This is a genomic window from Ruoffia tabacinasalis, assembly GCF_042652985.1.
Classification (GTDB): domain Bacteria; phylum Bacillota; class Bacilli; order Lactobacillales; family Aerococcaceae; genus Ruoffia; species Ruoffia tabacinasalis.
Genome location: NZ_JBHSHQ010000028.1, coordinates 1 through 57,671, shown reverse-complemented (window position 1 = coordinate 57,671; position 57,671 = coordinate 1). Strand labels below are relative to the sequence as shown.

The 57,671-nt window shown below is 35.8% G+C and carries 59 protein-coding genes and 1 pseudogene (1 of these 60 running past the window's edge); 49 read left to right on the top strand and 11 right to left on the bottom strand.

Annotation, left to right across the window (positions count from 1 at the left end; genetic code table 11):
• Positions 1 to 156, bottom strand: the 5' end (the start) of a protein-coding gene (locus tag ACFO5Y_RS04595) for an FAD-binding oxidoreductase (RefSeq protein WP_197103375.1). 1,203 nt of this gene lie to the left of the window's left edge; 156 of the gene's 1,359 nt are visible here — the first part of the coding sequence; the start codon lies at positions 154 to 156; its stop codon lies beyond the left edge, outside the window.
• A gap of 103 nt (positions 157 to 259) precedes the next feature.
• Between ACFO5Y_RS04595 and ACFO5Y_RS04590 the strand changes: the two genes are divergently transcribed.
• The 7 genes from ACFO5Y_RS04590 (at position 260) to ACFO5Y_RS04560 (ending at position 4,950) form a co-directional block, all read left to right on the top strand.
• Positions 260 to 1,021 (top strand): alpha/beta fold hydrolase, encoded by a 762-nt coding sequence (locus tag ACFO5Y_RS04590; protein WP_197103377.1) that lies wholly within the window; start codon positions 260 to 262, stop codon positions 1,019 to 1,021.
• Complete coding sequence (locus ACFO5Y_RS04585) at positions 1,018 to 1,755, top strand: pseudouridine synthase (RefSeq protein ID WP_197103379.1); 738 nt, start codon at positions 1,018 to 1,020, stop codon at positions 1,753 to 1,755. The genes ACFO5Y_RS04590 and ACFO5Y_RS04585 overlap by 4 nt, the downstream gene beginning before the upstream one ends.
• Before the next feature lie 126 nt (positions 1,756 to 1,881).
• Positions 1,882 to 2,427, top strand: a complete 546-nt coding sequence (locus ACFO5Y_RS04580) for a MotA/TolQ/ExbB proton channel family protein (protein WP_197103381.1) — start codon at positions 1,882 to 1,884, stop codon at positions 2,425 to 2,427.
• Entirely contained in the window at positions 2,417 to 2,917 is a 501-nt protein-coding gene (locus ACFO5Y_RS04575) for a hypothetical protein (RefSeq protein ID WP_197103383.1), read from the top strand. The genes ACFO5Y_RS04580 and ACFO5Y_RS04575 overlap by 11 nt, the downstream gene beginning before the upstream one ends.
• 12 nt (positions 2,918 to 2,929) lie before the next feature.
• Positions 2,930 to 3,337, top strand: a complete 408-nt coding sequence (locus tag ACFO5Y_RS04570) for a hypothetical protein (RefSeq protein ID WP_197103385.1) — start codon at positions 2,930 to 2,932, stop codon at positions 3,335 to 3,337.
• A 121-nt stretch (positions 3,338 to 3,458) separates the two neighbouring features.
• Positions 3,459 to 4,337, top strand: a complete 879-nt coding sequence (locus tag ACFO5Y_RS04565) for a fumarylacetoacetate hydrolase family protein (protein WP_197103387.1) — start codon at positions 3,459 to 3,461, stop codon at positions 4,335 to 4,337.
• A gap of 13 nt (positions 4,338 to 4,350) precedes the next feature.
• Complete coding sequence (locus ACFO5Y_RS04560; RefSeq protein ID WP_197103389.1) at positions 4,351 to 4,950, top strand: SOS response-associated peptidase; 600 nt, start codon at positions 4,351 to 4,353, stop codon at positions 4,948 to 4,950.
• A 54-nt stretch (positions 4,951 to 5,004) separates the two neighbouring features.
• On the opposite strand, the gene ACFO5Y_RS04555 is transcribed toward ACFO5Y_RS04560, so the two are convergent.
• On the bottom strand, positions 5,005 to 5,454 hold the full coding sequence (locus tag ACFO5Y_RS04555; protein ID WP_197103390.1) for an Ohr family peroxiredoxin: 450 nt from the start codon (positions 5,452 to 5,454) through the stop codon (positions 5,005 to 5,007).
• Positions 5,455 to 5,616: 162 nt separating this feature from the next.
• On the opposite strand from ACFO5Y_RS04555, the gene ACFO5Y_RS04550 reads away from it, so the two are divergent.
• Positions 5,617 to 6,744: a baeRF6 domain-containing protein gene (locus ACFO5Y_RS04550; RefSeq protein ID WP_197103392.1), complete on the top strand. Its 1,128-nt coding sequence runs from the start codon at positions 5,617 to 5,619 to the stop codon at positions 6,742 to 6,744.
• A 79-nt stretch (positions 6,745 to 6,823) separates the two neighbouring features.
• Here the strand turns inward: ACFO5Y_RS04550 and ACFO5Y_RS04545 are convergent.
• Together ACFO5Y_RS04545 and ACFO5Y_RS04540 are read right to left on the bottom strand one after the other, a co-directional pair.
• Positions 6,824 to 8,583, bottom strand: a pseudogene (locus ACFO5Y_RS04545) (ABC transporter permease/substrate binding protein).
• Positions 8,576 to 9,832 carry a quaternary amine ABC transporter ATP-binding protein gene (locus ACFO5Y_RS04540; RefSeq protein ID WP_331459496.1) on the bottom strand — a complete coding sequence of 419 codons (1,257 nt, stop codon included), beginning with the start codon at positions 9,830 to 9,832 and terminating at the stop codon, positions 8,576 to 8,578. Before ACFO5Y_RS04540 ends, ACFO5Y_RS04545 begins: the two are co-directional and overlap by 8 nt.
• Before the next feature lie 398 nt (positions 9,833 to 10,230).
• On the opposite strand from ACFO5Y_RS04540, the gene ACFO5Y_RS04535 reads away from it, so the two are divergent.
• From ACFO5Y_RS04535 to ACFO5Y_RS04525, 3 genes are all read left to right on the top strand, one after another.
• Positions 10,231 to 10,719 (top strand): cupin domain-containing protein, encoded by a 489-nt coding sequence (locus ACFO5Y_RS04535; RefSeq protein WP_197103397.1) that lies wholly within the window; start codon positions 10,231 to 10,233, stop codon positions 10,717 to 10,719.
• Positions 10,720 to 10,757: 38 nt separating this feature from the next.
• Positions 10,758 to 11,186, top strand: a complete 429-nt coding sequence (locus ACFO5Y_RS04530) for a hypothetical protein (protein ID WP_197103399.1) — start codon at positions 10,758 to 10,760, stop codon at positions 11,184 to 11,186.
• A gap of 165 nt (positions 11,187 to 11,351) precedes the next feature.
• Entirely contained in the window at positions 11,352 to 11,861 is a 510-nt protein-coding gene (locus tag ACFO5Y_RS04525) for an AI-2E family transporter (RefSeq protein ID WP_197103410.1), read from the top strand.
• 59 nt (positions 11,862 to 11,920) lie between these two features.
• On the opposite strand, the gene nth is transcribed toward ACFO5Y_RS04525, so the two are convergent.
• The 3 genes from nth to ACFO5Y_RS04510 all read right to left on the bottom strand — a co-directional run bounded on the left by nth (position 11,921) and on the right by ACFO5Y_RS04510 (position 14,429).
• Positions 11,921 to 12,544: an endonuclease III gene (gene nth, locus ACFO5Y_RS04520; protein WP_197103412.1), complete on the bottom strand. Its 624-nt coding sequence runs from the start codon at positions 12,542 to 12,544 to the stop codon at positions 11,921 to 11,923.
• A 79-nt stretch (positions 12,545 to 12,623) separates the two neighbouring features.
• Positions 12,624 to 13,397, bottom strand: a complete 774-nt coding sequence (locus ACFO5Y_RS04515) for an HpcH/HpaI aldolase family protein (protein WP_197103414.1) — start codon at positions 13,395 to 13,397, stop codon at positions 12,624 to 12,626.
• Between the two features lie 33 nt (positions 13,398 to 13,430).
• Positions 13,431 to 14,429 (bottom strand): YdcF family protein, encoded by a 999-nt coding sequence (locus ACFO5Y_RS04510; protein WP_197103416.1) that lies wholly within the window; start codon positions 14,427 to 14,429, stop codon positions 13,431 to 13,433.
• Positions 14,430 to 14,509: 80 nt separating this feature from the next.
• Here ACFO5Y_RS04510 and ACFO5Y_RS04505 point away from each other — a divergent pair, with 80 nt between their 5' ends.
• The gene (locus tag ACFO5Y_RS04505; protein ID WP_197103417.1) at positions 14,510 to 15,340 is read left to right on the top strand and encodes an aldo/keto reductase; all 831 of its coding nucleotides are present in this window, start codon (positions 14,510 to 14,512) and stop codon (positions 15,338 to 15,340) included.
• 48 nt (positions 15,341 to 15,388) lie between these two features.
• Here the strand turns inward: ACFO5Y_RS04505 and ACFO5Y_RS04500 are convergent, their stop codons facing one another.
• Positions 15,389 to 16,435, bottom strand: coding sequence for a DNA/RNA non-specific endonuclease (locus tag ACFO5Y_RS04500; protein WP_197103419.1), 1,047 nt, complete (start codon positions 16,433 to 16,435; stop codon positions 15,389 to 15,391).
• 221 nt (positions 16,436 to 16,656) lie between these two features.
• On the opposite strand from ACFO5Y_RS04500, the gene ACFO5Y_RS04495 reads away from it, so the two are divergent.
• From ACFO5Y_RS04495 to ACFO5Y_RS04365, 27 genes are all read left to right on the top strand, one after another.
• Complete coding sequence (locus ACFO5Y_RS04495; protein WP_197103421.1) at positions 16,657 to 17,553, top strand: helix-turn-helix domain-containing protein; 897 nt, start codon at positions 16,657 to 16,659, stop codon at positions 17,551 to 17,553.
• 18 nt (positions 17,554 to 17,571) lie between these two features.
• Positions 17,572 to 18,177 carry an NADPH-dependent FMN reductase gene (locus tag ACFO5Y_RS04490; RefSeq protein WP_138403355.1) on the top strand — a complete coding sequence of 202 codons (606 nt, stop codon included), beginning with the start codon at positions 17,572 to 17,574 and terminating at the stop codon, positions 18,175 to 18,177.
• Positions 18,178 to 18,195: 18 nt separating this feature from the next.
• Entirely contained in the window at positions 18,196 to 19,443 is a 1,248-nt protein-coding gene (locus ACFO5Y_RS04485) for an NAD(P)H-dependent oxidoreductase (protein WP_197103423.1), read from the top strand.
• 78 nt (positions 19,444 to 19,521) lie between these two features.
• Positions 19,522 to 20,454, top strand: a complete 933-nt coding sequence (locus tag ACFO5Y_RS04480) for an FAD:protein FMN transferase (RefSeq protein ID WP_231606802.1) — start codon at positions 19,522 to 19,524, stop codon at positions 20,452 to 20,454.
• Between the two features lie 170 nt (positions 20,455 to 20,624).
• Entirely contained in the window at positions 20,625 to 21,596 is a 972-nt protein-coding gene (locus tag ACFO5Y_RS04475; protein WP_197103425.1) for a nucleoside hydrolase, read from the top strand.
• A gap of 238 nt (positions 21,597 to 21,834) precedes the next feature.
• A complete protein-coding gene (locus ACFO5Y_RS04470; RefSeq protein ID WP_197103427.1) occupies positions 21,835 to 22,323 on the top strand; it encodes a hypothetical protein in 489 nt (162 codons plus the stop codon).
• A gap of 18 nt (positions 22,324 to 22,341) precedes the next feature.
• Entirely contained in the window at positions 22,342 to 22,551 is a 210-nt protein-coding gene (locus tag ACFO5Y_RS04465) for a hypothetical protein (protein ID WP_197103429.1), read from the top strand.
• A 559-nt stretch (positions 22,552 to 23,110) separates the two neighbouring features.
• Positions 23,111 to 23,608: a preQ(1) synthase gene (queF, locus tag ACFO5Y_RS04460; protein ID WP_197103431.1), complete on the top strand. Its 498-nt coding sequence runs from the start codon at positions 23,111 to 23,113 to the stop codon at positions 23,606 to 23,608.
• 18 nt (positions 23,609 to 23,626) lie between these two features.
• Positions 23,627 to 24,271: a 7-cyano-7-deazaguanine synthase QueC gene (gene queC, locus ACFO5Y_RS04455; RefSeq protein ID WP_197103441.1), complete on the top strand. Its 645-nt coding sequence runs from the start codon at positions 23,627 to 23,629 to the stop codon at positions 24,269 to 24,271.
• Between the two features lies 1 nt (position 24,272).
• Entirely contained in the window at positions 24,273 to 24,743 is a 471-nt protein-coding gene (locus tag ACFO5Y_RS04450) for a QueT transporter family protein (RefSeq protein ID WP_197103443.1), read from the top strand.
• A gap of 433 nt (positions 24,744 to 25,176) precedes the next feature.
• Positions 25,177 to 26,391, top strand: coding sequence for a M20 metallopeptidase family protein (locus ACFO5Y_RS04445; RefSeq protein WP_231606803.1), 1,215 nt, complete (start codon positions 25,177 to 25,179; stop codon positions 26,389 to 26,391).
• Positions 26,388 to 27,620, top strand: coding sequence for a M20 metallopeptidase family protein (locus tag ACFO5Y_RS04440; RefSeq protein ID WP_197103445.1), 1,233 nt, complete (start codon positions 26,388 to 26,390; stop codon positions 27,618 to 27,620). The genes ACFO5Y_RS04445 and ACFO5Y_RS04440 overlap by 4 nt, the downstream gene beginning before the upstream one ends.
• Positions 27,617 to 28,564, top strand: a complete 948-nt coding sequence (locus tag ACFO5Y_RS04435) for an ABC transporter permease (RefSeq protein WP_197103447.1) — start codon at positions 27,617 to 27,619, stop codon at positions 28,562 to 28,564. Before ACFO5Y_RS04440 ends, ACFO5Y_RS04435 begins: the two co-directional genes overlap by 4 nt.
• A 12-nt stretch (positions 28,565 to 28,576) precedes the next feature.
• Positions 28,577 to 29,512: an ABC transporter permease gene (locus ACFO5Y_RS04430; RefSeq protein ID WP_197103448.1), complete on the top strand. Its 936-nt coding sequence runs from the start codon at positions 28,577 to 28,579 to the stop codon at positions 29,510 to 29,512.
• 25 nt (positions 29,513 to 29,537) lie between these two features.
• On the top strand, positions 29,538 to 31,139 hold the full coding sequence (locus tag ACFO5Y_RS04425) for an ABC transporter substrate-binding protein (RefSeq protein ID WP_197103450.1): 1,602 nt from the start codon (positions 29,538 to 29,540) through the stop codon (positions 31,137 to 31,139).
• 27 nt (positions 31,140 to 31,166) lie between these two features.
• Positions 31,167 to 32,222 (top strand): ABC transporter ATP-binding protein, encoded by a 1,056-nt coding sequence (locus ACFO5Y_RS04420; protein WP_197103510.1) that lies wholly within the window; start codon positions 31,167 to 31,169, stop codon positions 32,220 to 32,222.
• The gene (locus ACFO5Y_RS04415; protein ID WP_197103452.1) at positions 32,219 to 33,193 is read left to right on the top strand and encodes an ABC transporter ATP-binding protein; all 975 of its coding nucleotides are present in this window, start codon (positions 32,219 to 32,221) and stop codon (positions 33,191 to 33,193) included. The genes ACFO5Y_RS04420 and ACFO5Y_RS04415 overlap by 4 nt, the downstream gene beginning before the upstream one ends.
• Before the next feature lie 118 nt (positions 33,194 to 33,311).
• Positions 33,312 to 33,863 (top strand): GNAT family N-acetyltransferase, encoded by a 552-nt coding sequence (locus ACFO5Y_RS04410; RefSeq protein ID WP_197103454.1) that lies wholly within the window; start codon positions 33,312 to 33,314, stop codon positions 33,861 to 33,863.
• A 247-nt stretch (positions 33,864 to 34,110) separates the two neighbouring features.
• Positions 34,111 to 35,616: an amidophosphoribosyltransferase gene (gene purF / locus ACFO5Y_RS04405; protein WP_197103456.1), complete on the top strand. Its 1,506-nt coding sequence runs from the start codon at positions 34,111 to 34,113 to the stop codon at positions 35,614 to 35,616.
• Positions 35,609 to 36,643, top strand: a complete 1,035-nt coding sequence (gene purM, locus ACFO5Y_RS04400) for a phosphoribosylformylglycinamidine cyclo-ligase (RefSeq protein ID WP_197103457.1) — start codon at positions 35,609 to 35,611, stop codon at positions 36,641 to 36,643. Before purF ends, purM begins: the two co-directional genes overlap by 8 nt.
• Positions 36,644 to 36,652: 9 nt before the next feature.
• Positions 36,653 to 37,243: a phosphoribosylglycinamide formyltransferase gene (purN, locus tag ACFO5Y_RS04395; protein WP_197103459.1), complete on the top strand. Its 591-nt coding sequence runs from the start codon at positions 36,653 to 36,655 to the stop codon at positions 37,241 to 37,243.
• On the top strand, positions 37,240 to 38,832 hold the full coding sequence (purH, locus tag ACFO5Y_RS04390; RefSeq protein ID WP_197103461.1) for a bifunctional phosphoribosylaminoimidazolecarboxamide formyltransferase/IMP cyclohydrolase: 1,593 nt from the start codon (positions 37,240 to 37,242) through the stop codon (positions 38,830 to 38,832). The genes purN and purH overlap by 4 nt, the downstream gene beginning before the upstream one ends.
• 25 nt (positions 38,833 to 38,857) lie before the next feature.
• Positions 38,858 to 40,120: a phosphoribosylamine--glycine ligase gene (gene purD, locus ACFO5Y_RS04385; protein ID WP_197103463.1), complete on the top strand. Its 1,263-nt coding sequence runs from the start codon at positions 38,858 to 38,860 to the stop codon at positions 40,118 to 40,120.
• A 3-nt stretch (positions 40,121 to 40,123) separates the two neighbouring features.
• Complete coding sequence (gene purE, locus ACFO5Y_RS04380; protein ID WP_197103465.1) at positions 40,124 to 40,621, top strand: 5-(carboxyamino)imidazole ribonucleotide mutase; 498 nt, start codon at positions 40,124 to 40,126, stop codon at positions 40,619 to 40,621.
• Complete coding sequence (gene purK / locus ACFO5Y_RS04375) at positions 40,614 to 41,765, top strand: 5-(carboxyamino)imidazole ribonucleotide synthase (protein WP_197103467.1); 1,152 nt, start codon at positions 40,614 to 40,616, stop codon at positions 41,763 to 41,765. The genes purE and purK overlap by 8 nt, the downstream gene beginning before the upstream one ends.
• A 19-nt stretch (positions 41,766 to 41,784) precedes the next feature.
• On the top strand, positions 41,785 to 42,471 hold the full coding sequence (locus ACFO5Y_RS04370) for a phosphoribosylaminoimidazolesuccinocarboxamide synthase (protein ID WP_138403368.1): 687 nt from the start codon (positions 41,785 to 41,787) through the stop codon (positions 42,469 to 42,471).
• A 15-nt stretch (positions 42,472 to 42,486) separates the two neighbouring features.
• Positions 42,487 to 46,023, top strand: coding sequence for a phosphoribosylformylglycinamidine synthase (locus ACFO5Y_RS04365; protein WP_197103469.1), 3,537 nt, complete (start codon positions 42,487 to 42,489; stop codon positions 46,021 to 46,023).
• A gap of 85 nt (positions 46,024 to 46,108) precedes the next feature.
• Here ACFO5Y_RS04365 and ACFO5Y_RS04360 read toward each other — a convergent pair whose 3' ends face one another.
• A complete protein-coding gene (locus ACFO5Y_RS04360; protein ID WP_197103471.1) occupies positions 46,109 to 47,098 on the bottom strand; it encodes a substrate-binding domain-containing protein in 990 nt (329 codons plus the stop codon).
• 154 nt (positions 47,099 to 47,252) lie between these two features.
• Here ACFO5Y_RS04360 and ACFO5Y_RS04355 point away from each other — a divergent pair, with 154 nt between their 5' ends.
• The 8 genes from ACFO5Y_RS04355 (at position 47,253) to ACFO5Y_RS04320 (ending at position 54,836) form a co-directional block, all read left to right on the top strand.
• Positions 47,253 to 48,350, top strand: coding sequence for a Gfo/Idh/MocA family protein (locus ACFO5Y_RS04355; protein WP_197103473.1), 1,098 nt, complete (start codon positions 47,253 to 47,255; stop codon positions 48,348 to 48,350).
• 13 nt (positions 48,351 to 48,363) lie between these two features.
• Positions 48,364 to 49,323 (top strand): substrate-binding domain-containing protein, encoded by a 960-nt coding sequence (locus ACFO5Y_RS04350; protein WP_197103475.1) that lies wholly within the window; start codon positions 48,364 to 48,366, stop codon positions 49,321 to 49,323.
• A 19-nt stretch (positions 49,324 to 49,342) separates the two neighbouring features.
• Entirely contained in the window at positions 49,343 to 50,827 is a 1,485-nt protein-coding gene (locus ACFO5Y_RS04345) for a sugar ABC transporter ATP-binding protein (RefSeq protein ID WP_197103477.1), read from the top strand.
• Positions 50,820 to 51,830 (top strand): ABC transporter permease, encoded by a 1,011-nt coding sequence (locus ACFO5Y_RS04340; RefSeq protein ID WP_197103479.1) that lies wholly within the window; start codon positions 50,820 to 50,822, stop codon positions 51,828 to 51,830. The genes ACFO5Y_RS04345 and ACFO5Y_RS04340 overlap by 8 nt, the downstream gene beginning before the upstream one ends.
• Positions 51,831 to 51,838: 8 nt before the next feature.
• Positions 51,839 to 52,753 (top strand): sugar phosphate isomerase/epimerase family protein, encoded by a 915-nt coding sequence (locus tag ACFO5Y_RS04335; protein ID WP_197103481.1) that lies wholly within the window; start codon positions 51,839 to 51,841, stop codon positions 52,751 to 52,753.
• A 167-nt stretch (positions 52,754 to 52,920) separates the two neighbouring features.
• The gene (locus tag ACFO5Y_RS04330) at positions 52,921 to 53,349 is read left to right on the top strand and encodes a VOC family protein (RefSeq protein WP_197103483.1); all 429 of its coding nucleotides are present in this window, start codon (positions 52,921 to 52,923) and stop codon (positions 53,347 to 53,349) included.
• 56 nt (positions 53,350 to 53,405) lie between these two features.
• Positions 53,406 to 53,951 carry a DUF899 family protein gene (locus ACFO5Y_RS04325; RefSeq protein ID WP_197103485.1) on the top strand — a complete coding sequence of 182 codons (546 nt, stop codon included), beginning with the start codon at positions 53,406 to 53,408 and terminating at the stop codon, positions 53,949 to 53,951.
• Positions 53,952 to 54,152: 201 nt separating this feature from the next.
• On the top strand, positions 54,153 to 54,836 hold the full coding sequence (locus tag ACFO5Y_RS04320) for a metal-dependent hydrolase (RefSeq protein ID WP_197103487.1): 684 nt from the start codon (positions 54,153 to 54,155) through the stop codon (positions 54,834 to 54,836).
• Positions 54,837 to 54,883: 47 nt separating this feature from the next.
• On the opposite strand, the gene ACFO5Y_RS04315 is transcribed toward ACFO5Y_RS04320, so the two are convergent.
• Positions 54,884 to 55,297, bottom strand: a complete 414-nt coding sequence (locus tag ACFO5Y_RS04315; protein WP_197103489.1) for an OsmC family protein — start codon at positions 55,295 to 55,297, stop codon at positions 54,884 to 54,886.
• 172 nt (positions 55,298 to 55,469) lie between these two features.
• On the opposite strand from ACFO5Y_RS04315, the gene ACFO5Y_RS04310 reads away from it, so the two are divergent.
• Positions 55,470 to 56,147: an RluA family pseudouridine synthase gene (locus tag ACFO5Y_RS04310; RefSeq protein WP_197103491.1), complete on the top strand. Its 678-nt coding sequence runs from the start codon at positions 55,470 to 55,472 to the stop codon at positions 56,145 to 56,147.
• A 58-nt stretch (positions 56,148 to 56,205) separates the two neighbouring features.
• Here the strand turns inward: ACFO5Y_RS04310 and ACFO5Y_RS04305 are convergent, their stop codons facing one another.
• On the bottom strand, positions 56,206 to 57,015 hold the full coding sequence (locus tag ACFO5Y_RS04305; RefSeq protein ID WP_197103493.1) for an MBL fold metallo-hydrolase: 810 nt from the start codon (positions 57,013 to 57,015) through the stop codon (positions 56,206 to 56,208).
• 161 nt (positions 57,016 to 57,176) lie between these two features.
• Between ACFO5Y_RS04305 and ACFO5Y_RS04300 the strand changes: the two genes are divergently transcribed.
• Entirely contained in the window at positions 57,177 to 57,593 is a 417-nt protein-coding gene (locus ACFO5Y_RS04300; RefSeq protein WP_197103495.1) for a hypothetical protein, read from the top strand.
• The last annotated feature ends 78 nt before the right edge of the window (positions 57,594 to 57,671 follow it).

The following is a 57,671-nucleotide window of genomic DNA, read 5'->3' as shown; positions in this document are numbered from 1 at the left end:
ATATTTAACTAAGTCGACGACTTCTTTTGTATTCAATGGATATGCCACCGCGTGAAGATTAATTATTTCACTGTGTTCATTTACCGAATAGGCTTCAGGAATGCGACTTCCTTGTAGAATGCGTGATGGCTCTGATATAATATTATCTAATTTCATAATTGCCTCCTTTGAAAAGCTTTTCATTATGATAAGAATAACAAATTAGTCAAACATTGTCATCAAAAGTACAATGATATACTTTAAAGAAAGTTGGAAAAAATTGAAAATTATTGTAAGAAAAAGAATGATTGGGACAATTCCCGTATTTGAAGTTGTTGAAGACGCAGATCGAAATAAACCCTTGCCGATTATCGTATATTATCATGGTTGGCAAATTAATAAAACATTAGTTATCACCCAAGGCCGTAAGTTAGCAGCCAAAGGCTTTCGAGTTGTTTTACCGGATGCTGAGAATCACGGTGAACGTATCCAGTCGGTTTCATCGATACCCTCATTGACTTTTTTTAATAGCATTCATACAAATCTATTTGAATTTGGCTATATTATTGATTATTTCAAAAAACGTCATTTAGCCACTGATTTCATTGGTGTAGGTGGTTTGTCGATGGGTGGAATGACAACATGTGCCTTAATGACTCATAATCCAGAAATTAATGCAGCAGCATGTATTATGGGAACACCAGCTTTAACTGATTACAGAGACATGATTCACCGACATGCGATAAGTCGTAATATTTACTTACCTAAGGACTATTTCAATCTAACTGCTTGGATTCCTAAGTATGATTTAGCTCGCCAGCCCGAATTATTAAATGACAGACCTTTCTTTATTTGGCACGGGGATGAAGATGAAAAAGTTCCATTTAGCCAGACAAAAGCCTTTGTAGAAGAGAATACGGAATTGAGAATGGAAGTCATCTTTGAACATGCTGGTCACCTTGTACAAACTCAGACGATGGATAAAATTGCTGATTTTTTTGAACGTAGCCACAATGAATATTTAGAAGAGTTAAACAGATGACGCTGGATGAGTTATTACAACAAGCACTCGATTTGCCTGTAAAAAATAGAAAGAGATTATTACAAAGTAAGCAAGTAACGTGTGACGGAAAAATCGTCACGGATCGAATGCTTACGGTCGATCCTGTATTATTTGATATCAGAGTGAATGGTAAGCGCATAGGTAAAGATTTTGGACATACTTATTTAGCCTTGAACAAACCCAAAGGGGTCTTGAGTGCTAAAAAAGATTCGGAATTCACTACCGTTTTAGAATTACTAAAAGAACAAGACTTTGATGAGAGTTTATCAATTGTAGGGCGATTAGATCGTGACTCAACCGGCTTAGTTTTTCTCACGAATAATGGTCAATTGCATTATCTATTTGAACAAGCACGTTTCGCTAAAGAGAAGCAATATCGTGTCACTGTGAATGGTTTGATGGATCAGATAATGGTTGAAGCATTTAAAAGCGGCTTACTATTAGAAGATGGAACTCAACTCAAGCCAGCCAAATTACGCATCTTAAATCAATCCGTGAGTGAAAGTAGTGGGATTGTTACTATAACTGAGGGTAAAAGACATCAAATTAAACGGATGTTTTTACAATGCGGGGTAAAAGTGACAGACTTACATCGCATTATGATTGGCCCCATTCACTTGGACGGGGCAACGCAAAGTGGCCAATATCGGGATTTATATAAAGAAGAATTACAAGAATTAAAACAAATAATGCAAGAATTAAAACGATCATAATTTGTATCGATATTTAATATTTAATTGTTAAAAATGATATAAATTTACTGTTATAAAGTTATATTCTTCGCAAATTTCATGTAAAATGGTATGATTAAAACACATAAGATTAGAGGTGAATAGTCATTGCAATTTTTTCAACCAATATTAGATAATTTTTTCAAATTTGATTTTTTAATTGTCATTATAGCGATTGGAGCAGCTTTTCTGTATTATCGATGCTTAGAAAGCTGTAAGCAATTATTTAACATTTTAATTCCACGAGGAAACGTAGCTTTAGGTAAGAAAAACCAGAAAAGTATGAATAGACACTATAAGTTATATTTTGATTCTGATGGTGAGCAAGAAATTCTCCAAAAGCGTCAAAAAAGCAACAGTCTCTATGTATTATTTACAAACGTCTGTGCGATATTCCCATTGATGGGTTTATTAGGAACAGTCATCTCATTAATACCGATGGTCGGTGAATTAGATACGAGTTTGTTCTTTATGGCACTGACATCAACGTTTTGGGGGATTATATTCGCCATTATCTTCAAAGCTTTAAACGGTTATTTACAAGCTAGAGTTGAGGAGAACAATGAATTAGTCCAAACTTATTTACTAAGAAAAGATGCGATTGTCGAACGTCATGCGCGTCAAAATTATGAGGACTCCTACGATGAAATTTAAAGAAATGATTGTCGACTTAACTCCATTGCTTGACGTGATACTAATTCTGTTGTTTATGGTATTAGCGACACAATCTCAATCAACAACGGAGACAATTACAGCTTTAGAAGAAGAAGTCAGCCAATTAGCACAAACGCAAATGCCTCAAACGCAATCAGAACAAACTTGGTATCAAACCTATCAACAATCAATTGGAAAAGTAAATATCGTCTTTCCATCCAGTCTAGATGATGATCCCATGTATTTAGTTTTGGAAGATGGAACTGAAGTTCAAAAACCAGAAACCCAAGATTTATACTCATGGCTTTCGTCTCAAATAGAGACGATTGAACAAGAAGTAATTATTGTTTCGTTCACTTATAATAATGAAGAAATATTCTTAAGAGATTATCGAAATATTCTATCAGCAATAACTCAAATAGATCAAAACTCGGATAGTACCGTTGTCTATCAAGAACAGTTAATTGAACTCAGTAATGAAAATGAATAAGGAGTGGTAATAATGGCTAGAAAAGATAATAAGAAGAAAAGTAAATTTGGTATCTGGGGTTGGCTTGTTGCAGCCTTAGTATTAGTAGGTGGAGGATTCGGCGTAACGCAAGGTGGTTGGTTAGACGGTGGTTTAGGAGACGGCACCGAAACGACAGAGACTACGACAAACGAAACCAGTAGTGTTGGCGAAGGTAATGAGGAAGCGAAACACGTGAATATAACGATTTCTCAATCTGATATCCTTTGGGATAATGAAGCTGTGACAGAAGAAGAAGTTGAAACACGTGTGAGTGAAGAGGAAGATTCCACAACTTATACTGTGACTGATGATAATGCAATCAAAGCAACTTATGATTCAGTCATTGAAACTTTAACTGATTCTCAAGCAGATTTCCAAGAAGCTGAGGAACAGTCTTAATACAACTAATTTATAGAGAGATCTAGATTCAGCAGAGTCTTGGCTCTCTATTTGTTTATACGATATAATGATTTATAAGGAAAACGCTTCATAACTTTTGCCAAATGAAAAGGAGTAGAAAATGAAATTACTTAGTTACCAATATAACAATTCAATCAATGTCGGTTTACTTACACCAAATGGAGTTATTTCAATCGAAAGCCTTCGTAAATACACAGATAAAGAGCTAAATGGCTCACTTGAAACATTAATTGAGGAGAAACAATTTCCGATAATTAAACAAATTTTTGAGAAGAATGAATCTTCCTTTGGTGAATCTGATTATTTAAATTACGCTGACTTACATATTTTACCGCCGGTAAGTCGACCTGAAAAGATAATTTGTGTCGGTTTAAACTATTTAGATCATGTGTCCGAAGGACCGGACATGGATGTGCCTGAAGAACCAGTCTTATTTAGTAAATTTAATAATGCTCTTGCAGCGGATGGGGAAGATATACCTAAACCCTTAGATGGCGAACAAATTGATTATGAATGTGAATTGGTCATTATTATGGGAGAAACTGCCCAAGATGTATCTGAAGAAGAAGCGTTAGATTATGTATTTGGCTATACGATTGGAAACGATTTGTCAGTGAGAGACTTACAATTTAGATCTGGGCAGTGGCTACTTGGTAAGACACCCGACAAATTTGCGCCAATTGGACCGGTCGTCGTGACGTCTGATAGTATAAATCCTAATCAATTAAACATTTCTACAAAGCGAAATGGGAGAATCGTTCAACAATCGAATACAGATAAAATGATTTTTAACTGCGCTAAAATTATCTCCTATGTATCAAAATATATGACGCTTAAACCCGGAGACTTAATATTTACAGGGACACCTGAAGGTGTTATCTTAGGCTATGATGAAGGCGAACAAGAGTGGTTAGACTCTGGTGACGAGATACAAATCGCGATAGAAGGCATTGGGACACTTACAAATCGTATTATTTAAGGAGAGATTAACGATGTGTGGTCAATATAGTTTTTTAGAGAATAAAAAAGCATTACTAGAGCGTTATGCAGGTACGGAATTAGATTCGAATCTACCTGAAGATGAGAGAGAAGTGTACTATCCAAGTCAGAATAACCTCATTTTACTTCCGAATAATAAATTTTACGCGATTAAATGGGGTTTTACGCCAAGTTTTGCCAAGAGACCTCTAATTAATGCACGTTTAGAATCGATTTTGGAAAAGCAGACATTTATTGAAGCCTTCAAACGTAAACGCTGTTTAATTCCTGCCACTTCGTTTTATGAGTTCAAAGAAGTTGATTCACAGGAGAAGAAAGAGCGTTGGCAAATAGCTGTAGCAGGTTTAGACATATTCTCAATTGCTGGTATTTGCGAGCGCTACGAGAACGATGATGGTTCGAGTACATTAACATATTCAATGTTAACGAAAGACTCAGAAGGCCCAATGGCTGATATCCATCACAGAGTACCTGTCATCTTAAATAAACAGACAGAGAGGGAGTATTTGAATTTAAATACAGATCCCAATCAACTTCAAGAGACACTGCTGACTTTGTCTATCGATTTAACGTTTAAACAAGTGACAAATTAAAAGCAAGCTTATGGACTGTAAATGGACAGTTTATAAGCTTGCTTTTTTAAGGGATTAATTATTCACGTCTTCAATAAAGAATGTTTCGATGGCAGTAACTTTAGAATCGATGTTTCCACGAGTCGCTTTTGAATAAGCGCAATCACCGTGCGCTTGGTCAGCGATTTCTTGCACTTCTGTTAATGATAAGCCTTCAATACCAACTTCGATATTAGCCACTAGTTTAAAACCGCCGAATTCAGGGTCAGTATTAAGTCCAATTTCAACGCCAACTTTTGACTCACCTTCTGCACCAAACGTCTTCTTGTGGCGTTCTAAAGCTGAATGGAAGCAAGCACTCCAACCTAAAGCGAATAACTGCTCGGGATTGACAGCTTCTCCTGGTCCACCCATTTCTTTAGGCATTGCAACATCCACTTCAAAACTACCATCTACTAAACGACTAATTCCATGACGTCCACCAGTATTCACTGCCATAGTCGTATAACGTCTTTTTTCTGTCATTAATTATCATCCTCCATAAGTTCTATATATATAGATTACCAATAATTATTTGGGATGCAACTTTTCTGTACTAAAATAGTGTGATATCTCAATGTGTATGATTTTACAGTTAAGAGAGATATTGTTACAATTAATGTATTACAAAAAGAAAGGGGTTTCACTATGATAAAATTAACTGCCTTTCCGGCGAAAGAGTTAGAGAAGGTTGATAAGATATTTGTGTCAATTGCTATGGAGTTGCATGCAACATCTGTCAGCTCCGATCAAGATCGTATTCAATTGAATAACCTTTTAGAAGAGGCCAAAAAGAAAATTGAAGCTGAATGCGACAAAGAAGTTTCAAACAAGTTTCTAGATCAAATTGAAAGAGCGAAAGTCAATGACGTTGAGTTAGTAACTTATCGAGGAGGACTCGCATTATATATTACAGAAGACGAAGTCTACTATTACCACCTAGGTATTCCGGTTGCTAATTTAGTTAATGTAGGTAAAGCACCAAATTTAACACCACTGATTGAAAACTATCAGTACACGAACCAATATCATGTATTAATTCTAAATCGTGAGGATATTCGTTTATTCGAAGGGGATGCTACTTCTGTTAAAGAAATTGACTTTGAAGATGATGATGCACCAAGAACATTAAATGATGCTCTAGGTTCAGAATTAACTGGCGGAGGAGCCAATTCAGGTGCGTATAGTGCGACAGGTGGAGGAGAACAAGGCTATCATGGTCATAATGATACAAGTCATGAAAAAGACATAGATCGTGAGAATTACTTCAGAGAAGTTGACAATTACATTCATGAAAATTATTCTTCAGCTCGTAACTTACCACTCATTCTATATGCTTTATCCGAAAATCAAGCTGTATTCCGTGACTTGTCTAAGAACCCTTATTTAATTGATGACAGAATTGAAGAGTCAGGTGCAAATGCGAATTTCAATACCGTTCAAGAAAAAGCCCTGAACAAAAATGTTGAAATTGTTAAAAAAGAACAAGAGACTATGTTCAATCGCTTTAGAGAAACAGCACCTAAGTTTAGAATTGATAATCAATTAGATGATTTATCCATGAGTGCTATAGAAGGGCGAATTGAAGAGTTATTGGTTAATAAAGCTTATACTCAATCAGGTACAATTACTGATAATGGTAGTTTTGAAGAATCAGACAAAGACTTCTTAAAACAACTCATAACAAAAGTGGCAACTGCTAAAGGAAAGATTTATATTGTTCCAGAGGATGATATGCCGGATGGAATTAATGTCTCTGCAAGATTACGCTATTAAGCATTAGAATATTAAAAGTAAAAATCACACTCCATTAGGATTATTTCCTAATGGAGTGTGATTCTTTAAGAGATTAATTTTATTCAAATACGCCTTCTAACCAAGAATCCACTGTTTCACGATTCTCATTAATCCAGTTTTGTGCGGCTGTACGGTTATCCGTACCATTTTGCATAGCTAGAGTAACACTTTCCATGTCTTCAATTTCCCAAAAGAATCGATCCACAATTTCGTTGGCTTCAGGATGGTCTTCAGCAAAGCCTAAACGAGTGAAAGTATAGATATCTTCAGCTTCTCCGTATACTATATCAGGATCTTCTAACATCTTAATATCATACTCTGAGAACATCCAGTGTGGAGTCCAAGCAACAAAGACAAATTCTTCTTCGTTTTGAATCGCTGTATCTAGTGATGCTAACATCGCTCCAGTAGATGGTGCTTCTAATTCCCAATCACTTAAGTTGTCATAATTGTTCATTGCTGCTTCTGTTTGAATCATGGCACCTGCACCAGGCTCGATACCAATAATGGTTTGTTCTGCTTGCGAATCTAAATCAGTAATCGAATCAACGTCCATATAACTTGGAACACCAATTCCTGTAGAAGCACCTTCTAAGTTTGGGCCTAAATCAACCATGTCGTCTTCATATTCTTCAATAATGCTACCATGAGTGATAGGTAACCAAGCGGCAGTCATCACATCTGATTCACCAGTAGAGATTGACTCGAACATGATTGCATTATCAACTGATACAAGGTTTACATTGTATCCAGCTTCTTCTAATACTAAGCCTAAAACTGTTGAAGACGCAATTTCTGTATCCCAAGGGTTATGAACTATTTGGATTGTTTCTCCCGTTGAACGTGTTGCAAGTTCAGTGTTGTTAACACTATAAACAATTTCACCTACGAACAGAACAGCTAGAATGGCACCGATAATTCTATGTATTGTTTTCTTATTCAAAATTATTCTCCTTTCCGTTCTTAGTCTACGCGGCTTTTATTTGAGCTTTGTAAGATACGATCAATAACAATTGCTAGGACAACTAAAGCGAAACCTGAAACGAATCCAGCTCCAGCTTGACCACGTTGTAATGCAGTTAATACGTTCGTACCAAGACCAGGTGCACCAATCATTGAAGCAGTTACTACCATTGAAAGTGCAAGAAGAACGGTTTGGTTTGTACCAGCCATTATCGTTGATTTGGCATTTGGTAATTCTACTTTATAAAGTTTTTGCCATCCCGTACTACCAAATGAATCAGCCGCTTCAACTAATTCTTCAGGAACTTGTCTAATACCTAAGTTAGTGAAACGAACAATAGGTGGTAGGGCAAAGATCACTGAAGCGAACACACCAGGCACCATACCAATTCCAAAGAAAGAAACAGCTGGAATTAAGTAAACAAAGGCTGGCATTGTTTGCATAAAGTCTAGAATAGGTTGAATGATTTTCTCTGCAAGAGAACTCTTAGCCATCAGAATACCTAAAGGTATACCAACGATAATTGAGATTAAACTTGCAACAATAATTAATGTTAGGGTGTTCATCATATTACCCCATAAGTTCTGGTTGTGAATATATAATAACCCAATACCAGCGAAAATTGATAAGCCCATTTTTCTATTTGAAACGAAATAGGCAACTAACATCACAATAATGATAAAAGCAAGTGGTGGAATTAACATTAACATACGTGTCATCCATTCCATTGAACTTGTACCCACACTGTTTAATGAATCAAATAACACATTGAAATTGGCAGTTATCCAATCAATAAAATTAGAAATCCATTCTGAAAAAGGTAGCTGTGGAAACATATCTAATAAACTACTCATGGTCTAATTCCTCCTTAGTAGAATCTTTAATTTCTGTATCATCCTCATTGTTGTTAATAACATCATATTGCGTGTCGGTTGTCATGGCACCAATAACGTTACTGCGGACGATAACTCCTTCTAATTCACCTTTATTGCTTGTAACAGCAATTGGTGTTTCAGAATCATGAATCACATCGAATAAGTCATCAATTAATGCGCCAGATTCAACTTCTGGAACGTCAGATTGAACAACACTTGATATATCATCATGACCTTGGTGTAGTAATGATTCCACTTCTTCGCGGGTTACAAATCCAATTAATTGTTCATCTTTATCTACAACAAGAATATTACTCATACCTTCATCTACCATAATACGTAGTGCTTCTGAAGGTGTCTCTAATTGAGTTGTAACAGCTGTTGGTTCTTCCATAATATGTTGCGCTGTATATACTTTAGTACGGTCAATATCTTCTACGAAGCGTTTAACATAATCATTCGCAGGATTTGATAAGATTTCTTCACCCGTACCAACTTGAACAACTTCACCATCTTTCATGATTGCAATACGATTACCAAGTCTTAGTGACTCGTTTAAATCATGGGTAATAAAGATAATTGTTTTGTTTAATGTTTTTTGCATTTCAATTAACTCATCTTGCATATCACGACGGATTAGTGGATCTAAAGCAGAAAAGGCCTCATCCATTAATAAAATATCTGGGTCGTTAGCAAGCGCTCTTGCAAGTCCAACACGTTGTTGCATACCTCCAGATAACTGATCAGGGAATTGATCCTTATATGGAAGTAAGCCAGCGTTATCTAATGCTTGTTCCGCTTTTTCTTGACGTTCCGCTTTCGGTACGCCTTGTACTTCTAAACCATACTCAGTATTCTCTAGAATAGTACGGTGAGGGAAGAGACCAAAATTTTGAAACACCATACTAATTTTTTTACGACGGATATCTCGTAAATCATTTTTATTCATTTGTGATACATTTGCTTCATCAATATATACATTACCGTTTGTCGGTTCAATAAGACGATTTAACATACGAACAAGTGTAGATTTACCACTTCCTGATAAGCCCATAATAACGAAAATTTCTCCAGCTTTTACATCAAAAGTAGCTTGATTCACTCCAAGTGTTGCACCTGTAGCTGCTAATATTTCTTCTTTAGTTTTTCCTTGATTCATTAAGTCTAATGCTTCTTTTTCATTGTCTCCGAAAATCTTTGTTAAGTTTTCGACTCTTAATTTACTCACTAATTTTACCTCTTTTCATTGTAATCTTTTTGTAATAATCACGTTTTTCACAATAACATAGTTAATTATGCATGTAAAATGAGACGAAAAGATGAATCTGCTTACTAAATTAGATTATCGCTTACAATCCATTAAGTTAGCCATTCTAATAATATGATAAGAATTCTCTCATTTTCACTTTTTGAACAGAAATCAAATAAAATTTTACAATTATTAAATAATTTATATTCATAGAAGCAAGTGATAATCCTTCTGTGATAATTTTTATCTTAATTTATATAGAAATATATTTGATATTCTGGCGGATATAATGCAAGGTAAATTTCGTGCGATTTAATAAGTGTAGCGTTATAATATACTATAAGTATTAGAATAAATATAACGATAGGAGATATAAGATGGAAACAATAAAAATGCAACTTCAAGAAAATAGTCCTTTTCCCAATAACAAACTGCCTGTCGTCATATATAAAAAGGCATTAGATGAGATTTTTAAACAAAATGACTATTCTGGAGAGGACGTTCTAGGTTTTCTAGAGAAACATCATTATTCAAATGGTTGGATAAATGGAATTTTATCTAAGCATCACTTTCATTCAATTGCCCATGAGGTGTTAGCATGTATTTCCGGATCAGCGAGGGTACAATTGGGAGGTCCTGAGTCAAAAATTATTACCTTTACTCAAGGGGATGTCGTATTCCTACCAGCCGGAACAGCGCATAAAAAGATGGATTCAACTGAAGACTTCATAATTGTAGGCGCATATCCGAATGGAGATTCATACGACATGCGCTATGGAGAAATAAGCGAGTATGATAAAGTAAAAGAGAACATTATAAAAGTTCCCAAGCCGGAACTGGACCCTGTCACGGGACAATCATTTTAAAGGATTGACTCCGTATAAACGAAAGTGAGATGTATACTATGAACACAGCTAGTAAATCTGAGAATATCGAAGCCCTAATAGAAGAAGTTATGCCAGGAAGCCAAATAGATAAAAATTATATTTATGGTTATACACCACCAGGTCTAATGGCTTCTATAATGTATAATAAGTTTCAATTTTTAGTTGCTTCAGATTATTTCATTGTGTATTTTACTCCTGATAATCTACTATTATTAACCGTTACAACTTTAGGAGACTTAAGTGGAGAGTATGCAATCATTCCAATCGAAGATATTGAATTTTTTAAAGCGAAAAAAGGATTCATTCAATATAAAATCACACTCAAATTTTATGGTGAAAAGAAGAGCATGATTTTAAAATGCAATAAAGCTATTCTCAATATGAAATGGCAAAAAGAAAACTTAAATCATTTGCTTGAGACAAATTGGAATGGCTTTGTAAAATAAATCTAAAATAAACGCATTAAACAGATTAATTGTTTAATGCGTCTTTTGTTATAGAGCATATTTACGTCTTAGGGCGGATGATTTTTATACTAAATTTGTTAAAATATAACTATACTAAAAAATTAAAAATAAAATCAACCTGTAATTAATGAAAGGATAGATTTAATGAATTCAAACACACAATTTTGGGGTGAAGTATTTTCAACAGGTGTTAAAAATATTTGGCTATTTGCAAAAGCAGAAGTAAAAGTCATCGGAATTGTTATATTATTACTCATTCTAGGTTTTTGGGGGATTGGCTATGATCCTGGTTATGCCATAGCATTCGCGATTGGAATTAGTCTATTAGATTTAATCCCAGTCGTCGGAGCGGGGATTGCATTTATACCTTGGGTGATTATTGAATGGATATTTGGTGATCCGAGTCAAGGATGGTTATTACTCTTCTTATATATCGGAGTCGAAATTATCGAACAATTAATCGAACCTTTTTTCTTAGGGAAAGACTTAGAACTACCATTCTGGTTACCCGCAGTGATTATGATCTTATGTGCGGTTATATTTAATGTATTAGGGATTGTTGTTGCCTCAGTGTTAATACCATTTATAGCAGCGTATCGCCAAGTACGCAATAAATACCGTAGAGAAAATCATTTAAACAACTATTATGATTAAATACTAAAGGAGCGCAGAATATATCTGTGCTCCTTTTTTGAATATGAATGAGAAGAATATTAGCCTAAATGTGCATACAATTGCGGGTGATTTTCACAAAGTGGCTTACGCGGTTTACAAATTTCTCTTCCAAAGTTTATCATCGCTTGATGAGCATGTCCCCATTGCTCTGGAGGTAATATCTCTGTCACTCGCTTTTCTATATCTTGAGCTGTCGCATCATTGTCAACAATATTGTGATGCTTACATATCCGTGTTACATGGGTATCAACCGCAAAAGCTGCTTCACCATAGGCGACACTTAAGATAATATTGGCAGACTTTGGACCAATACCGGTTAAGGATGTTAATTCTTTACGTGTCGTTGGAACTTCACCACCAAAGTTATCTAACAGCTGTTGGCTACTCATAAAAATATAGCGCGCTTTATTATGATATAAGCCTATCGTATTTATATACGTTTCAATCTCTTCAATACTCGATTCAACGACCGCTTCAGGCGAAGGGTAGCGTTCAAACAATTTGTCCTGAATTTTTTCAATAGAGGCATCCGTTGCTTGTGCACTTAGGATGACTACCATTAATAATTGAAAAGCATTCTCATAACGCATCGTCGGTCTAGCTTCTGGATATAAATTCATAATTTCATTGAGTACGATTTTAGCATCTGTTTTACTTAGCATCTTATCATTCCTACTATAAGTTTTAGTTATATTATAGTATATATTTAAATTATTTACAGGAAAGAATAGATTCAAAGCTTTACTTTTTAACAGTTTCTAACATATTCTTAAAAGCTTCGATCATAATTGAAGCATCCATTGAGCAAGTAACAGCATCAAAGCCATAATCTCTATAATATTTTGCCTGCTCAGTATTAGCCCCAAAGATAAAAGTAAATTTATTGTTATTACGACATGCTTTATAAATACGAGCTAGAGCCTCTTTAAAAATAGGGTGATCAAATTGAGCGGGAATACCTAAGGCAATCGTTAAATCAAAAGGACCAACAAAGATACCGTCAACACCATCGATCGCACAAATTTCTTCGATATTCTCTAAACATTCAGGTGTTTCACATTGTGGGATGATTAACGTTTCTTGATTACGCTCTTTAAAGTAGGCTGGTAAATCGGAAACTTTATCACTATAGCCAAAATCAGTGACACGAGATAGGAAAAATCCACGATTACCAATGGGTGCGTACTTCCCCCAATCAACCACTTGTTTAACTTCATCAACAGTTCGAATATTTGGAATAATTAACCCTTGAACACCAACATCTAATGGACGTAATACATTCGATCGACTAATATCTTTTATTCTCATTAAAGTAGACATATCACGTAATTCAGCTGTATGAACAATTTCCAACAGTGATTCCGCAGTAAACGTACTGTGTTCAAAATCAACAATGAAGAAATCTAACCCCGCAATTCCTAAACATTCTACGATAGAAGTTCCAATCGTTTCAAAGAACGTGCCAACCACTTGTTCGCCTGCCTGCATTTTCTTTAATATCATATTTTCTTTCATAATTATCCCCCCCTAAATTCTATGCTAACTGTATCATAAAGGTAATGGGAACGCATTCATCAAAACCGCATAGTGCAACAAATTGTATAATAGGGTATAAAGAATTGAAAATAAGACAACCCACTTCAATTGCATATATAAATAAGCAAAGAACTCTCGAATAAAAGCATTCGCATTGAATACCCATTTCTTACCTGATTCAGCACCATAGCTCACAGATTTTAAACCTAGTTTTTTAGCAATCAATTCAGCTCTAAACAAATGATACATTGTACTGATAATTGCAAATGAAGCATCTTCAGAGGCAAAGTGCTGACTTGAGAATAAAATGTTTTCATATGTATTTACAGATTGATCTTCAATAATAATATGATTTTTTGGGACACCTTGGCTTATTGCATAATTAGCCATGGCTAGTCCCTCTGGAATCATCTCATCATCACCTTGACCACCAGACATAATCAATATTAAATCAGGGGCTTCTTTGTATACTTGAATTGCTTTATCAATCCGTTTGGCAAGTAAAGGAGTCACTTTTTCTTTATTCAATCCAGCGCCTAGAACGATGAGATAATCTACGCTTGGTTTCTCTTTACTAAATAAATTCATCAGAGCCGAAAGAAGATAGCTGTTAACGACTAGTATACCCAAACAAATACCACAAACAAAGTAACCAATTCCCCATGTAATTAAAGGGAGTTGAAGTATTTCGATGACATTAATTTCGTTCAGATACAATAGAAGAGAAATGATAATACCGACAAACAAACTAATTATTAAGCATTTGAACAATTTTCTGTGTTTGCTTAAGAAACCTATAGTCAAAACCACAGGTATAATTAAGAATAGAATACCTAATATTATACCCATAATTAGCGCCAAATTATTAAAGTTAAAAATCAGAAACATAACAACACTTTGAATTGCGACTAAAATCATGACCAGACCTAAAAAAATAGTTCTAGGTTCATATTTATAAATAACAAAACAAAGTACGAATAAAAGAAAAAAAACTAACAATGACATTGCCATTTGATCCTCCGGGTGCATTTATTATACGAATTCAAGAAATAATGGTAACATAATCATATCAAGTTTAGGAGGAAATATGTATGACACAATTAAAAGAGGTATTTACATTTTCAAACGGTTTAGAAATCCCTGCGATTGGATTGGGAACATGGCAAATGAGCTCAGAAGAAGCAGAACAAATGACAGCGTATGCGTTAAATAATGGCTATATACACATCGATACTGCCCGCACTTATGGAAATGAAGAGGGTGTCGGTAAAGGGATGAAAGCTTCAGGAGTGAACCGAGAAGACTTTTTCCTAACTACTAAAGTAAGTGCTTTTTCAAAAACTTATGATGAAGCTAAAAAAGACATTGAAGACTCATTAACGGCTTTAGATACTGAGTATCTTGATTTAGTGATCATTCATGCTCCTCGTCCTTGGGATAAAATGCATTCCGATGGACCCATTGAGAAATTATATTTTGAAGAGAATCTGCAAGTATGGAGAGCATTGGAAGAAGCATATGAAGCAGGTAAAGTAAAAGCCATTGGTGTTTCAAACTTTGAAATTGAAGACTTAGTAAATCTGCTAGAGAATGTAAAAATCAAACCAATGTTAAATCAAATTAAATACCATATTGGTTTCCGCGATGAGCAATTAGTTCAATATTGCCAAGAAAATGACATTATTGTTGAAGCTTACTCTCCAATTGGAACAGGAAAATTATTAAATAATCCTGACATTCAAAAGATCGCTGATAAATACAATAAATCAACCGCTCAAATTGCGATTCGTTATTGCTATCAAAAAGGCTTAGTTGTATTACCAAAATCAGTCCATGAAGAATATGTGGATAATAACGCAGACCTTGATTTTGAAATTTTAGCCGGCGACATGGATTACTTAAATCGTTTAGTTATAAACTAGTACACATATAAAAACAGACTCCAGCAAAAACTGGAGTCTATTTTTTTGTTATTCGCAACCAATGCCGTCATTGTCACGATCTAAATGTGAAGCGTATCCAGGTTCACCGCGATGAATTGGTGCTGCTCCAGCCTCTCGAACAGCTGTACAATTTTTATATGAGACATATTCTTCTGCCGGCGTTTCTGTAGCTACCTCAGCAAATCCAGCAGGTTCAACTTCTCCTTGACCTTCAGTCGCATCGGAATCGACCGGCTGATTCGAAGAAGAGCTGTTCACAATCGCATTTCCAGTGAAGTATAAAGTAGTGCCAGGGTGTTCCTTGTTTACTGGGGCAGCCATTGCTGTTTGTTCAATATATTCCCCGTCATGCTGACCAGTTCCATAATCAAGCTGAACATTTTTTTGTCTATTTGGAATATAAATATTAAATTGCAAGGTTTCACCGTTATCATCAATTGAAAAACCTTCCATAAAAGCGCCTGATGCCAATAAATTCCCATCTTCAAAGAAAGGAGTCACACGGTAACGGACGGTAAGTAAGTCATTTTCGATGGTACTTGCGACAAAGTTCTCAAAAGGTAACATACCATCCATATTAAACCATCGTGTTCCGGTCATTAGATTTAATTCTGGGACACCTTCGCCAATCAATTGATGACCAATTAAGTGAGATCGATTATAAAGCCAACCCCCACTACCGATTTGCTTGTACTTCCCTTGATGCCAACCAGTAGGGTGGATGGCCGAGATATCTTTTCTTGACTCTTGTTCAGCAGGTAAGGTATCTACAGAAAGAACTGCGTTAGCAGCACCTACGCGACCTAAGTCATCTAATTGACTAAATTCCACCCATGTTTTTGTTGCGGTAATATCTTTGTTAGTAAAGTAAGGGATATTATTATTAATCTCGACATAAGTTTCTCCTTCAGGCACATTTGGTGCACTTTTCGGCAATTCTGGTGTAATCGAGGAGCCACTGCTATCAATAAATTGTTCGTTAGCATCTGCGGACTTATGATCAACGGGAAATACAAGTAGCGTCAATATAAAGAATATTGACAGTCTATGAAATACATTCTTATTTATTTTCAAATTAAAATCTCCTAATCCAAAGTTTATTCTTATTATATTAATAATTAATTTATTTACAAGGCCTTTATAATATTTAATTATACATATTCAATATATATTACCGATGTAATATTTTAAAACGATTAAATAAATAATAATTATATAAAATTTTATATAAACGGTTGATATTAATATTAGTTATATGTATAATAAAAGCATTCGATAGTGAATGTAATCACAATATGCGAAAAAGTGGTTTGAGGGGTGATATCATAAACATAGAAAGATTTATCGAAGTTAGAAAGCAAAAGGGCTTAGTTCAAAGTGATCTTGCTGAAGGTATCTGCACCCAAGCAACTTTAAGTCGTTTTGAAAACAACGGTCAGGTGCCGAGTTTAAAAATACTTATTAAATTATGCAACCGGTTAGAATTACCACTTAGTGAATTATTTCCTAAAGTTGGAGTAAAAAATTCTAAGTTAAAAGAGTTAATGGAAGAAGCCGAATTCTCACTCATCTTAAGTGAGTATGAGAAAGCGGGGAATTTGCTGGAAAAGATCGATTTAAACCTGATTGATAACTCAGAATTAACCATGCGATATCATTATTTAAAGGCATTTGTGATGATTTATAATAAGCATTCAACTATTGATACGTTGTATGAGTTGGATCAGATATTACTTGATAATCTTATCAACGAGTATGAACTATATAAATTACTCGCTTATACAGGCAGTGGTATTATCTTTAAGCAAATAGGCGAGTTAGAAAAAGCAGAGTTTTACTTTGCGAAAGTCTTAAATCGAATTTATGATTTTCCGACTCATCATATGGAAGAAGTTTGGCGTGTGTTACACATCGTCTTTGAATGCAGTAAGTTTTATGCACATATTGATGAGATAGATATTAGTAATGCTTTAGCTGAACATGCCGTTTCTATTTGCTCAGATAACCATGTGACATATTATCTAGCAAGGGCGGCAATCCAGTTAGCAAAAAATGCAATTACCATAAAAGAGTCTAAAGATACAATTTTAGCTTTAATTTATGACGCCCGGGCCTATTCAAAAATTAATCGAAATAAAATTGCCTTAAGAGAACTTGATGCAATGGAAAAATATATAAAAAATGAATATTAAATAAGAGGGGATATTTAAATGAAGAAATTATTAGGAATTGTTGGGACAAACTCAGATAATTCAACTAACCGTAAGTTATTACAATATATGGAAACACATTTTTCAGAAAAAGCTGAAATAGAATTAGTTGAGATTAAAGACTTACCCATGTTTGTCAAAGATAAAAGCATTGAATTACCAGAAAGTGTTAAAGAGTTATCAGATAAAGTTGAACAGGCTGATGGTGTAATCATTAGTACACCTGAATATGATCATTCTGTACCAGCTGCATTAATGAATGCTTTAAGTTGGTTATCATTTAAAACACATCCATTCGTTGATAAGCCAGTCATGGTTGTCGGTGCATCATATGGAACACTTGGTTCATCACGAGCTCAAATGCATGCCCGCCAAATATTAGACTCACCAGAATTAAAAGCTAGAATTATGCCAAGTTCAGAATACTTACTAGACCATTCATTACAAGCATTTGATGAACAAGGGCAATTAATTTCAAAAGAAAAAATTGAACTACTTGATGGCTTATTCTCAGATTTCTTAACTTTCGTTGAGATTACTGGCCAATTAATGGAAGCACATGCTGTTAATGTTAAAGAAGCAGATAACTACACTTGGGAAGACTAATAAAGGAGATAATATAGTATGAAATTAGTAGGAATCGTTGGATCAAATGCTGTTGGATCGTATAACCGTTTATTATTACAGTTTATCCAAAAACATTTTAATAAATTAATTGATTTAGATATTGTTGAGATTGATAAAGTGCCATTATTTAACCAAAGTGATGACCAAACTCAATCACCTGTTATTCAAGATATTGCTAAAAGAATTGAAGCGTCTGACGGTGTGATTATCGCCACACCAGAACATAACCATACCATTCCAGCAGCTCTAAAAAGCTTAATTGAGTGGCTATCATTTAAAATTCATCCATTCGAAAATAAACCTGTCATGATTGTCGGTGCATCGTACTTCTCACAAGGATCTTCACGTGCTCAACTTTCATTAAGACAAATCTTAGACTCACCAGGTGTCAATGCGATTGTACTACCGGGGAATGAGTTCTTATTAGGGAATGTGAAAGAAGCATTTGACGAAGAGAATAATTTAAAAGACCAAGGAACAATAAACTTCTTAGCATCTTGCTTAGAAAAATTCATCCGATTTATTAAAGTCGTTTCAGAATTAGAAGGTAAAGGGGGAGCAACTGAAGTGGTAAAACCAATCGAGGAAGATTTATTTGCTAATGGAAAGATTGACACAACAATTGAAGGTGTAGAGATGACGGCTCCAGACTGGGTAGAACAAGCAGCTGAAAAAGTAAACCCAGCGACAGGAAATGACTATGTCAAACTTAATAGAGGTATCCTAACAGTGAACCAAATTGATCAATTCTTAAGATCAATGCCAATGGAATTAACGTTTGCTGATAGTAACAACCAATTCTTATACTATAACAGCGTTCTACCTTCAGAAGAAATGTTCGCCAAACGTTATCCAGAACAACCAGGAAACCCTCTTGGTGCATGTCACCCAGACCGTACACACAAAAATGTGAAATGGGTTATCTCACAATTACGTTCAGGAAAACAAGATATTGTCCGTGTTCACGTACCAACACATGGGCCAGATAAATTTGTGGTTCACAACTATCAAGCAATTCGTGATGATGAAGGTAATTACATGGGAATTAATGAATATATTATGGATATTAAACCAACAGTTGATTGGTACTTACAACAAACTGGTCAAGAATTAGTAGGAGGAAAAGATACAGTATCAGGCGCTTCACAAAGCGATAATAAACAAGCTGACACAGTTTCAGGTGCATCACAAAGCAATGCAGCAGAACCAGAAGTGGATACAGTATCAGGTGCATCTTCACATTAATATGATATAATTTAGTAAAAGTTCGGAGGTAAATCTTCGAACTTTTTTGGCTAAATAATGATTTAAGGGGTTTTAAATATGGAAAGTATTACTTTTAAAGCAATGGGTACGACGATTAATTTACAAATTGAACATGAATTTGCGCACTATTTGTTAAACGAAGCTAAAAAACGATTGTTAGATTACGAAAATCGTTTTAGCGCGAATGATGCGAACAGTTTATTGATGAAGGTCAATCAATTTGCTGGTATCGAAGCTGTTGCTGTTGACCCTGATATATTTGAACTCATTAAGATAGGCAAAGTCTATAGTGTAGATTTATCGAATACATTAAATATTGCGATTGGCCCCTTAATCAAACTATGGAAGATAGGTTTTTCTGATGCAAAAGTTCCAACTCAAGCCGAGATAGACGAACGCTTAACACTCATTGACCCTAATTTGATTCAGTTAAATGACGAGAAACAAAGTGTTTATTTAGAAAGAAAAGGGATGGAAATTGACTTAGGTGCATTAGCTAAAGGCTTTTTTGCTGATCAAATCAAACACTTCTTGAAAAAAGCAGGCGTTAAAAAGGGGATCATTGACTTAGGCGGTAATGTCTTATTACTGGGAAGTCATCCAACAAATCCAGACACGTTATGGCGAGTTGGGGTTCAAAATCCTTTCATGACAAGGAATAATTTAGTTGGATTATTGAAGGTTAAAGATAAATCGGTTGTTACTTCAGGTATTTATGAGCGAACATTTGTCTATAATGGCGAAGAATATCATCATATATTTGATAGTAAGACAGGTTACCCAGTCAAAAATAATATCGCAAGTTTAACAATAGTCTCTAAAGAATCTTTAACAGGGGAACTCTATACAACGATGTATTATCAAGCCGAAGCGCATGATATTATTGAGCAAATTAATCAAATACAAGATTTAGAAGCCATTGTTATTACTAAAAATAGCGAAATTTTAATTACACATGGATTAGTGAATGATTTTATAAAAGTAGACTAAACAAACAGCTCTTGCTCATCAAGCAGGAGCTGTTTTTGAATTTTGATATAGTTATGAATGCGAACATATTATTCTGAAGAGTGTTTAAACGTAACGATAACTAGCTATCATTAGATGAGTCAACTATACTTTAGATAAGATAATAATAAATGACCGTGGAGGTGAATGAGATGACAATGAAGATGATTATGGATTTAGACACGGGTGTGGATGATGCTTTAGCTTTAGCGCATGCACTTAGTTTTGAAGAAGTAGAACTTATTGGCGTCACTACAAGTTTTGGGAATGTCACTTTAGAGAACGCAACAAAGAATACAATAAACTTACTTGATTTACTAGGTCATAGTCATATTCCAGTTTTTGAAGGTGCGAGTTCGCCTTGGGGTGAGACGAGCTATGAACCTCAACCACATCTATTACATATCCATGGAGATAATGGTATCGGAAACGTTGAATTAGGTGAACCGAAAAGACAACCTAGTAAACAAAGTGCAGTGGATTTCATCATTGAATCTGCAAATACATTTGGGGAAGAGTTAATATTATATACGGCTGGACCTATGAACAATTTAGCTGATGCATTTAAAAAAGATAAAGAAGCCATTGAAAAGATTGGTAAAATTGTAAGTATGGGGAGTGCACTAACAGTACCTGGGAATGTTTCTCCATATGCCGAAGCAAATATTCATAGAGATTCTAAGTCTGCGCAATATGTCTTCGCTAGTGATATTCCAATGACATTAGTTGGTCTGGATGTAACACTCAAGACAATGATCAAAGGGACAGATATCTCGTCTTGGCATCCAATAGGTACAAAAGCAAGCGAGGCTATGGTTGAAATGGCTAATTACTACTATACTAATGAATTTGATGATGCTGAGATTGGTGGCGCTATGCATGATCCTTTAGCAGTGGAAGTCGCACTGAACCCTTCAATTGCTACTCAAACAACAAAAATTAATCTTAAAGTAGAAACTGAAGGTGATGCGAAGGGAAGAACTATTGGAAATCTAGATTTATTAAACCGGCAGTTTAAGTCTATGACAGTTTATTTTTACAAAAATTATTTTCAGCATGAACAAAGCGAATTCTTAAATTGCGCAGCAATTTTCACACAAATAAATCTGTCGTTCACGAAGTGATCACGCAGATTTATTGCACGGAATACCCACTTTGAAAAAGTGGTATGTAAGTGCGCCCTTTTTTAAAAAGGGTTTAGAGATTTTGAAAAAATTAAGTTGAATATAGAAAATATTTACTTCGTTGTTTTCATGTTAAGTTTTGTAAAGTTTACCAGAATACTAGAAAGATCTAGAAAGACTATGTTATGATGCCGGTAAGCTTTAGATCTCTTAATTTAAAAAGAAAGATTTGATATCTATGAATATAAAGAAATCCTTAGTCATTGGGGCAGTAGCTTTAACAATTTCACCGGTTGCAAGTACTGCACTTAGCAGTGCAACCGTCTATGCTCACGAGGCTGAACAGGCGACTATACATAAAAAAGACACCCAAGATGAAATAATTGAAGAGCAGACGAACAAGCTTCCTGATGATAAGAAAAAAGAATTTAATGAATTAGTACAATCTGGCTATTTTTCTAAAACAGAACAAGTGAAACTTCTTCAAGCTTATACTACCGAAAATGGCAATTTTTCAACTCGAAGTGTGAAAACTACGGCGATAAAAAAATTAGCCAAGTGGTTAGCAGCAAAAGTTGGTTCTAAAACTGTTGCTGATATAACTGATTACTTATTTGGTTGGCAAGATGATTTGCAAACTGGAGCAGAAAACTTCTTAGTTGACCATGGGTGGAATCGAACTGTTGCTCATTGGACAGTAAAATCAATCATGTTTGTCTTATTTTAATAAATTGAGGTGTTAAAAATGGATAAAATTAAAGAAATTGTCTTCTGGGCAATTGGAATTTTCTTTTTGATCAATCAATTTATTCGTTATTTTATTAATTCTAAATGGGGGGAATCAGTAAGAGAAGTGACTCTTTCACTTCCCTTATGGTTAAAAATAGTAATAATAATTTTTAGTATAGTTATCCTATTCTGGTTATTCCCTTACAAAGATTTGCTCAAAAAGTAATTAATTCTACTAAAATCAATTATGTTAATAAAAAAGGTCCGCTCACAAACATGGGTGGGCTTTTTTACTGTGTTCATTTTGAAATGATTATAATTTACAGTATATTGTATCCTTTTAGAGGCTAATTCGATTAAGTTACCCGGGAATCCTTTGAAACCTCTTAAAAACGATTTTAAGAGGTTTTTTAGGGTTGTTAGGGCGTTAGCCCTGACCGAGCGTTAGCGAGCCTCTAACAAGCTATCTGGTCGCAGATAACTGGCAATTAAGGAGAACTAGCCTACTGTAAGCGACTTAAATATGTTTTTCCTTTTGTTTAGATGTAGATAGTGTACTTTTTACGCAGCGATTTATTGAAAGAATGCAACATGTTTTAAGTCAAGGAGACTAAGTCATTGCAATATATACTTAGTCAGTTATAATGAAGCTTAATTAAATATGACAGTTCGTAACCATCCTGTCATTAAACAAAACTAGGGCTAATTTTAAGATAAAACTCTAGAGGTGTTATATAGACATCTCTTTTTTTGATGCTTTCAATTTGCCGAAAGGGAGAGAAAAAATGCAAGGTAGAAGTAATGAAGAAATGGGTAATGTAAGTTTGTTGGGGAATCAAGGGACAAATTATTTAGATAATTATGCGCCAGAAATTTTAGAATCGTTTCCAAATAAGCATTTGGATAATGATTATTTTGTTAAATTTAATTGTCCCGAGTTTACGTCTTTATGTCCAATGACAGGACAACCAGATTTTGCAACTATTTACATTAGCTACGTTCCAGGGGAGAAAATGGTTGAAAGTAAGTCATTAAAACTTTACTTATTCAGTTTCCGTAATCATGGTGACTTTCATGAAGATTGTATGAATATCATTATGAAAGACCTCATTAAGCTGATGGAACCAAAATATATTGAAGTATGGGGTAAATTCACACCTCGTGGTGGAATCTCGATTGATCCATATTGTAATTATGGTCAACCCGGAACAAAGTGGGACGATATGGCTTGGGAACGACTTAAAAATCATGATTTATATCCTGAGAAAGTGGATAACCGTTAGGTTAAAGGGGGTATAATGATGAAATTAGTTTTATTAAGTGGTGGAGTTGATAGCTCTACAGCCTTAGCTCTTGCTAAAGCAATCGATCCAGATATATTAGCAATTACTTTTACGTATAATCAACAACATGAACAAATGGAATTACTAGCCGCTCAAAAAGTCAGTGAATATTATCAAGTCAGACATAAAATTATGGATTTAAGTTCAATTTTTTCAGATAGTCAATCTGCCTTGAGTTTAAATAACGACATCCCAATTGCTGAGGGAGCATATGGAGAAACTAATGAACTTAATACAGAAGTGGAGTTTCGAAATGGTGTCTTTTTAGCAATATTAGCTTCATTGGCTAAACAGTATCGAGCTGATGAAATTTACTTCGGTGCACATCAAGACGAGTCCGGAACAATTTATCCTGACTGTTCGCCTGAATTTATTCAAACAATGAATCAAGCGATTCAGCTTGGTACAAATAATTCTGTATCTATAAAAGCTCCCTTCATGACTAGGTTAAAAAAAGATATTGTAGCCACAGGGATTGAATTGGAGGTACCTTATGAGCTAACTTATAGCTGTTACAAAGGGACTGACCCTGCTTGTGGAGTTTGTGGTACGTGTATTGACCGCAAAAAAGCTTTTGAAGCGAATGGACTGGAGGTAGCATAAAATGCAAAGTATAAAAACAAAAAAATTAGTTAATAATGCGTTGTTAGCATCATTATACGTGGCCTTGACTTTAATTAACCCTATCTCTAGTGGGATATTTCAGTTTAGAGTGTCAACATTATTAGTACCAGTTCCATTTTATCAACCTAAATTAGCACCAGGAATACTCTTTGGTGTGATGATCAGTAATATTTTTAGTCCATTAGGGCCTATTGATATATTATCGGGTTTTCTAATTCAATCCGTGACTCTTTATGTGTTTAACCGATTATTCAAATCCGCTTATATTAAAAGTATAGCTTATGGAATATGGTGTGGTATCGTGGTTGGGGCGACCTTGCATTATGCAGTGGGTGCACCGTTTTGGATTAGTGCGTTCAGTGTCGCTATATCTAACATTGTCGTAGCTATAATCGGGACTTTAATTATAGAAAAGAAACTTTCTTCCCTCATAAAAAAACTAGCATATTAACTTTAAAAAACATCTAACAACGAGTCGAAATCTGAAAAGATTTCTGCTCGTTTTTTTATGCTTAACTTTTATTTTGATAAAAATAATTACTTAAATTACGGTGAAATTAAAATTATTTTCTTAATAAAATAATGTATATAATCTAACATGTTTTTTTCCTGAAACAGAAAATTTAAAGGCCAATAAAGAAGTAAAACTACTCCTAAAACCCTCTATGCAATAATATATATCCGATTTTATCGTTGATTTAATAAGGGTGATGCAATCAAACTAGCCCTAGGTATGGTCCAAAAAATTTAATTATTTATTTAATAACTATTAATGTTAGGTTGTATGACACTTTATGTTAATAGATTAAAAACAAGTAAGAAAGTAATTGTTTTTCTCATGAATATATAATATGATTTCGGTATTAAACAAAAGGAGTGATTGAATGCACGAAAAATCAATGTTAGAAAACATGACATATAATTTAGAGGATTCATTCGATGAAGCAAAAGCAATGTTTAGGTATCTCCATCAAAATCCTGAATTATCTTTTCAAGAACATCAGACAAGGGCGTTCATTGTAGATCAGCTCCTACAGTACGGTTATGAAAATATTAAAACAAATGTAGGTGGTGGCGGTATTGTTGCTAAACTTGTGGGATCACAAGAAGGACCAACGATTGCCTTTCGAGCAGATTTTGATGCACTTGCTATCACCGAAGAAACAGATCTAATGTATAAATCTAAGACAAAAGGTGTTATGCACGCATGTGGACATGATGCTCATACAACTATGTTGCTTACTGCAGCTAAGCATTTGATTGATATCCAATCAGAGATTAAAGGAACAATAATTTTTGTCTTTCAACATGCGGAAGAAGTAAAACCAGGTGGTGCAAAGAGCATTATGGAATCTGGAGAATTAGATGATGTAGAGGCGATTTATGGGATTCATGTTCGAGGTGACTTGCCGTATGACGGAGTGGTTGAGTATTGCCATGGCTATGCATTAGCAGCGTCTGACTCTTTTTCTATACGAGTCCAAGGCAATGGGGGACATGCTGCAACGCCTCATGTGACAGTTGATTCAACGGTTGTAGCTGCCTTTATTATTCAACAGCTACAAACGATTATTAGTCGAAATAAAAACCCATTAGATTCAGGGGTATTGACAGTGGCCAACTTCCATGCTGGGACAGGGGGAGATAATATTATTTCAGATTATGCGAATATATCTGGGACAGTTAGAACTTATAATCCATCCTTGAGAACACTCATCAAACAACGTATTTATGAAGTAGCAGAACAAGTGGCTTCAGCACATGGGGCTGTAGTTAAGATTGACTATATTGACGGTTATCCACCTCTGTTTAACCACCAAAATGAAACAAATCTCTTATCTGAGGTATTCACTGAACAATTTTCAGAAAGCAATGTCGTTGAAACTCCACCACGAATGGGTGGAGAAGACTTTGCCTATTATGTAGAGAAGATACCAGGTTCATTCTATTATATTCGAGCTGGGGCGCATACAACTGAGAATTATCCGCATCATCATCCAAAGTTCCAACTTGATGAGCGTTGTATATTGACAGGGGTTCAGAGTATTTTTGGGCTGGTTAATCATTATTGTTATGCCAAGAAAGGGGTCTTAAAATGAATGTTGAAACTATAATAAAACAACGAACTGATTGGTTATATCAGGCAAAGGTCGTTGAAGAAGATGTTATTAAAATAAGACGTCACCTACATCAATATCCTGAATTATCATTTCAAGAAGAGAAGACATCTGATTTCGTCTATCAACAATTACGCTCGTATGGAATCACAGATATTCAACGAAATGTTGGTAATGGATATGGAATTGTAGCAAAAATACATGGACATAATGAAGGACCGGTCATTGCCTTACGTGCAGATATGGATGCCTTACCGATTACTGAAGAGACACAGTTAGATTTTAAATCCATTCACAACGGCGTGATGCATGCTTGTGGACATGATGCACATACTGCAATGTTGCTGGGGGTAGCTCGTATTATGAATCGTTTCCGTTTTGATTTTTCGGGTACGATTGTCTTTATATTCCAGAATGCTGAAGAAAGTCAACCTGGAGGAGCCAAGAGTATGATTGAAGATGGGGCACTTGATGACGTTGATTCGATTTACGGTCTTCACGTTGTTCCAGAACACTGCGTAGGAAGTGTAGGTTATTCTTTAGATTATGGGTCAGCATCTTCAGATACGTTTGAGATTAAGATTCAAGGGCGAGGGGGACATGGAGCTAAGCCACACCAATCGCTTGACTCAGTCATTATTGCTTCAGAAATTATTACAACTTTACAATCGATTGTCAGTCGTTATGTAGATCCTATCCACCCTGCTGTACTAACCTTTGCTAGTGTGAATGCTGGTGGGGGTGTTGCAATAAATATCATTGCTGACCAAGCCGTCATATCAGGGACGGTTCGAACTTTCTCTGAAGAGATTCGACAAGTAGTTAAAAGAAAGTTCCATCAAATGATTAACGCCATTGCTAATATGCACGATAGTACAGCAAATATATTCTATCGTGATGGTTACCCAGCCTTATTAAATACTAAAGAACTGGTTGAGCGAGCAATTGAACAAGTTCAACAAACACAATTATTCGATAATATTGTTGAAATCGGCCCAATGACTGGTGCTGCCATGATTGGCGAAGACTTTGCTTATTATTTAAAAGAAGTACCAGGAGCATTCTTAAATATTGGAGTCAAAGGTATAGATAAAGAAGAGTCTTACCCATTGCATCATCCTAAGTTTGAATTAGACGAACAAGGACTTCTTAAAGGAATAGAAGTATATTTAACAATTTTAATGCACCAGTTAGGTGGTGTAGATATATGATGAAGTATATTATACGCAGATTGATTGTTATGCTCCCGGTAATGCTTTTAGTATCAATTTTTGCCTTTGCAATTGTAAATCTTGCCCCAGGAGATGCGGCTGATTTATATGTTACACCAGATGCTACACCGGAGCAGCTTGAAATGATGCGAGAGCGGTTAGGGTTAAATCAATCACAAATTGTTCAATACGGAAAGTGGTTGGTTAACACATTACAAGGAAATCTGGGATTTTCTTTTAATACGCGAACGAGTGTTGCTGGATTATTGCTAGAACGAATTTGGCCAACTTTGCAGCTTATGGGGTTAACCTTAATTGTTGCTTATGCTATAGCTATCCCATTAGGTATCTATTGTGCCAAGCATAAGAATAGTTGGTTTGATAATTTAGTAACGACTACTTCATTTGCGGGTGTATCTGTTCCAAACTTTTTCTTAGGTTTAGGACTCATTTATATCTTTGCTTTGCAACTTGGTTGGTTACCAACTGGCGGGCGTGAAACACTTGGTGGGCAAGATTCAATCATTGAACGGATACAGTATTATATTCTACCAGTGATTGTTCTAGCAACTTCTTATAGTTCGAATATGACGCGGTATATCCGTTCAACAATGATACAAGTCTATGAAGAGAACTATATGAGAACAGCTATTTCAAAGGGATTATCTGATAATAAAGTAACCTTCACACATGGGTTACGAAATGCATTAGTCCCAATTATTACCGTGATTGGATCAGATATACCAAGACTGATTGGGGGAGCAATCGTTACTGAACAAGTCTTCCGTTGGCCAGGGGTAGGGCAATTAATGATGTCTTCAATCTCTGCTCGAGATTATCCGGTGATAATGGCTATTAATTTACTTTCTGCCGTAACTGTTTTGTTCAGTAACTTAATTGTTGATGTTTTATATGCTTATGTTGATCCACGAATTCGATATTAGGAGGTAGTCTAGATGACAGAACAAGATTTATTCCAGGCCGTAAATGCTGGGGAACTCAACTGGATGGAACGAGCCTATGAGACTGACCAAGCTGAACAAATTAGCGAAGAAGGTTACTGGAGCGTACTTTGGAAAAGATTTAAACGCAATAAGCTGGCTGTCTTAGGCTTGATTATTTTTTTAATTATTTTACTGGTTGCAGTTTTTGCTCAAGTCCTTGCTCCCTATGATCCGAATATGACTGTGGGACCTTTCCAAGCACCACCAAGTAGTGCACATTGGTTAGGAACAGATGAAATTGGTCGAGATATGATGAGCCGTATTATCTATGGTGATCAAATATCCTTATTTGTTGGAGTGGCTTCTGTATTAATATATACAGTCATTGGAACGACCTTAGGTCTGATCTCGGGATTTCTAGGGGGAGTATGGGATTCAATTATTATGCGTTTTACGGAAGTAATTATGTCCTTTCCCTATTTTATGGTCATTCTAGTTATAGTCTCCGTTGTAGGGCCTAGCGTCTGGACAGTGACTTTAGCAATTGGATTCTTAGCTTGGCCATCTCTATGTCGTTTAGTTCGAGGCGAAGTCATGAAGATTCGTCAAGCAGACTATATTCAAGCAGCAGTAGCCTCAGGATATAACACGCCGAGTATATTATTCCAACATATCTTTCCCAATGTCTTATCACCAATATTGGTGAATATGACTTTTGGTATCTCTACTTCCATTATAACGGAAGCGTCATTAAGTTTTCTTGGTGTAGGGGTTGTACCTCCGACAGCAAGTTGGGGGAATATCCTGGCAAACGCTCAATCACTGACTGTATTATCAAGCCAGCCTTGGCGTTGGGTACCAGCAGGAATCATGGTGTTTTTAGCAGTTCTATCAATTAATTTTGTTGGAGAAGGATTGCGTAGTGCAATTGAAGGGGAAGTATCATAATAAATATAAATTTGGAGGGAATCCTATGAAAAAAATATTGAAATATTTAATTTTATCTTTAACTCTTATGGCGACATTGGTTGGTGGATTGTCAAACTACGGACAAGTTCAAGCACAAGAATTCAATGACACCTTGAACATTGGGGTAACTAATACTGTATCTGGTTTGAATATCTTTAATTCTTCGGATGTTGTGGCGCAATGGGTAGAGCGATTCATGTATCCCTCATTAGTAGATCAACCTGAAGCGGGTGTATTCAGCTCAAACATAGCGGAAATTACGACAGATGATAATCAACTTTATACCATCACTATCTTAGATGATGTAAATTGGTCCGATGGAACGGCAGTGTCTTCTCATGATGTTGCCTTTACTATAACCACGATTGCTGATCCACAGGTTGAGACTCATGCAGCATCTTATATTACAGCGATAGATGGCTTAGGAGATGACGGTAAATTAGTTGAAGGTTCTGATTCAATTAGCGGGTTAGAAGTCATTGACGATAAGACTTTAACACTCACGTTAAAAGAACCTGCCGACCCAGCTTATGTAAATGAAAATATAGGTTTTAAATTATTAATTGCACCAAAACATGTCGTTGAAGAGCAAGATTTGTATAACTTAGGAAGCTCTGAATTTGCGACTAACCCAACTGTCTTTGCAGGCCCATATAAATTTGTAAAATATGAGAATGGCTCTTACGTTCAATTGGAGGCTAATGAAACATACTTTAGAGGCGAACCTAAAATTAAAAATATCTTTATCCAAATAATGGATAGTACGGCATTAGTGACAGCTTTACAGTCTGGAACTGTGGATATGTCGGCAGGTGGAGGAATTGGGGTTATTCCAATTACAGACATTAATATGTTGCGCGAAAATGATAACTTAACTATTGAAGCTAACCCGGGAACGAGTATCCAATTTATGTATTTCAATAATGCCGTGATAACCGATGCGAATGTTAGAAAAGCATTCTTAATGGCTATTAACCGCGATAGATTAGTTAGCGACTTAATTTTAGGAGAGGGAGAGATTCCTGCTGCTACTCTAACATCAATGAATCCATATACTGATCCTGATTTAGCTCCAGTAGCCTACGATCCTGAAGCTGCCAAGGCTTTATTAGAAGAATCTGGCTTTGATATGTCGCAAGAGATTGTCCTATCTGTTCCAACTGGTAATGTGACACGAATGACATCTGCAAGCTTGATTGAACAAGATTTAGAAGCAATAGGTCTGAATGTAAGACAGATTACGGCTGACTTTGCAACACACTTATCAAATGTAGGTAAGGGTGACTATCAATTGGCTTTATTAAGCCTGGCATTTAATTTAGACCCTGACCAAAGTTCATATTGGTCTAAGTCATCAATTAATTATGCACAACTAAATGATGACCACTTAGAAGATTTGATGTTACGTGGCAAAACATTAACATCATTTGAAGAACGTTTCCCAGTTTATCAAGAAATTCAAGCTTATTTCCAAGAAGAGGCATTACTTGTTCCCTTGTATAGTGAATTACAATTTATCACCCAATCTAAAAAGTTAACAGGTGGTATTAAACCATTTTGGTTAGGAAGTTTATTCGATATTGAGACATGGAGCATTGAACAATAATCTATGTAGGAAAGGATGGTAGATATGATGAGTGAACCGATATTAGAAGTTAAAAATCTAAAAATCTCATTCAAGACTTTAGAAGATCCAGTTCATGCAATTCGTGATGTAAGTTTCACCTTGAATAAAGGTGAAACCCTCGCAATTGTTGGAGAATCAGGATCAGGTAAGTCCGTTTCAACTAAAGCTATTACTCGCTTGTTGCCAAAGAAAGTCACCCAAATTACAGGTGGCGAGATACTTTACGAGGGGCAAGATTTATTAAAGATATCTGACAATGACATGACACATATTCGTGGTAAAGAAATTGCTATGATTTTTCAAGATCCTATGACATCGTTGAATCCTGTGATGACAGTTGGTAAGCAAATCGCTGAATCGCTACAAGTTCATCATGGTTTGGCTGCGGGTGAAGCGATGGAAGAAGCAAAAAATATGATGGCAAAAGTTGGTATCACTCAAGTAGAAGTCAAAAGCCAACAATACCCCCACCAATTTTCTGGTGGGATGCGCCAAAGGGTGATGATTGCTTTAGCCTTAGCTTGCAAACCCAAAATTTTAATTGCTGATGAGCCAACCACTGCTTTAGATGTAACCATTCAAGCACAAATCATTGAATTAATGAATTCTTTGAAAGATGAATTTGATACATCATTGATTTTTATTACCCATGATTTAGGTGTTGTTGCTAATGTAGCTGACCGTGTAGCGGTTATGTATGCTGGTAAGATTGTCGAACATGGCAGTGTGAATGAAGTATTCTATCATCCTCAACATCCTTATACATGGGGGCTTCTTGCCTCTATGCCATCACTGAGCTTAGAGGATGCTGATTTTTATACCATTCCTGGATCACCGCCAAATATGATGCATTTACAAAAAGGGGATCCGTTTGCACCGCGAAACCAATATGCCTTGGCTATAGATTTTGTCGAAGAGCCACCTTTATTTAAAGTAACAGATACGCATTTTGCTGCCACATGGTTATTAGATGAGCGCGCTCCAAAAATCCAACCCCCTGATGAGATTCAACGTCGATTCAATGTGTTTCATTCATTAAATAGAGAGGTGATAAACTTATGAGCCATTCAATTGTAACGTTAAAAAATGTGAGTAAACATTACTATCCAAATAAATCTCAGGTAGTTAAAGCAGTCAATCAAATATCTTTAGACATATATGAAGGTGAAACATTTGGATTAGTTGGTGAGTCTGGAAGCGGGAAATCAACAACAGGTAAATTACTAATGAAGTTGGAAGATATCACTCACGGTGAGATTAGTTTTATGGGTCAAAATATTGCAAAAATTACACAACGTAAGCAATTATTAGACTTCCATAAAAATATTCAGATGGTTTTTCAAGACCCATATAGTTCATTGAATCCAAGGATGACAGTCAAAGAGATAATTGGCGGTCCTATGAAAGTTCACGGTTTAGTTAAGGATAAAAAAGAATTGAATGCAGCTGTCACAAGTTTGTTAAAGCAAGTGGGACTTAATCCCGCCTATGCAAACCGTTATCCACGCGAATTTTCTGGTGGTCAATGTCAACGTGTTGGGATTGCAAGAGCCTTAGCGTTAAAACCAAAATTAATCATAGCCGATGAAGCAATTTCCGCTTTAGACGTTTCAATTCAGGCCCAAATTGTTAACTTGCTTCGAAAACTAAAACGAGAAGAAAATTTGACATATTTATTCATAACACATGATCTATCAATGGTGAAATATATTAGTGATCGAATTGGAGTGATGAGCCAAGGCCGTATGGTAGAATTAGCTTCAACTGAACAAATATATCAAAATCCACTGCATCCTTATACGGAATCATTGCTATCAGCAATTCCTGAAGCAGAGCCACTACAGGAAAAAGAAAGAGACCGCATGACATATGAAGGCATGACTTACTCTGATAGTGAATTAGATGAGTTAGAATTCGTCGAAATTGCTCCCGAACATTTTGTTTTATGTCTTCCTAGCGAAGTAGCAGATTACAAACGTAAATACACAAAGTTGCGCACCCGATCATATTCAAAACAATTAGTTGCTATCTAATACAAAACGGAACCCAGGTAAATGACTTGGGTTTTTGTCTTTATATGCCCACTTTTTTGTGTTGGTAAGGTACAATATAGTTGTGGAGAATAATTACATGTTTAGAGGAGTCAAATTTATGTATAAAGATAGCGAATTAATTATCCGCACATTGAAAGAACAAGATTTAAATCAATTGTGGGAGTTTATATTTAAGGAAGATAATCCAGAATGGAAACAATGGGATGCACCTTACTACCCACATGCATCAAAGTCCTATGATAATTTTCTAAAGGATTCTAATCAATGGGTTGATCAAGTTGATCGATGGGCAATTGAATATAAAGGAAAGCTGATCGGGACTGTCTCCTATTATTGGGAGCACGAACCATCGCTGTGGTTAGAAACTGGTATTGTGATTTATGATGCGTCCAATCGAGGACAACATATTGGTAGGCGTGCATTATCTCTTTGGATTAGTCATTTATTTAATACATTACCCTTAGTTCGTGTTGGGTTGACGACTTGGTCTGGAAATGAACCGATGATCAAAGTCGCTGAGAATTTAGGCATGCAGATGGAAGCGCGAATACGTAAAGTAAGACTATACAATGATTATTATTATGACTCAATTCGCATGGGGATTTTACGTGAGGAATGGGATAAATTAAATAAATTTGAATTGGAGTAGCTTATTGCTGCTCTATTTTTTTGATAAATTTGTATGCTATTTTTAAAAATTCAACTGTTAGATAAAAACCCTTACGAATAACTTTACAAGTCTTATGTAAATATAAATATTATTTTAAGCCGAACGTTCGACTATAAAGCTTCTGAATTGTTCTCATAAAGATTGTTTCAAATTTTTATAAGGTGTAACTTAAATATGACAAATAAAAGTTTTTTATATAAATATACGAATGGGAGTGAAATATTTGATGAGAACGATTGAAGGAATCAGCTCGATAGGAGCGAATTTCCGTGGTATCGATAGTGTCGTAGAGTCTGGTGGATTATTTGGTATTTGGAATCATCCCTTAGCTAATAAAATCACCTATTTTGGACTTCATGCTTTACAACACCGGGGGCAAACGAGTGCTGGGATAGTAACAAAAGATGAGAACACTTTTACGAGTTTTCGCGGTCGAGGATTAATTTCACATATTTTTGATACAGAAGATAAATTAGAGAAGTTAGTAGGGAACAGCGCCATTGGTCAGGTTCGTTCTGCCACTGTTAGCGATCAGGCAGATGATTCGAATATTCAACCGTTATTATTTCACTTCAATAATCAATCGATAGCCATCACGCATAATGGAAATTTAACTGAAGCCTTGTCTTTACGTCAACAATTAGAGGACGAGGGGGCCGTATTTTCCACAAACTCTGCGGCTGAAATTTTAATTCATTTGATTCGACGTTCAAAGAAGAATAATTTTACAGATGCTTTTCAATCATCCATCGAACAATTAAATGGTGGGTTTAATTTTTGTTTATTAACGGATGATGCGTTGTATGGAGCCGTGGATAAACATGGATTTAGACCACTAGTCATCGGACAGTTTTCTAATGGTGCTTATATCTTAGCTAGCGAAACATGTGTGTTATCAAGTGTTGGGGCAAAATACGTCACAGAAGTGCAGGCTGGGCAATATGTAGTTATAAATGATGAAGGTTATCATATCACAAACTACACTAACTCACAGAAAGCAACACTTGAACCAATGGAATTTATATATTTTTCACGACCTGATTCTGATATTTCAGGAATTAATGTTCATACTGCACGAAAAGAGATGGGGCGCCGTTTAGCTAAAGAACGGCCAACACACGGGGCAGATTTAGTGATTGGCGTACCTAACTCATCACTTTCTTCTGCAAGTGGTTACGCCGAAGAACATAGTTTGCCTTATGAGATCGGATTAATTAAACATCAATATATTGGTAGAACATTTATCCAACCCAATCAAGAATTACGGGAACAAGGAGTTCGGTATAAACTTTCTGTTGTTGAAAGTCTAATACGTAATAAATCAATTGTCCTTGTTGATGACTCGATAGTGCGGGGGACGACAGTGCGCCACTTAGTTGAGTTACTTAAAGGGGCTGGAGCGAAAGAAGTTCATTTAAGAATTGCCAGTCCGCCTATTCGATTCCCAAACTATTACGGCATTAATACAACACATACAGAGGAATTAATTGCTGCGAACTACACAATTAAAGAGTTAAATGAATTGTTTGGTAGTGATTCACTTGGCTACCTGTCAGTTAAAGGCTTAGTTGATAGTATTAATTTTGATAAGAATATCCCGGATCAGGGAGTTAGTTTAGACGCCTATACCGGTCAATACCCTTCAGATATAGGAGATTATCAGAATGAATTTCAAGAAAGTTTAACCCCATTACAAAAGAAAATTATAAAAGGAGAATTTAGTGATGAGTAATGCATATCAACAATCAGGTGTCGATATTGAAAAAGGATACGATGCAGTTGAACGAATGAAAAAGCACGTTAACAGAACAATGCGTCCAGAAGTTATGAACCAATTAGGAAGTTTTGGAGCATTGTTTAAGTTGGACACGAAGCAATACAAAAATCCAGTATTAGTTAGTGGTACGGATGGTGTTGGGACAAAAATATTACTTGCTCAACAGTCAGGTAAATTAAACACCATCGGTATCGATGCAGTGGCCATGTGTGTCAATGATATCTTAGCCCAAGGTGCTCAGCCTTTATTCTTTTTAGATTATCTTGCTGTAGGCAGTACAGTTCCAGAAGATATTGAACAAATCGTTTCAGGTGTAGCGGAAGGTTGTGTTCAAGCCAATGCTGCACTTGTTGGGGGCGAAACAGCTGAGATGCCTGATTTATATGCAAATGGTGAGTTTGATTTAGCGGGATTCTGTGTCGGAGTTGCTGATGAAGCAAATATTCTAGACGGTTCTAAAGTTAAGGCTGGGGATGTGCTCATTGGTTTACCGAGTTCAGGCATTCACTCAAATGGTTATTCATTAGTACGCAAAATATTCTTCAAAGACCATGAAATGAACTTTGAAGATCAACTATCAGATGGACATACATTGATTGATCATTTATTAACACCCACTAAGATTTATGTTAAAGAAGTTATGCCGTTTGTAGATTCACAAAGTATTAATGGGATAGCTCATATTACCGGTGGTGGTTTCTTTGAGAATCTACCTCGGATGTTCTCAAAGAATTTAACAGCAGTTGTAGATGTTAATTCTTGGACCATTCCAACTATATTTAATGAATTACAGAAATTTGGCCAGTTAGATCTCGAGGAAATGTTTAACGTTTTTAACATGGGTATCGGGATGGTCTTAGCAGTTGAAGAAACAAAAGTAGAAACAATTCTCTCAAGTATCAATGAAAGTATGGTTATTGGACGCATCGAGGATCAAAAGAATGAGGGCGAAACTGTTCGTCTAAATATAGATAAGGAGTAGTACTTGACTATGAATCTAGCACTATTCGCTTCAGGGAATGGATCAAATGTTCAAGCCATCATTGATGCAGTCAAAGCAGGAGAGATAGCGGTAAATATTAATTGTTTAGTCTGTGACAATCCTAAAGCTTATGTGGTTAAACGGGCAAAGGATGTAGGGATTGATACTTTAATCTTAAGTCCCAAAGACTGCCAAAGTCGCCAAGCATGGGAGCTTGAAATTATTAAATATTTAGAGGCTCATCAAGTTGATTTAATCATTCTAGCTGGCTTTATGCGAATTATTGGAGCGGACATACTCAATCACTATCCGAAAAAAATTATTAATATCCATCCATCACTCTTACCGGCGTTCCCTGGTCGTAAAGGCATACAAGACGCATATAATGCTGGTGTAAAAGAGAGTGGAGTCACAGTCCATTATGTTGATGCAGGGATTGACACAGGAGAAATTATTGCTCAGGAAAGACTTCAAATTCAACCGGAATGGACATTAGAAAAATTAGAAAATAAAATTCATCAAATCGAACACTCTTTATATCCGAAAGTGATTCAACAATTGGCAAAAGAGTTCAATGAGAAAGGAATCAATGTAAAATGACAAAATATGCACTACTTAGCGTATCTGATAAGACTGGAATCATCGAAGTAGCTCAAACGCTTGTAAATAATGGAATTGAATTATTATCAACCGGAGGCACCTTTAAGACTATCGAAGAAGCGGGTATTCCGGTAACTGCCGTGGAAGATTATACAGAATTTCCAGAAATGATGGATGGACGTGTAAAAACGTTACATCCCAAAATACATGGTGGCTTATTAGGGTTACGCGATAATAATGAGCATATACAAGCTATGAATGACCACGGTATTTCAACGATTGATTATGTCATTGTTAATCTATATCCGTTCAAAGAAACAATTACTAAACCTGATGTCACATTGGCAGATGCGATTGAAAATATCGATATCGGTGGTCCGTCAATGCTACGTAGTGCAGCAAAGAACTATCAATCAGTCACCGTTGTTACAGATCCCGCAGATTACCCAACATTAATTCAACAACTTACAGATAATAATGAAAGTACTTATGAATTTAGACAGTATTTAGCTGGTAAAGTGTTTCAATTGACCTCTCATTATGATGCATTAATTTCAGATTACTTAGATCAGTTTAACAAGAAAGAACAAAACTTTGAAGTTAACCAGTGGTCCCACAAGACATTAACTTATTCAGAAAAGCAATCTTTACGTTACGGGGAGAATAGTCATCAATCGGCTACCTTCTATAAAGAACTCAATGCACCGAAATCTTCCATTGCAGCAGCCGTTCAATTGAATGGAAAAGAATTATCTTACAATAATTTAAAAGATGCAGATGCAGCGATTAAGATTGCAAAAGAGTTTACAGAACCGGTTGCCGTAGCAGTCAAACATATGAATCCTTGTGGTGTGGCAATAGCCGATACAATTGAAGAAGCTTTTGAACGTTGCCAACAAGCGGACCCAGTTTCAATTTATGGTGGAATTGTAGTCGTGAATCGAGAAGTATCACTAGAATTAGCAAACGCTTTAGGGAAGATATTCTTAGAAATTATAGTTGCTCCAAGTTTTAGTTCAGAAGCATTAGAAAGATTAACTAAAAAGAAAAATTTACGTCTTTTAACCATCGATTTTGATGAAGAGTTAAATAAGGATCAAGAAGAATATGTTTCAGTTTCAGGTGGATTATTAGTTCAAGCAGTGGATCAATCCAACGAACTGATAAAAGATTCTTTATCAGACATTCCAAATGCTTGGGATGTCTCGACAAAACGACAACCGACACTTGAAGAACTAAAAGCGATGAACTTTGGTATGAAAGTTGTAAAACATGTTAAAAGTAATGCTATCGTCGTTACAAATGATTATATGACCTTGGGGATTGGTGCAGGACAGATGAACCGTGTTGGTTCTGCTGAGATTGCACTAAAACAAGCCGAAGAGAAAGATGCAACTTTAAGACAGACATATGTGATGTCAAGTGATGCATTTTTACCAATGTCAGATACTGCTGAATTAGCACATCGTCGAGGTATCACAGCGATTGCTCAACCAGGAGGGTCGAAATATGATCAAGACTCTGTTCAAGTTTGTGATGACAATGATGTAGCAATGGTAATGACAGGCTACCGTCATTTCAGACACTAAAATATATTACTTAGGAGAGAACCCATTGAAAAATGTCTTAATTATTGGATCGGGTGGACGTGAGCATGCCTTAGCACTTGCTTTTGCCCGTAGTCCTCAAGTTCAGCAAGTATATGTTGCGCCGGGTAATCCAGGTATGGTTTTGACTAATCATAATATAGAGTGTGTGAATATCCCGGTAACAGAAATCGAACGTTTAGCGGAGTTTGTAGAAAGTTCAGCGATTGACCTGACATTTGTTGGTCCCGAACAACCTTTGGAGTTGGGCATTGTTGATTATTTTATAAGTCTCAATTTACCTATCATAGGGCCAACAAAAACAGCTGCACGATTAGAAAACTCAAAAAATTTCGCTAAAGATATAATGTCACTTGCAAAAGTTAATACTGCTAAACATCGTTTCTTTAAAGCAGGAGAATGTCTAGAAGCGATTGAATATGCAGAAGCCTTAGGGCTACCATTTGTTATCAAAGCAGATGGCCTAATGAGTGGTAAAGGTGTCGTTATTCCAGAAACGATGGAGGAAGCTGTGAGTTCCCTCGAGTTGATGATGGATAAGAATAATAAAGAAGTGCTCATTGAAGAATTCTTAACTGGAACAGAATTTTCTCACTTTAGTTTAGTTAATGGAGATCATATTATATCGCTTGGTACGGCGTGTGATTATAAGCGTGCGTTTGATAATGATTTAGGATTGAATACGGGAGGCATGGGTTCTTTCGCTCCAGTTCCTTGGTTTGATGAAGAAGCAGAACACCGTGTGTTGACGGAGATTGTTCATCCCATTGCCAATCAAATGATCGAGAACGAAACACCGTTCACTGGTATTCTTTATACTGGAATTATCTGGACGAGTGAGGGGCCAAAAGTGATTGAATTTAATACTCGCTTGGGAGATCCAGAGACTCAAGTTTTACTTACGTTGTTAGAGAATGACTTCTATGAAGTTGCTCAAGCTCATTTAGAACAATCACCTATAGATATTCGTTTTAAAAAGCAATTTAATCTAGGAGTTGTACTTGCAGCCGAAGGCTATCCAAGTCTGCCAAAAGCAAATATTCCTTTAAATATTCCAAAGACAATTGAAGACAATGTTTACTTTGCAGGGGTGGATGGTAGTCCTGAGAAAGGACTCCAATCAAGTGGCGGGCGAATCTTAATGGTTACTTCTAGTGGCGATACTATTGAAGAAGCTAGGGAAAAAGTTTATAACGATATGAAACAATTTGATATTCAAGATACATTCTACCGAACAGACATTGGTTTACATCGAAATAAGGAGGCGTAAAGCATGACAGAACAAACAGATATTGCTGTAGTCATGGGCAGTATTTCTGATTGGGAACAAATGCAACATTGTTGTCAATTTTTAGATACACTAAATTTAACTTACGATACAAAGGTAATCTCAGCACATCGCATGCCTACGGAAATGATTTCCTTTGCAGAAGAAGCAAAGGAAAATGGTTATAAAGTCATCATCGCAGGTGCGGGAGGAGCTGCACACTTACCAGGAATGATTGCCTCAAGTACTACTTTACCTGTCATTGGTGTGCCTATAAAATCAAGCGCACTAAGTGGGATGGATTCACTCCTTTCAATCGTCCAAATGCCAGCTGGTGTACCAGTCGCAACGATGGCAATCGGACCAGCAGGAGCCAAAAATGCTGGATTAATGGCAGCAAGAATTCTAGCTGTGACTGACGAAAACGTTGAGAAATCTTTAAAAGAATTTCAAGTGAATCAACGACAAGCTGCTCTGGAGAGTAATGGTGAATTGAATGACTAAGGTAATTCAACCGGGCGCAATGATTGGTATTATAGGTGCTGGACAACTTGGAAAGATGTTAGCTCAATCTGCCCAAAAGATGGGCTATAAAGTAGCGATGTATGATCCTAACCCAACTTCTTGCGGCTTTGCTGTTGCTCATTCAACAACAGTAGCGGATTTTACGGACAGGGAAGCTTTATTGAATTTTGTTCAAAGCGTTGATGTTGTCACTTATGAGTTTGAAAACATCGATGGTGACCTACTTAAAGAACTGGAAAGTGAAAGTTATTTACCTCAAGGGACAGACTTATTACTTAACTCACAAGATCGAATTAAAGAAAAGAAGTGGCTGAATCAACAAGGCATACCTACGACTGACTTTGCTGAAGTTAATACTTGGACGGAATTAACGATTGCGTTAAAGTTAATCAATTTACCAGCAATTTTGAAAACTACGCGCTTTGGCTACGACGGTAAAGGACAAGTTTTCTTAAAAGACCAAGCAGATTTAGAAGCGAAGCAATCAGATATTGAAGCCTTGTTAGAAGAGCAATCATTAATTTTAGAGGCATTTTGTGACTTTAAATATGAAGTGTCGGTCATCGTTTCTCAAGATTTATATGGAAACATTGAAATATTTCCAATAAGTCAAAATCAACATATCAATGGTGTCTTATACTCCAGTATTGTTGGAGCGAATTACTCTGAAGACTTGACTGATCAAATATATGACATTGCTGAGAAGATTGCTAAAGCAGGGAAGCTTATTGGTGTATGTGGGATTGAATTCTTTATTACTGAGGATGAAGAAGTATTTGTTAACGAAATTGCTCCCAGACCTCATAATACTGGGCATTATACACTCGAAGCGACTAACGTATCTCAATTTGATCAACATATTCTTGGAATAACAGGTCGTTCACTGATTAATATTCGCTTGTTTGAACCAGGATTAATGATTAATATTTTAGGTCAACATTTACCTTATGTTGAAAAAGTTAGTCAACAATATCCCGAAGCGATTTATCACATATATGACAAAGGGGAAGCTAAAAAACAACGCAAGATGGGGCACTTTACACTTACAAAACCTGACTATAATCAGTTAGAAACGATGCTCTATCAATCAACAAGCCTAAAGGCATGGCAAGACTTATTCTGATAAAGAAAAGGGGACAGACATGGAATTACTCTATCAAGGGAAAACTAAAGATATTTATCAAGGATTGAATCAGTCGATGATTCTAAAGTTTAAAGATGATGTGACGGGGACAGACGGTAAGTTTGATCCTGGTGCGAATCAAATTGGTTTATCTATTGAAGGTATGGGAAATTTAAACTTAAGATTAACAACTTTATTCTTTCAATTACTTAACCAGTCTGGTATTCCTACTCATTTTATTGATTCAAATCTTAATGAAAATACAATGACAGTGAAGTCTGCAAGTGTATTCGGTAAAGGGTTAGAAGTCATTACTCGATTTAAGGCAACGGGTTCATTTATTCGTCGATACGGGGAATATATTGAAGATGGAGCAAAACTAAATAATTATGTCGAATTTACGTTAAAAGACGATAAAAGACAAGATCCATTAGTGACTAAAGATGGGCTAATTGCCTTAAATATATTAACGAATAAACAATATGAGATATTGATTGATTTAAATATTCAAATAGCACAGATCATCCAGAAAAAACTAGCTGAACATGGGTTTGATTTATACGATATAAAATTAGAGTTCGGTTATGTTAATCATCCAGATAATATTATTCTTATCGATGAAATTTCTGGGGGAAATATGCGTGTTTACAAGGAAGGGCAACTTGTTGATCCTATTGAATTAGCACAATATTTTAACGATTTATAAGGAAAGGACAATTTAATGAGCAAATTTATTGTAGTACCAGCGCCAGATTCTTCATTCTTATTAAAAGAAGCGCATCATTTCTTGAAATTAACAAACTTGCAAGCAGTAAAGCAATATGACGTTTTTGAAACTTCGGATGAAGATGATTTAACATTAGTCGAGCCTTTATTTGAACAAGGTCTTATTTACGAAAACTTAGAGTCATTTAACATTTCCACTGCTTTTCGTTATCGCCAAGTATTGGGGCAATATGATGAGGTCGAAGAGATGACTAACCGTATTATACAAAATATTAAAGGACATGATCTTTCTTTACATCATTCAAGAATTATTGATTTAAAAGGTTTAACTGAAGTCGAAGTAAAAACTTTCAAAACATATTATATTAATGAAACAGAAACTGAACTCGTTTCTTTTAATGCTTTAAATTATGATATGGGAGTCAGCCAAGGCTTAGATTTACAAGAAATAGAAGGTTTTAATGATTTAGATACGGCTGGCTTACAAGAGTTAATTAAAGATTATTCAATGGATCTTGCTGATATTGAAGTCGTTCAAGCGTATTTTCAATCAGAAGCAGTTAATCCAACTGTCTTCCAATTAAAAGTCATCGATACATACTGGTCAGATCACTGTCGCCATACGACATTTTTAACTGAATTGACAGACATATCAGTGACTGAAGGTAAATACCAAGAAGCCATTGAAGCTACTATCGCAGAGTATAATGACGTGCGTGATTCAGTCTATGCTAATCGTCCTAAAGTTAAGCCAGTTACATTAATGGATCTTGCAACGATTAATGCAAAACATGCAAAACAATTAGGTCTGTTAGATAACTTAGATGAATCTGATGAAGTGAATGCTTGTTGTATTCGCATTAAAGTGGATGTTGAGGGTGTTGAAGAAGATTATTTACTCTACTTTAAAAATGAAACTCACAATCACCCAACTGAGATTGAACCTTTCGGAGGTGCGGCTACATGTATTGGTGGGGGGATTCGTGACCCGCTTTCAGGGCGTAGCTATGTTCATCAAGCCATGCGAATTACTGGAGCTAAAAACCCGAATGCGTCATATGAATCAACACGAGATGGTAAATTACCACAACGTATCATCTCACAACGTGCTGCTATGGGATATAGTGACTACAGTAACCAAATCGGACAAAGTGCTGGTTACGTGCGCGAATATTACCATGACGGCTTTGAAGCTAAGAGAATGGAATTAGGTGCCTTAGTTGCTGCTGCTCCAGTTGATAACGTTGTACGTATCAAACCAGAACCTACGGATTTAATTATTTTACTTGGTGGACGTACTGGACGTGACGGATTAGGTGCAGCAGTTGGATCTTCAATGGTTCAAACTGAGAAATCAATCGAACTACAAGGGGCAGAAGTCCAAAAAGGGAGCCCGACCATCGAACGAAAGATTATTCGCTTATTCCGTAATCCAGAAGCTACGCGCTTAATTAAGAAATCGAATGACTTTGGTGCTGGGGGTGTATCAGTAGCTATTGGTGAACTAGCTGATGGCTTGACCATTGAATTAGATAAAGTTCCGACTAAATATGAAGGAATGGATCCTAGCGAAATCGCCTTATCAGAGTCACAAGAACGAATGGCTGTTGTCGTTTCTAAAGCTGATGTTGATAAATTTATTACGCTATCAGAAGCTGAGGACTTAGAAGCGACAGTTGTGGCAGAAGTGACTGATTCATCTTATATGGTGATGCGTTATAACGGTGAAGAGGTTTTCCGCATAAAACGTTCATTCTTAGAATCGAATGGTGGAGCCAAAGCAGCTGATGCTATCATTAATTATTCTGATGTAAGTCAATTCTTTTCTGATTCACGACATGTATTAACTCAGTTACAATCGATTGAAAATGCGAGTCAAAAAGCATTATCACAAAACTTTGATTTTACAATTGGGAAAAATACAGTTCTTGCACCATTAGGTGGGGAGAAGCAAATAACTCCTCAAGAAGGAATGGTCGCAAAAATACCTGTCTTAGGCCAAGATACTTCAACTGCTTCAGTCATGACAGTTTCATTCAAACCTGATCTAGCAACGCTCTCACCATACCACGGTGCTTATTATGCCGTTGTTAATTCAGTAGCTAAAGCTGTGGCCTTAGGTGTTCCTTATCAAGAAACTCGCTTAACATTACAAGAATTCTTTGAGAGTATGGTGAATGAGAATAGTTGGGGTAAACCGACCGCTGCCTTACTTGGAGCCTTTAAATCAATGAAACAATTAGGTTTAGCTGCCGTTGGCGGTAAGGACAGTATGAGTGGTACCTTCGAAGATATTGAAGTCCCACCATCACTTATTAGCTTTGCTGTTGCAACAACTGACTTTACAAAAGTCAATTCGCGAGAATTAAAATCTACAGACTCAAAAATTGTTTTATTAGAAGCTCGATTAAATGCAGATGATTTAATAGATACTGATGAAATTAAAGCTACCTTTGAAACGATTACGAACTTAATTAACGAGAATAAAGTTCGTTCAATCTCAACCATGGACGATAAGACGATTGAAATGAATCTGATTGAAATGGCTCTAGGTAATGCGATCGGTTTTGAAATGAAAGCAGAATACTTACATAAAAAATCTGCCTTAGGATTCTTAGTAGAAGTCGCTTCTGATGTTGAAGTTGAAGGTGGGGTCATAGTTGCTCAAACGAATAGCAGTGATGAAGCAAAATTTGATCAAACATACTCTTTAGAAGAATTGGCTCGTCTTTATGCAGAACCATTAGCTGATGTATTCTCAGACATTGAATTGGTATCTAATTCTGAAGATGTAAAACATGCATTAGAGATTCCAGAAATATCATCGAATGCCAAAGTGTTAATCCCAGTCATAACGGGAGTGCATGGTGAATATGATCTGTATGAATCATTTAAACGATATACTGAACATGTTGATTTCTTTATCATCAAAGAGGAATTAGGTTACAAAGAATCAGTCAAAGAATTCGCAAGTAAATTATCTGACTATGATGTCTTAGCTTTCCCTGATGGCTCAATACTGTCAAATCGTCTACAGTATGGACAAGCGATTGAACTACTAATTAAAGACATCAAAGCCGAATTAGAAGCATTTGCCAAAGATAAGTATATTCTAGCTATTGGCGCATCATTTGCTGGATTTGTTCGCAGTGGTTTAATTGAGTTTGGTTACGTCCAAACAGGAACATCAATTAAGTTTAAAGAAAATCCTATGGAGAAATTTGTTTCTTCTGTCGTGACAGCGAACGTCGTAAACGAATCAATCTTTGCTGCCGATGGTTCATATTCAACAGCCATTGCTGGTGATCACTTAATTGTTGAATTGGATGAAGTCGCTTTAGAGAAACAAATCCTGTCGAAATACAATACTTTCTTTGAAGGTGAAGCGGGGATAGATGCTATGATTGATCCAAGTGGTCATATTCTTGGAATGAATGGTAACTTTGAACGATTTAATTTAGATAGTTTCAATAACCTAGAGGTTAACGAAGCACCTTTCATTGCGAATTTATTAAAAGTTGTAGGGAAATAATTAAATTATATAGAAATCACCCTCTGAGATTGAGTCTCGGGGGGTGATTTTTATGATGATAACTTATTCTATTAACTTATCAAGGCTATGAAGATTCTCGAACGATTAATGTTGTATCCAAAAATATTTGCTTTTCGATTCGATTACTTTTATTAATTTTCTCGCGTAATAATTCGAGAGATTGATAACCGATATCAAAGCGCGGTTGATTAACCGTCGTTAGCGAGGGGCTGATGATATTGGATAAGTCAATATTATCAAAGCCAATGATTGCAATATCTTCTGGGATGCGATAGTTATTATTGAGCGCTGCCTTCGTTGCAGCAGCTGCAAAAATATCTGAACTAGCAAAGATCGCATCGACGTTATCATTTACTTGTAAGTAGTAATTGAGTTGCGAATAAACTAAATCATAATTAATTGTTGAGAAGTACAAAATATCATTCTCTGATACAGCTATCTTATTATCTTCACACGCATTCAAAAAACCTTCTTGACGCATGACAGCATAATTGTGATTTAATGTTGAAGTGACGTGTATTAATTTTTTCCGGCCAGATTTAATTAAAAACTCCGTTGCATTATATGCAGCTTTAGTATCATCAATACTAACTAAGGACAAATCCTTATGGTAGATATAATCGGAACACATTACCGTCGGTATGATATCATTGAGTCTTTTAACAATATTTGCATCACTGAAAGGGGATAGGGATATAATTCCAATAACATTAATATCCTCAATGAGTGACAAATAGTAATCAATATTATTTGTCGTTGTCTTTGTTCGCGTAATAATCATGCGGTAGTTAGATAATTTGGCTGCCTTTTCGATGCCTGAAAGAACATCAATATTGAAAGGGTTTGCATAATCCGGTACGAAAACAACTACTGTATTAGAGATTTTTACTTTGCTCGCAATTTCGTAACCATTGTCAATTAAAGTTCGAGTGATGGCTGATTTTAGAGATTGACTGACATTTCCTTTATTATTTAGTACCCGTGAGACTGTTGCGATAGAGACGTTGTGATCATCTGCAATCGATTGTAGCGTAGCAGTTTTTCGTTTACCCATTCTCTCACCCCTCATTTATTTGACAAAAGCATATCATATTAAATAATGGATGTAAAATTTACATTTAAATATTTATTGATTTGAATGGATGTTGTTAATATAATAAAGAAAACACTTACACAACAAGTGTGAACTTTACAAAAGGAGGGGTTATGTGAAAAAAATACATGCCGCAGTTGTTGGAATTGGATTTTTAGGAATTCAACATATTGAAGCTATTCGAAGAATACCCCATACAGAAGTCGTCGCAATCGTTGGTCGTGACTTAGAAAAAACGCAACACCAAGCAAAAGAACTAGGTGTCGAACATGCTTTTGTTTCAGTAACGGATTTGATTAACTCAAGCTTGAACATAGATGTGGTGCATAATTGCACACCAAACGGACTTCATTATAGTATTAACAAAGAATTAATTGAAGCGAATATTCATGTATTCGGAGAAAAACCTTTTACAGTAAACTCAAGTGAATCAGAAGAATTAGTCAATCTAGCAATTGACAAAAATGTAAAAGGGGGCGTGAATTTTAACTACAGACAAAACATTATGGTAAGTGAGATGAAAGAGCGTGTAAAAAATCAGTCGATTGGAAAGCCTTGGTTTGTACATGTGGAGTACTTACAAGATTGGTTATTGTTTCAAGATGATTATGATTGGCGAATGGACCCAGAAATGGGAGGGAAATCTCGTGCTATAGGAGATATTGGTTCACACTGTTTCGATACAATTCAACACATTCTTGGTGAGAATATTGTTGAAGTCGAAGTGAAGAATTTGCGTAAGTTTAATCAACGATTCGATCATGGAACCACCCATGATATTACAGATGAAGATGTGTCGATTATTTTCATTACTTTTGAAAGCGGTTTAAATGGATTAATCCGATTGTCGCAAGTGTCAGCAGGTAAGAAAAATGAGTTTAAAATTTCAATAGAGGGAGATAAACAAACACTAGAATGGAATCAAGAACGTCCGGATCGATTGTGGATTGGTAATAGAGATATCGGGAACACTGAAATCTATGCGTCAAAACAGTATTTAACAGATGCTGCCGCAGACATTGCTGTTCTACCCAACGGTCATCCTGTTGGTTGGCATGATGCAGTGACGCAAGGGATTCAGAATTTCTATGAAAATATAAGAACAAATACAAATGAAGATTTTGTCAATTTCAAGCAAGCCCATTATATTATGAAAATCATTGATGCGTGTGTCTTAAGTGCTCAAGAAGGTAAAGCAACTCAAGTCAATTAAAAGGAGTATAACCATGAAAAAAATTAAAAACTTACTCATATTATTCGTAGCATTGCTTATGACTGTTTCTGGAATCAATATCGCATCATTATCTCAAGTCCAAGCGCAAGAGGAACCAGGTGAATTGGCAATTATCATTCCTGGGGCTGAACACGGTTGGTTAGCAGGTGTAGCTTATTTCGCTGAATTAAAAGCTGAAGAATTAGGCATTGAAAATTATCGAATCTTAACGAGTTCAAACGTGAATGAGCAGGCATCTCAAATTGATGAAGTACTATCACAAGAAGTCGGTGCAGTTGTCTTACTACCGCATACGGACGAATTATCTCTATCAGCACAAAAATTAGTTGACGCCGACATTCCTTTAATCGTCTTTGACCGTCGAGTGGATGTTGATTATACAGCTTACGTTGCAGGAAGTAACCCAGAAATTGGTGAAATGACCGCAGAACTTCTAGGTGAAGAGTTAGCTGGCGAAGGAAAAATCGCTGTCTTAAATAACCCAAGTGCTGGGTCAGTGAGTTATGAACGTGTCGATGCATTTAAAGCAGTAATGGAAGAAACATATCCAGATATTGAATTAGTTGACATGACTGTAGAAAACTTTACTCAAGAAGCTGGATTAAGCGTAGCGACGGATATGTTAGTTGCCAATCCAGAATTGCAAGCAATATTCTCAATTGATGACGAATCATCTTTAGGAATTCTGCAAGCGATTAAAGATGCGGGCCGCGATGACATTCAATATCTGTCTGGTGCTGGTGGATCACAAGCTTATTTCCAAGAAATTGCTAATAACGAGGACATTAATCTATTCACAGCAACATATTCACCATCAATGATCGGTGATGCGATTGCTGAAGCATGGAAAGTATTAAATGGTGAAGAAGTAGAACAAGATCAAATTGTATCACCAACAATTGTAAATAGTGACAACGTTGAAGACTTCCTAGATGAGAACTCTCCGTACTAAGTTATAAAGGAATGATTATATGAATCCTGTTGCAGAAATGAAAAGCATTACCAAATCGTTCGGTAATAACCATGTGTTGAAAGAAGTTGACTTTACATTAATGCCAGGGTCCATTCATGCGCTCCTTGGAGAAAATGGAACTGGAAAAACGACACTAATGAATATCCTTGGGAATATCATTCCCAAGGATTCTGGTTCTATCGAACTCTTTGGTGAAGTCTATGATGAGAAGGAAGTAAAGAATCAAGTTGCTTTTATTCACCAAGAACTCTCGTTAATTAATGATTTAACCGTGTTTGAAAACTTATTTTTAGGACGAGAATTAAAAAAAGGTGTCTTTCTTGATAAAAAAGCAATGAGAGAAGAAACTGAGAAATATATCCAAATGTTAGATGTGGATCTAAATGCAAATCAATTAGTCGGGACGTTAAATCCAGCACTAAAACAAATTACTGAAATACTCAGAGCTGTCATGCAAGAAGCAAAGATTATTATTATGGATGAACCAACATCCTCATTAACCGATGTTGAAATTAATCACGTTTTTAATGTCATTCGGAATTTAAAAGAGAGCGGCGTTAGCATTATCTTTATTTCACATAAATTAAATGAAGTACTAACGATATGTGATTCTTATACTATAATGCGAGACGGGCATGTCGTTGCCACAGGTGAAGTGACTGATGATCTCACTGAAGCTCATTTAAGTAGTCATATGGTCGGGAAAGATTTAAGTACGGATATTATTTATAAAGAAAGACCCATTGGCGAAATGATTCTAGAATTAGAGGATTTAACAAAAGAGCGTCAGTTTAAAAATGTAGACATGACACTTAAAAAAGGTGAAATAATCGGTGTCACAGGTTTATTAGGTGATGGTCGAAGTGAACTGTTTATGTCAGTTGTAGGAGCTAATAGTCCTTTTAAAGGGACAGTTAAAGTAAATGGTCAAGCAGTTAAGATTAAGAATACGACGCAAGCGATGAAGAACAATATTACTTACGTACCAAAGAACCGGAAAGAAAATGGGATTATATCTGATTTAAGCATCAAAGAGAATATGATTTTACCTATTATGAATAGTTTGGACCAATATGGTATTTTAAATTCTAAAGCGATTCAAGAACATAATCAACGCTACATTAATGAATTATTCATCAAAGTATCTGATACGAAGAATTTAATTACATCACTCTCTGGGGGTAACCAACAAAAAGTTGTGTTAGCCAAGGCGCTTGGAAGTCAACCAGAGATAGTCATCTTAGATAATCCGACCCAAGGGGTTGATGTTGGTGCAAAACTCGAGATTTATTCATTAATCATGAAATTAGCTGCTGAAGGGATTAGTTTCATTATACTATCCAGTGAATACCCAGAATTATATAACTTATGTGACCGAGTATATGTGATGTTCCATGGTGAAGTGAAACATGAATTTCGTAGAGAAGATTTGAATGAAGAAGATATTATGTTAATTGCGACAGGAGGTTCCGTCCATGGATGAGATAAAAACTCAAGATAATATAAGAAATACTCAAAAGACGTCAACAGGCGAAAAAGTTAAAGCAATATTGGCGAACCATAGTGCCGCAATCGCATTGATATTCATTATGATCATTGGAATTATTTTCAGAGGGGATGTATTTTTCACCTATAGTAATTTGATGAATGTATTAATGAATAATTCCTTTATTGGGATCATTTCTTTAGGAATGACTTTAATTATATTAACGGGAAACATCGATTTAGCCGTAGGTTCTCAATTAGCTCTATCAGGTCTAGTAGCGGTCACTTTATTAAATAATACAGAAAGTGTCATCATTGCAATATTAGGAGCAATTCTAGTAGGCGCGATAACCGGTGGCTTATCCGGGATGGCGGTATCATACTTCAATATCCCGTCATTTATTGTTACTTTAGGGACCATGCAAATATATCGATCCTTTGCCCAATACTTTTATAGTGGGGGAGGAGTGATGGCATCAGCTACTAACGCGGATACCTTCACGAATATATCAAATTACCGATTATTTGGAGAAATCCCGATGCCAATTGTTTATTGGATTATCTTAAGTTTATTAATGGTACTATTTACTCGAAAAACAGCCTTTGGCCGGCATATATTTGCTGTAGGAAGTAATGAACGGGCGACATTCTTATCATCCGTTAATATTCACAAGATTAAAATCGGTGTATTTATTATGTCTGGTGTACTTGTAGCCATTGCGGGAGTGTTAGAGGCGTCTCGTTTAGGAAGTATGAACTCTGCCTCATCGGGGCGGTCATATGAGATGGACGCGATTGCCGCCGTTGTTATTGGAGGAACAGCTATGAACGGAGGGCGCGGAAGTATTATCGGTACGGTCTTTGGAACTTTAACAATCGGTATCATCAATAATTTGATGAACTTATTAGGTGTTCCATCATTCTTAGTTGGAGCAATTAAAGGCTTTATCATTATTGGTGCCGTTATGTTACAAAAAATCATGTCCAAACATAAAGAGTAGGTGCATATATGAAATTAGGACTTGTAACAGCAATATTAGAACATATGAATTTTGAAGAAGTGATTGATTTCGCTTCGAAAAACGATATCGAAAGTGTTGAATTAGCATGTTGGCCGAGTGGCGACGCTGAACGCAGATACGCGGGAGTCTCACATATAGATGTTAAAAATCTGACAGATGAGAAAGTGGACTATATCCGAGCTTACGCTAAAGAACGTCAAGTAAGTATCTCTGCTTTAGCATATTACCCTAATCCGTTATCACACGATAGCAAAAAACGCGACGAAGCCGTAGAGCATTTAAAGCATGTGATTAAAGCAGCGGATCGTTTAGATATAAACTTAGTGACAACATTTATTGGTAGAGATCAAACAAAATCTTTATCAGAAAACTTTGCGATATTAGAAACTGTTTGGCGACCATTGATTGATTTAGCTGAGTCACTACAAGTAAGATTAGGTATTGAAAATTGTCCGATGTTATTTACAGAGGATGAGTGGCCTGGGGGACAAAATCTAATGACGAGTCCTTCAAATTGGCGAAAAGTATTTGAGATCCTTGATAGTGACTACCTTGGCTTAACGTTTGACCCTTCACATTGCATTTGGCAACAATTAGATTACATTCAACCAATCTATGAATTTAAAGATAAATTATTCTTTGTTCACTTTAAAGATATAAAACTATATCCAGATAAATTAGCCGATGTAGGTGTGATGGCTACACCACTTGAATATATGGCTCCAAAATTACCTGGTTATGGGGATGTAGATTGGTTAGCATTTCTGTCAGTCTTATCAGATATTAAGTATAATGGTCCGACAAGTATTGAAATAGAGGATAAAGCTTTTGAAGGCTCGATAGAAGAAATAGAAAAATCAATCCAACATAGTGTGAATTACATGAAAAGTGTCATGTATTGAAGCATGTTAAGTAAAGGCGAATCTTCCGATTCGTCTTTTTAAGTGCCTTAATTTTATTGTTCAAAAGTGTAACGGCTTTCAATTACTGTTATAATATAGGAGTAATGTGAACAAAAAAGGGTAGTCAATTGTTAGTGACCCGTAGCCAAATAAAGGAGTGTAAAATAATGAAAGCAATTCCTTATTTCAATTTTGCTAATACTTTAGAAGTGTTAGAATTTTATCAAAAACTAGGAGCAACGGATATTCAAATGGTTCTTGGCTCAGATGAGATGTTTATTGAAATGCCTGAAAGCCAGCGTCCAAAGAATCCAGAAAAGTTTGTTATGAATGCCGAATTTAAGATGTTTGGTAATAAAATATTTGTTTCAGACACATGGGACCAACATAAAGCCGACCACACAGATAGTAATATTAGTTTTGTATTTGATCTAAATGACTCTAAAGGAGTTCAAGCTGTTAAAGACTTCTTTACTAAAGCTACTGAATTAGGTTGTACAATTGAAATGCCACTAGAAGAAGCTGAGTGGACTGAAATGTTCGGGATGATAAAAGATCCCTTTGGTCTGTCTTGGATGTTTAGTGGCGAAAATTAGAATTTAATTGAAAGACTCGCTTTAAAAATACATTAACATAGAGAAGGAGCTTCCCCATGTCACATATTGATGATGAAATCAGAGAATTATCACTAGAGCTTTATCAAACATATACAAAACTCCAAGAACTTAAGAAGCAGAAAGAGCCTCAACCTGTTAAAAATTATGAATTTCTTACAGAGAATCATAAACCCATTCACTTATTAGACATGTTTAAGGATCAAGATTATATGATTGTTATTCATAATATGGGCGGAAAATGTTCATGGTGTACTGCCTGGGCAGATGGCTTCAGTGGTATTTATCCTTTAATCTCAAAAGAAGCTGCTTTTTATGTATTAAGTCCAGATTCACCGGAACAACAAGCTGTTATTAAGAGTGAGCGTGGTTGGCAGTTTCCAATGGTTTCCATCGCTGAATCGAGATTTGCAAAAGACATGGGCTTTCAAGAAGGCACAAGCTACTTTCCAGGTCTTTCCGTTTTTGTTAAAAATGCAGATGAAACGATTTCTCGAATAAATTCTGCACCTATTGGCCCGAGTGATCAATTCGGTGTGTTATGGCATCTATATGATTTATTGCCAAACAATCCTATGTCATAAGTGTTTCTTGTGTAAATATTATCATTTTAATACGAATTATAGTGAGTAGCTAAACTGATTTGACAATAGTTGCTCACTTTTTTTTAGATATTTTATGATGCGATTTATGGAATTATAAAGTATATATTTTGTAAAAGTTATCCATAACCATTACACTGATAATGTGGAGAAAGCGTTCTATATACATAAGGAGGTAATGTCATGAAAGCAAGTTTTCATGGACACGCGGTTGTTCGTTTAGAATTAAATGATGGAACAAAAATATTAATCGATCCATTTATTACCGGGAATGGCTTAACTGATTTAGATGCCAATACAGTAGAAGCAGATGTAATTTTACTCACACATGGGCATTCTGACCATTTAGGAGATACGGTGGATATTGCAAAGCGTACTGGCGCTAAAGTTATTTCGACAGTTGAAATAGTAAATTATTTAGCTACTTTAGGCTTAGAAGATTTACACGGTATGCAGCCAGGTGGGGCGCATGAATTCGACTTTGGAAAAGTTAAGATGACGCCTGCAATTCATGGTTCTTCCATTGATATTGATGGTAAGCCATTTACGCTTGGTTTAGCGACTGGACTTTTAATTACTGCTGATGACCAAACGGTCTATCATGTGGGTGATACCGCACTTTACTCAGATATGAAACTTATCGGGGAAAGAAATGAGATTGATTTAGCCTTTATCCCAATTGGAGATAACTTTACGATGGGACCTGACGATGCTGCGGTAGCTGCAAAATGGTTACAAGCGAAAAATGTGGTTCCAATCCACTACAATACGTTTCCTTTAATTGAACAAGACCCAATTGTCTTTATTGATATGCTAGATAAAGATGTCGGATTTGTTCCGCAAATCGGAGAAACAATTGATTTTTAATTATATTAAAAAGCCAGCTAAGTCAAATCCTTAGTTGGCTTTTTGCTTTATACTAATTTAAAAGATAGCTTTATGTTGTTTCCTTTACTTAATATGCTTGAAACTTTACAATGACGATGAATAAATCGTTCTAACCCAGCTAACTGACTATCATCTAAGTTTGCATCCGTTTCTACGATGACTTCCGCATCTAAACGCCACTCAGGTTTCTCGTCAATAAAATCCCCATCAATCTGTGCATTTAATACAGAGAAAGCAATTTTCTTCATATTTAAGTAAGATACTGCCGACATTAAATGACATCCTGCTAATGATACCAACAGCATACCTGTCGGAGATGTCCCTTTGCTAATTAGATCAGGGGTTCGTTCAGTATAGTCCATTGTATAAGAAAAACCTTCAATGTGCGTTTCAACTTCATAGTTATCTTTGACTTTTGCTTCAACAAATTTTTCTGCCACGACTCATTGCCTACTTTCTGTTATTTATTTCAAATAAATATTCAATATAGAGATTATAACATATAGGATCAAACAGATTCAGTTCCATGCATTTATTATAATATACGTTTTTACTTAGCTATATAATCAGATCCATGTTAGGATAGAATCATTATGTTTTTAGGAGGGCACCATGAAAGTTGCTATATTGTATGAAGACAATCATTTATTGGTCGTTGAAAAGCCAGTAAATGTCCCCGTACAAGAAGATTCTAGTAAAGATTTAGATTTATTAAACTATTTGAAAGATTATATAAAAGTACGCGATAATAAGCCAGGAAATGTATACATGGGCTTAGTTCATCGTTTAGATAGACCAGTTGGGGGAGTCATGGTGTTTGCGAAAACATCTAAAGCAGCTTCACGTTTATCTAATTCCATCAGAAAACATGAACTAAATCGTTTTTATTTAGTCGTTGCAATGGGGAAATTACCAAAAAATTCGGATACAATCACCCATTACTTATGGAAAAAACGAAAAACTAACCAAGTTTATTCGGTTGAACAAAATCATCCTGATGCCAAAAAAGCTGAGTTAAGCTATGAAGTATTAAATCAAAAGGAAGGCATGACTCTGGCTCGAGTAGAATTACATACTGGACGATCGCATCAAATTCGCGTTCAATTTCAAGCGATGGGGACACCTTTGTATGGTGATCAAAAATACGGAGACAAACGCGTAAAACCCCACACACAAATTGCTTTATGGGCGAATGAAATTGAAATTCCTCATCCTACACTCAAAGAAATCGTACATTTGACTTCTAGACCGCCTCAAAGCGAACCGTGGGATATTTTTAAAGATATATAACAAAGAACCCACAATTAACTTGTCTATCATCAAGTTAATTGTGGGTTTTTAACGTCTATTAAAAACTTTGAGAAGTATAGACTAGATTCCCGGCATTCCCTCTGTAATGAGAGGTATTTCGGTTCCTAGCGACAAAAGACTCTTTACCTGACATTCTAACAGCTAAGCGATCATCTGAATTTAATAAGATGCGTTCAGCCCAATACAAGTTATCTTTAACGACCTCAATCGGTTCTGAAAACGAATTGTGCTGAGTTAAAACAACTCTAAAGTTTTTCTGTAATTTACTTAATTTCACTAAAGCATCACGATATTCTTGAATGGAAGCACTTGATTCTAAATTTAATAATGTTGGATTCGCACAAGCATCCCCAAGCATTGCGACTTCTAATTCGGGGATGATAAAACCCATGATTCCCTTTGTATGACCTGGCAAGTGGACAGGGCGGATTGTTACGCCTCCTAAATCAAATACATCCTTTTCATTATATGAGATGTATTTCACGTCACCTTGTGACAAGAAATTCTCTTTAGGGAATGATTTGTTAAAGCGACGCAACACGTTATTCATAGTTGAGTGTCTTGTTTCAATTTTTGTTCCGTGCTTTACTAACTCAAATTCACCTTCTGGTAAGTACACAGTATCGTATTGTCCATTCCCCCCAGCATGATCGGGATGACCGTGACTACAGATGACATCATAAGGTAAGTCAATTAATTCATCTACCACGGACCTTAAGTCTCCATAACCAAAACCAGTATCGATTAAAACAGCTCGGTCTGATCCTTTGACGATATACGAACATACATAAGGCATCTTGATTCGAGTAATTCCCGGAATTACCGGTTCTACTTTAAATAATTCCATATTAATTCCTTCCTTTGAAACTTGTAATATAAAGATAGGATTTGTAAATTCACATATGCTAATATAAACTAAGTAAAAAGAGTTTTCAATTATCTTGTTTATATTAAATCATAATAACCTTAAATATTATCAACTAAAAGTTAAAGAGGAGGAGAGTAGCGATGCCAGAAAATTGGTTAAAACGATTGTTAACTCGCTTATTACTAACAGGAATTGGTCAAATTTTATTAATTACGCTATGGATGCAGTTTCCTGGACAAGAAGCAGCTGGTTATCTATTCCTTCTGATACTATTTGCGATTCCAGTTGGGACGATTTCAAATTGGATAATAAAAGTGTTAATAATCAAAGTAATAGGGCACACTCGGTCTAAATTAATAAAAAGTATCATTCCATTCATAATAATTGCAATCATAACTTATGTTTTATACTTATTGTTACTTGTTTCAACCCATAATTTAATATACATTACCACTTTATACGCAATCTTGTCTTTACCTTTACTATTGTTAGAAATGCTGATAATTGTATTTAAACTGAACAAGGGCAACAGAGATGGTAACAAACGAAATATTTAATAAAGGAGTTTTCCTACTTTTAGTCAAGTGCTATTTAGAGAGAGAGTAGTAAACTGATAGGCATGCCAAATAATCCTT

What these genes read in the sequence shown, in the direction of transcription:
- ACFO5Y_RS04585 (WP_197103379.1), top strand. Translation starts at nt 1,018, where the DNA reads ATGACGCTGGATGAGTTATTACAACAAGCACTCGATTTGCCTGTAAAA.
- ACFO5Y_RS04575 (WP_197103383.1), top strand. Translation starts at nt 2,417, where the DNA reads ATGAAATTTAAAGAAATGATTGTCGACTTAACTCCATTGCTTGACGTG.
- ACFO5Y_RS04570 (WP_197103385.1), top strand. Translation starts at nt 2,930, where the DNA reads ATGGCTAGAAAAGATAATAAGAAGAAAAGTAAATTTGGTATCTGGGGT.
- ACFO5Y_RS04565 (WP_197103387.1), top strand. Translation starts at nt 3,459, where the DNA reads ATGAAATTACTTAGTTACCAATATAACAATTCAATCAATGTCGGTTTA.
- ACFO5Y_RS04560 (WP_197103389.1), top strand. Translation starts at nt 4,351, where the DNA reads ATGTGTGGTCAATATAGTTTTTTAGAGAATAAAAAAGCATTACTAGAG.
- ACFO5Y_RS04555 (WP_197103390.1), bottom strand. Translation starts at nt 5,454, where the DNA reads ATGACAGAAAAAAGACGTTATACGACTATGGCAGTGAATACTGGTGGA.
- ACFO5Y_RS04550 (WP_197103392.1), top strand. Translation starts at nt 5,617, where the DNA reads ATGATAAAATTAACTGCCTTTCCGGCGAAAGAGTTAGAGAAGGTTGAT.
- ACFO5Y_RS04535 (WP_197103397.1), top strand. Translation starts at nt 10,231, where the DNA reads ATGGAAACAATAAAAATGCAACTTCAAGAAAATAGTCCTTTTCCCAAT.
- ACFO5Y_RS04530 (WP_197103399.1), top strand. Translation starts at nt 10,758, where the DNA reads ATGAACACAGCTAGTAAATCTGAGAATATCGAAGCCCTAATAGAAGAA.
- ACFO5Y_RS04525 (WP_197103410.1), top strand. Translation starts at nt 11,352, where the DNA reads ATGAATTCAAACACACAATTTTGGGGTGAAGTATTTTCAACAGGTGTT.
- nth (WP_197103412.1), bottom strand. Translation starts at nt 12,544, where the DNA reads ATGCTAAGTAAAACAGATGCTAAAATCGTACTCAATGAAATTATGAAT.
- ACFO5Y_RS04515 (WP_197103414.1), bottom strand. Translation starts at nt 13,397, where the DNA reads ATGAAAGAAAATATGATATTAAAGAAAATGCAGGCAGGCGAACAAGTG.
- ACFO5Y_RS04510 (WP_197103416.1), bottom strand. Translation starts at nt 14,429, where the DNA reads ATGGCAATGTCATTGTTAGTTTTTTTTCTTTTATTCGTACTTTGTTTT.
- ACFO5Y_RS04505 (WP_197103417.1), top strand. Translation starts at nt 14,510, where the DNA reads ATGACACAATTAAAAGAGGTATTTACATTTTCAAACGGTTTAGAAATC.
- ACFO5Y_RS04495 (WP_197103421.1), top strand. Translation starts at nt 16,657, where the DNA reads ATGCGAAAAAGTGGTTTGAGGGGTGATATCATAAACATAGAAAGATTT.
- ACFO5Y_RS04490 (WP_138403355.1), top strand. Translation starts at nt 17,572, where the DNA reads ATGAAGAAATTATTAGGAATTGTTGGGACAAACTCAGATAATTCAACT.
- ACFO5Y_RS04485 (WP_197103423.1), top strand. Translation starts at nt 18,196, where the DNA reads ATGAAATTAGTAGGAATCGTTGGATCAAATGCTGTTGGATCGTATAAC.
- ACFO5Y_RS04480 (WP_231606802.1), top strand. Translation starts at nt 19,522, where the DNA reads ATGGAAAGTATTACTTTTAAAGCAATGGGTACGACGATTAATTTACAA.
- ACFO5Y_RS04475 (WP_197103425.1), top strand. Translation starts at nt 20,625, where the DNA reads ATGACAATGAAGATGATTATGGATTTAGACACGGGTGTGGATGATGCT.
- ACFO5Y_RS04470 (WP_197103427.1), top strand. Translation starts at nt 21,835, where the DNA reads ATGAATATAAAGAAATCCTTAGTCATTGGGGCAGTAGCTTTAACAATT.
- ACFO5Y_RS04465 (WP_197103429.1), top strand. Translation starts at nt 22,342, where the DNA reads ATGGATAAAATTAAAGAAATTGTCTTCTGGGCAATTGGAATTTTCTTT.
- queF (WP_197103431.1), top strand. Translation starts at nt 23,111, where the DNA reads ATGCAAGGTAGAAGTAATGAAGAAATGGGTAATGTAAGTTTGTTGGGG.
- queC (WP_197103441.1), top strand. Translation starts at nt 23,627, where the DNA reads ATGAAATTAGTTTTATTAAGTGGTGGAGTTGATAGCTCTACAGCCTTA.
- ACFO5Y_RS04450 (WP_197103443.1), top strand. Translation starts at nt 24,273, where the DNA reads ATGCAAAGTATAAAAACAAAAAAATTAGTTAATAATGCGTTGTTAGCA.
- ACFO5Y_RS04445 (WP_231606803.1), top strand. Translation starts at nt 25,177, where the DNA reads ATGCACGAAAAATCAATGTTAGAAAACATGACATATAATTTAGAGGAT.
- ACFO5Y_RS04440 (WP_197103445.1), top strand. Translation starts at nt 26,388, where the DNA reads ATGAATGTTGAAACTATAATAAAACAACGAACTGATTGGTTATATCAG.
- ACFO5Y_RS04435 (WP_197103447.1), top strand. Translation starts at nt 27,617, where the DNA reads ATGATGAAGTATATTATACGCAGATTGATTGTTATGCTCCCGGTAATG.
- ACFO5Y_RS04430 (WP_197103448.1), top strand. Translation starts at nt 28,577, where the DNA reads ATGACAGAACAAGATTTATTCCAGGCCGTAAATGCTGGGGAACTCAAC.
- ACFO5Y_RS04425 (WP_197103450.1), top strand. Translation starts at nt 29,538, where the DNA reads ATGAAAAAAATATTGAAATATTTAATTTTATCTTTAACTCTTATGGCG.
- ACFO5Y_RS04420 (WP_197103510.1), top strand. Translation starts at nt 31,167, where the DNA reads ATGAGTGAACCGATATTAGAAGTTAAAAATCTAAAAATCTCATTCAAG.
- ACFO5Y_RS04415 (WP_197103452.1), top strand. Translation starts at nt 32,219, where the DNA reads ATGAGCCATTCAATTGTAACGTTAAAAAATGTGAGTAAACATTACTAT.
- ACFO5Y_RS04410 (WP_197103454.1), top strand. Translation starts at nt 33,312, where the DNA reads ATGTATAAAGATAGCGAATTAATTATCCGCACATTGAAAGAACAAGAT.
- purF (WP_197103456.1), top strand. Translation starts at nt 34,111, where the DNA reads ATGAGAACGATTGAAGGAATCAGCTCGATAGGAGCGAATTTCCGTGGT.
- purM (WP_197103457.1), top strand. Translation starts at nt 35,609, where the DNA reads ATGAGTAATGCATATCAACAATCAGGTGTCGATATTGAAAAAGGATAC.
- purN (WP_197103459.1), top strand. Translation starts at nt 36,653, where the DNA reads ATGAATCTAGCACTATTCGCTTCAGGGAATGGATCAAATGTTCAAGCC.
- purH (WP_197103461.1), top strand. Translation starts at nt 37,240, where the DNA reads ATGACAAAATATGCACTACTTAGCGTATCTGATAAGACTGGAATCATC.
- purE (WP_197103465.1), top strand. Translation starts at nt 40,124, where the DNA reads ATGACAGAACAAACAGATATTGCTGTAGTCATGGGCAGTATTTCTGAT.
- purK (WP_197103467.1), top strand. Translation starts at nt 40,614, where the DNA reads ATGACTAAGGTAATTCAACCGGGCGCAATGATTGGTATTATAGGTGCT.
- ACFO5Y_RS04370 (WP_138403368.1), top strand. Translation starts at nt 41,785, where the DNA reads ATGGAATTACTCTATCAAGGGAAAACTAAAGATATTTATCAAGGATTG.
- ACFO5Y_RS04365 (WP_197103469.1), top strand. Translation starts at nt 42,487, where the DNA reads ATGAGCAAATTTATTGTAGTACCAGCGCCAGATTCTTCATTCTTATTA.
- ACFO5Y_RS04360 (WP_197103471.1), bottom strand. Translation starts at nt 47,098, where the DNA reads ATGGGTAAACGAAAAACTGCTACGCTACAATCGATTGCAGATGATCAC.
- ACFO5Y_RS04350 (WP_197103475.1), top strand. Translation starts at nt 48,364, where the DNA reads ATGAAAAAAATTAAAAACTTACTCATATTATTCGTAGCATTGCTTATG.
- ACFO5Y_RS04345 (WP_197103477.1), top strand. Translation starts at nt 49,343, where the DNA reads ATGAATCCTGTTGCAGAAATGAAAAGCATTACCAAATCGTTCGGTAAT.
- ACFO5Y_RS04340 (WP_197103479.1), top strand. Translation starts at nt 50,820, where the DNA reads ATGGATGAGATAAAAACTCAAGATAATATAAGAAATACTCAAAAGACG.
- ACFO5Y_RS04335 (WP_197103481.1), top strand. Translation starts at nt 51,839, where the DNA reads ATGAAATTAGGACTTGTAACAGCAATATTAGAACATATGAATTTTGAA.
- ACFO5Y_RS04330 (WP_197103483.1), top strand. Translation starts at nt 52,921, where the DNA reads ATGAAAGCAATTCCTTATTTCAATTTTGCTAATACTTTAGAAGTGTTA.
- ACFO5Y_RS04325 (WP_197103485.1), top strand. Translation starts at nt 53,406, where the DNA reads ATGTCACATATTGATGATGAAATCAGAGAATTATCACTAGAGCTTTAT.
- ACFO5Y_RS04320 (WP_197103487.1), top strand. Translation starts at nt 54,153, where the DNA reads ATGAAAGCAAGTTTTCATGGACACGCGGTTGTTCGTTTAGAATTAAAT.
- ACFO5Y_RS04310 (WP_197103491.1), top strand. Translation starts at nt 55,470, where the DNA reads ATGAAAGTTGCTATATTGTATGAAGACAATCATTTATTGGTCGTTGAA.
- ACFO5Y_RS04305 (WP_197103493.1), bottom strand. Translation starts at nt 57,015, where the DNA reads ATGGAATTATTTAAAGTAGAACCGGTAATTCCGGGAATTACTCGAATC.
- ACFO5Y_RS04300 (WP_197103495.1), top strand. Translation starts at nt 57,177, where the DNA reads ATGCCAGAAAATTGGTTAAAACGATTGTTAACTCGCTTATTACTAACA.